Origin of the sequence: Cnuella takakiae (genome assembly GCF_001953305.1) — a bacterium.
GTDB classification, from domain to species: domain Bacteria; phylum Bacteroidota; class Bacteroidia; order Chitinophagales; family Chitinophagaceae; genus Flavisolibacter; species Flavisolibacter takakiae.
The window spans coordinates 4,903,909-4,961,579 of record NZ_MTFE01000010.1; the positions used below are offsets into that span (position 1 = coordinate 4,903,909).

General features: G+C 51.4%; 45 protein-coding genes. 27 read left to right on the plus strand and 18 right to left on the minus strand.

Features of this window, described 5'->3' with window-relative positions:
- A partial coding sequence (locus BUE76_RS21035) for an SDR family NAD(P)-dependent oxidoreductase (protein ID WP_143313443.1) occupies positions 1-800 on the minus strand: 800 nt, incomplete at its 3' end.
- Positions 801-1,003: 203 nt separating this feature from the next.
- Between BUE76_RS21035 and BUE76_RS21040 the strand changes: the two genes are divergently transcribed.
- The 3 genes from BUE76_RS21040 to BUE76_RS21050 are packed head-to-tail and all read left to right on the plus strand — an operon-like array spanning position 1,004 to position 2,750.
- Positions 1,004-1,501 carry a hypothetical protein gene (locus BUE76_RS21040; protein WP_178371839.1) on the plus strand — a complete coding sequence of 166 codons (498 nt, stop codon included), beginning with the start codon at positions 1,004-1,006 and terminating at the stop codon, positions 1,499-1,501.
- Positions 1,498-2,337: a hypothetical protein gene (locus BUE76_RS21045; RefSeq protein WP_073044204.1), complete on the plus strand. Its 840-nt coding sequence runs from the start codon at positions 1,498-1,500 to the stop codon at positions 2,335-2,337. The genes BUE76_RS21040 and BUE76_RS21045 overlap by 4 nt, the downstream gene beginning before the upstream one ends.
- Positions 2,338-2,378: 41 nt before the next feature.
- A complete protein-coding gene (locus BUE76_RS21050; RefSeq protein ID WP_073044202.1) occupies positions 2,379-2,750 on the plus strand; it encodes a hypothetical protein in 372 nt (123 codons plus the stop codon).
- Between the two features lie 230 nt (positions 2,751-2,980).
- Here BUE76_RS21050 and BUE76_RS21055 read toward each other — a convergent pair whose 3' ends face one another.
- Positions 2,981-3,955, minus strand: a complete 975-nt coding sequence (locus tag BUE76_RS21055; RefSeq protein WP_073044449.1) for a deoxyhypusine synthase family protein — start codon at positions 3,953-3,955, stop codon at positions 2,981-2,983.
- Positions 3,956-4,249: 294 nt separating this feature from the next.
- Positions 4,250-4,690: a hypothetical protein gene (locus BUE76_RS21060; protein ID WP_073044200.1), complete on the minus strand. Its 441-nt coding sequence runs from the start codon at positions 4,688-4,690 to the stop codon at positions 4,250-4,252.
- A 372-nt stretch (positions 4,691-5,062) separates the two neighbouring features.
- Here BUE76_RS21060 and BUE76_RS21065 point away from each other — a divergent pair, with 372 nt between their 5' ends.
- From BUE76_RS21065 to BUE76_RS21105, 9 genes are all read left to right on the plus strand, one after another.
- Complete coding sequence (locus BUE76_RS21065) at positions 5,063-5,677, plus strand: acyl carrier protein phosphodiesterase (protein WP_073044447.1); 615 nt, start codon at positions 5,063-5,065, stop codon at positions 5,675-5,677.
- A gap of 31 nt (positions 5,678-5,708) precedes the next feature.
- On the plus strand, positions 5,709-6,323 hold the full coding sequence (locus BUE76_RS21070; RefSeq protein WP_073044198.1) for a DUF2911 domain-containing protein: 615 nt from the start codon (positions 5,709-5,711) through the stop codon (positions 6,321-6,323).
- A 95-nt stretch (positions 6,324-6,418) separates the two neighbouring features.
- Positions 6,419-7,090 (plus strand): DUF2911 domain-containing protein, encoded by a 672-nt coding sequence (locus tag BUE76_RS21075; RefSeq protein WP_083596556.1) that lies wholly within the window; start codon positions 6,419-6,421, stop codon positions 7,088-7,090.
- Positions 7,091-7,235: 145 nt separating this feature from the next.
- Positions 7,236-8,375, plus strand: a complete 1,140-nt coding sequence (locus BUE76_RS21080; protein WP_073044196.1) for a cystathionine gamma-synthase — start codon at positions 7,236-7,238, stop codon at positions 8,373-8,375.
- Between the two features lie 129 nt (positions 8,376-8,504).
- Positions 8,505-9,407 (plus strand): alpha/beta fold hydrolase, encoded by a 903-nt coding sequence (locus tag BUE76_RS21085; protein ID WP_158070015.1) that lies wholly within the window; start codon positions 8,505-8,507, stop codon positions 9,405-9,407.
- Between the two features lie 44 nt (positions 9,408-9,451).
- Positions 9,452-10,225: a TIGR02757 family protein gene (locus tag BUE76_RS21090; RefSeq protein ID WP_073044192.1), complete on the plus strand. Its 774-nt coding sequence runs from the start codon at positions 9,452-9,454 to the stop codon at positions 10,223-10,225.
- 144 nt (positions 10,226-10,369) lie between these two features.
- Entirely contained in the window at positions 10,370-10,669 is a 300-nt protein-coding gene (locus tag BUE76_RS21095) for a hypothetical protein (RefSeq protein ID WP_073044190.1), read from the plus strand.
- A 109-nt stretch (positions 10,670-10,778) separates the two neighbouring features.
- Positions 10,779-11,900, plus strand: a complete 1,122-nt coding sequence (locus BUE76_RS21100; protein ID WP_073044188.1) for an N-acetyltransferase — start codon at positions 10,779-10,781, stop codon at positions 11,898-11,900.
- Between the two features lie 76 nt (positions 11,901-11,976).
- The gene (locus BUE76_RS21105; protein ID WP_073044186.1) at positions 11,977-13,518 is read left to right on the plus strand and encodes an FAD-dependent oxidoreductase; all 1,542 of its coding nucleotides are present in this window, start codon (positions 11,977-11,979) and stop codon (positions 13,516-13,518) included.
- A gap of 112 nt (positions 13,519-13,630) precedes the next feature.
- Here BUE76_RS21105 and gldD read toward each other — a convergent pair whose 3' ends face one another.
- From gldD to mutY, 4 genes are all read right to left on the minus strand, one after another.
- Complete coding sequence (gldD, locus tag BUE76_RS21110; RefSeq protein ID WP_245798375.1) at positions 13,631-14,203, minus strand: gliding motility lipoprotein GldD; 573 nt, start codon at positions 14,201-14,203, stop codon at positions 13,631-13,633.
- A gap of 65 nt (positions 14,204-14,268) precedes the next feature.
- Complete coding sequence (gene gldE, locus BUE76_RS21115; protein WP_158070016.1) at positions 14,269-15,603, minus strand: gliding motility-associated protein GldE; 1,335 nt, start codon at positions 15,601-15,603, stop codon at positions 14,269-14,271.
- Between the two features lie 86 nt (positions 15,604-15,689).
- The gene (locus BUE76_RS21120) at positions 15,690-16,127 is read right to left on the minus strand and encodes a single-stranded DNA-binding protein (protein WP_073044182.1); all 438 of its coding nucleotides are present in this window, start codon (positions 16,125-16,127) and stop codon (positions 15,690-15,692) included.
- Positions 16,128-16,488: 361 nt separating this feature from the next.
- Positions 16,489-17,580 (minus strand): A/G-specific adenine glycosylase, encoded by a 1,092-nt coding sequence (gene mutY, locus BUE76_RS21125; protein WP_245798374.1) that lies wholly within the window; start codon positions 17,578-17,580, stop codon positions 16,489-16,491.
- 106 nt (positions 17,581-17,686) lie between these two features.
- Between mutY and BUE76_RS21130 the strand changes: the two genes are divergently transcribed.
- From BUE76_RS21130 to BUE76_RS21140, 3 genes are all read left to right on the plus strand, one after another.
- Complete coding sequence (locus BUE76_RS21130) at positions 17,687-17,980, plus strand: HU family DNA-binding protein (protein WP_073044180.1); 294 nt, start codon at positions 17,687-17,689, stop codon at positions 17,978-17,980.
- Between the two features lie 205 nt (positions 17,981-18,185).
- On the plus strand, positions 18,186-19,067 hold the full coding sequence (locus BUE76_RS21135) for a tetratricopeptide repeat protein (protein WP_245798373.1): 882 nt from the start codon (positions 18,186-18,188) through the stop codon (positions 19,065-19,067).
- A gap of 326 nt (positions 19,068-19,393) precedes the next feature.
- A complete protein-coding gene (locus tag BUE76_RS21140; RefSeq protein WP_073044178.1) occupies positions 19,394-20,947 on the plus strand; it encodes an Rne/Rng family ribonuclease in 1,554 nt (517 codons plus the stop codon).
- 209 nt (positions 20,948-21,156) lie between these two features.
- Here the strand turns inward: BUE76_RS21140 and BUE76_RS21145 are convergent, their stop codons facing one another.
- From BUE76_RS21145 to BUE76_RS21170, 5 genes are all read right to left on the minus strand, one after another.
- Positions 21,157-22,662: a RagB/SusD family nutrient uptake outer membrane protein gene (locus BUE76_RS21145; RefSeq protein ID WP_073044176.1), complete on the minus strand. Its 1,506-nt coding sequence runs from the start codon at positions 22,660-22,662 to the stop codon at positions 21,157-21,159.
- Positions 22,663-22,680: 18 nt separating this feature from the next.
- The gene (locus tag BUE76_RS21150; protein WP_073044174.1) at positions 22,681-25,686 is read right to left on the minus strand and encodes a SusC/RagA family TonB-linked outer membrane protein; all 3,006 of its coding nucleotides are present in this window, start codon (positions 25,684-25,686) and stop codon (positions 22,681-22,683) included.
- A 266-nt stretch (positions 25,687-25,952) separates the two neighbouring features.
- Entirely contained in the window at positions 25,953-27,380 is a 1,428-nt protein-coding gene (locus tag BUE76_RS21155) for a RagB/SusD family nutrient uptake outer membrane protein (RefSeq protein ID WP_073044172.1), read from the minus strand.
- Positions 27,381-27,398: 18 nt separating this feature from the next.
- Positions 27,399-30,365, minus strand: coding sequence for a SusC/RagA family TonB-linked outer membrane protein (locus BUE76_RS21160; RefSeq protein ID WP_073044170.1), 2,967 nt, complete (start codon positions 30,363-30,365; stop codon positions 27,399-27,401).
- A gap of 355 nt (positions 30,366-30,720) precedes the next feature.
- Positions 30,721-31,413: a zinc metallopeptidase gene (locus tag BUE76_RS21170; protein WP_073044165.1), complete on the minus strand. Its 693-nt coding sequence runs from the start codon at positions 31,411-31,413 to the stop codon at positions 30,721-30,723.
- Between the two features lie 479 nt (positions 31,414-31,892).
- Between BUE76_RS21170 and radA the strand changes: the two genes are divergently transcribed.
- The 6 genes from radA (at position 31,893) to BUE76_RS21205 (ending at position 40,090) form a co-directional block, all read left to right on the plus strand.
- A complete protein-coding gene (gene radA, locus BUE76_RS21175) occupies positions 31,893-33,275 on the plus strand; it encodes a DNA repair protein RadA (protein ID WP_073044164.1) in 1,383 nt (460 codons plus the stop codon).
- 258 nt (positions 33,276-33,533) lie between these two features.
- Positions 33,534-34,262: a ComF family protein gene (locus BUE76_RS21180; protein ID WP_245798372.1), complete on the plus strand. Its 729-nt coding sequence runs from the start codon at positions 33,534-33,536 to the stop codon at positions 34,260-34,262.
- Positions 34,263-34,553: 291 nt separating this feature from the next.
- A complete protein-coding gene (locus BUE76_RS21185) occupies positions 34,554-35,069 on the plus strand; it encodes a glutathione peroxidase (RefSeq protein WP_173702669.1) in 516 nt (171 codons plus the stop codon).
- A gap of 160 nt (positions 35,070-35,229) precedes the next feature.
- Positions 35,230-36,456 carry a DNA polymerase III subunit gene (locus BUE76_RS21190; RefSeq protein ID WP_073044160.1) on the plus strand — a complete coding sequence of 409 codons (1,227 nt, stop codon included), beginning with the start codon at positions 35,230-35,232 and terminating at the stop codon, positions 36,454-36,456.
- Positions 36,457-36,999: 543 nt separating this feature from the next.
- Positions 37,000-38,523 carry a PSP1 domain-containing protein gene (ricT, locus tag BUE76_RS21200; protein WP_073044157.1) on the plus strand — a complete coding sequence of 508 codons (1,524 nt, stop codon included), beginning with the start codon at positions 37,000-37,002 and terminating at the stop codon, positions 38,521-38,523.
- 82 nt (positions 38,524-38,605) lie between these two features.
- Entirely contained in the window at positions 38,606-40,090 is a 1,485-nt protein-coding gene (locus tag BUE76_RS21205) for a TlpA family protein disulfide reductase (protein ID WP_073044155.1), read from the plus strand.
- 36 nt (positions 40,091-40,126) lie between these two features.
- On the opposite strand, the gene BUE76_RS21210 is transcribed toward BUE76_RS21205, so the two are convergent.
- Positions 40,127-40,516 (minus strand): ester cyclase, encoded by a 390-nt coding sequence (locus tag BUE76_RS21210; RefSeq protein WP_073044154.1) that lies wholly within the window; start codon positions 40,514-40,516, stop codon positions 40,127-40,129.
- A 215-nt stretch (positions 40,517-40,731) separates the two neighbouring features.
- On the opposite strand from BUE76_RS21210, the gene BUE76_RS21215 reads away from it, so the two are divergent.
- Positions 40,732-40,917, plus strand: a complete 186-nt coding sequence (locus BUE76_RS21215) for a Thivi_2564 family membrane protein (RefSeq protein ID WP_073044153.1) — start codon at positions 40,732-40,734, stop codon at positions 40,915-40,917.
- Between the two features lie 118 nt (positions 40,918-41,035).
- Here BUE76_RS21215 and BUE76_RS21220 read toward each other — a convergent pair whose 3' ends face one another.
- A complete protein-coding gene (locus BUE76_RS21220) occupies positions 41,036-43,999 on the minus strand; it encodes a glycoside hydrolase family 3 N-terminal domain-containing protein (protein ID WP_073044151.1) in 2,964 nt (987 codons plus the stop codon).
- A gap of 241 nt (positions 44,000-44,240) precedes the next feature.
- Here BUE76_RS21220 and mutL point away from each other — a divergent pair, with 241 nt between their 5' ends.
- Both mutL and BUE76_RS21230 read left to right on the plus strand, forming a co-directional pair.
- The gene (mutL, locus tag BUE76_RS21225; RefSeq protein ID WP_073044150.1) at positions 44,241-46,190 is read left to right on the plus strand and encodes a DNA mismatch repair endonuclease MutL; all 1,950 of its coding nucleotides are present in this window, start codon (positions 44,241-44,243) and stop codon (positions 46,188-46,190) included.
- Between the two features lie 299 nt (positions 46,191-46,489).
- Entirely contained in the window at positions 46,490-48,520 is a 2,031-nt protein-coding gene (locus BUE76_RS21230) for a M13 family metallopeptidase (RefSeq protein WP_083596555.1), read from the plus strand.
- A gap of 290 nt (positions 48,521-48,810) precedes the next feature.
- Here the strand turns inward: BUE76_RS21230 and BUE76_RS21235 are convergent, their stop codons facing one another.
- From BUE76_RS21235 to BUE76_RS21250, 4 genes are all read right to left on the minus strand, one after another.
- Positions 48,811-49,941, minus strand: a complete 1,131-nt coding sequence (locus tag BUE76_RS21235) for a formimidoylglutamase (protein WP_073044148.1) — start codon at positions 49,939-49,941, stop codon at positions 48,811-48,813.
- A gap of 153 nt (positions 49,942-50,094) precedes the next feature.
- A complete protein-coding gene (locus tag BUE76_RS21240; protein ID WP_143157327.1) occupies positions 50,095-51,306 on the minus strand; it encodes a hypothetical protein in 1,212 nt (403 codons plus the stop codon).
- Between the two features lie 362 nt (positions 51,307-51,668).
- Positions 51,669-52,709, minus strand: a complete 1,041-nt coding sequence (locus BUE76_RS21245) for a 2-oxoacid:ferredoxin oxidoreductase subunit beta (RefSeq protein ID WP_073044145.1) — start codon at positions 52,707-52,709, stop codon at positions 51,669-51,671.
- A 234-nt stretch (positions 52,710-52,943) separates the two neighbouring features.
- Positions 52,944-53,288 carry a carboxymuconolactone decarboxylase family protein gene (locus tag BUE76_RS21250; protein WP_073044143.1) on the minus strand — a complete coding sequence of 115 codons (345 nt, stop codon included), beginning with the start codon at positions 53,286-53,288 and terminating at the stop codon, positions 52,944-52,946.
- A 386-nt stretch (positions 53,289-53,674) separates the two neighbouring features.
- Here BUE76_RS21250 and BUE76_RS21255 point away from each other — a divergent pair, with 386 nt between their 5' ends.
- The 3 genes from BUE76_RS21255 to zwf all read left to right on the plus strand — a co-directional run bounded on the left by BUE76_RS21255 (position 53,675) and on the right by zwf (position 57,464).
- A complete protein-coding gene (locus tag BUE76_RS21255; RefSeq protein ID WP_073044141.1) occupies positions 53,675-54,160 on the plus strand; it encodes a c-type cytochrome in 486 nt (161 codons plus the stop codon).
- Between the two features lie 160 nt (positions 54,161-54,320).
- On the plus strand, positions 54,321-55,742 hold the full coding sequence (gndA, locus tag BUE76_RS21260; RefSeq protein WP_073044140.1) for an NADP-dependent phosphogluconate dehydrogenase: 1,422 nt from the start codon (positions 54,321-54,323) through the stop codon (positions 55,740-55,742).
- A gap of 234 nt (positions 55,743-55,976) precedes the next feature.
- Entirely contained in the window at positions 55,977-57,464 is a 1,488-nt protein-coding gene (gene zwf / locus BUE76_RS21265; protein ID WP_073044138.1) for a glucose-6-phosphate dehydrogenase, read from the plus strand.
- The last annotated feature ends 207 nt before the right edge of the window (positions 57,465-57,671 follow it).

Below are 57,671 nucleotides of genomic sequence, written 5' to 3' on the forward strand. Positions count from 1 at the left end.
TTATCGCTGCGCTGCTCATGCATCTTGCGCATCTGTTCGGCAACCAGGGTATCGGGCATTACATAGTTCATCGTTGTCATCACTTTATTCTTCAGTCCCGATACGATTTTATCATCCCCTTTCATCAGGGCTGCATAACCATCCTTCGCCACTTTTGCCGGATCGGACATGCTGTCTTTTTCCCTGATTTTAAGATCATCGGGGAAATCGGCTTTTTCAAAGAAATCGGTATCGGTAACACCGGGTTGCAGTGCAGTGATGGTTACCGCCGAATCCTTCAGTTCATTTACCAGCGATTCGGTAAAGGAAAGCACAAATGCCTTGGTGGCATGATACACGGCATGCAGGGGGCCGGGCACTTCGGAAGCAATAGATGCCACCTGCAGAATCTTGCCTTCATTACGCGATACCATGTCCTTTAAAAAATAATGGGTAAGTGCCACCAGCGAGGAAACATTCAGCTGAATGATCTCGAGCAGCCGGGGTAAATCCAATTCAACAAACAACCCGTAATTGCCCTGGCCTGCATCGTTTACCAGCACATCTACGGTCAATCCTTTCGATTGCACCTCGTCATAGATTTCCTGGGCCGCCATCGGGTAAAACAAATCTTTTTCGATGGTGATTACCTCTACGCCGTGGGTGCCGGAAAGCTCGCCGGCTTTTTCCTGCAAGGTTTGTTTATCGCGGCCGATTAGGATCAGCGGGTAGCCGTCCGAAGCAAATAGCCTGGCCAGTTCGTATCCAATGCCACTGCTGGCACCGGTAATGAGCGCATAGCGCTTTTGTGCATTTTCCATATTGGGTTTATGGATAAATGCCAAAAGACTATGCCATACCCGGCAGTATTTGTTTCCAGGCCTTGTTCGCATGCTGCAAATTTCCGAAAGCTCAAGTACGTACATGATGGCTGTCATTGTGAGGCCTGTATTGCACCAGCAATATTTGTAGCGATGCCCGGAGCAACAGGCTCAGGAGCATGAACATTTTTAACCATTGCACCATGAACGGCTTGAACGAAAATCTTACTCCTTACCTTATTGCGCAGGCAGTGGCCCTTTGTTTTTTACTGGCAGCCTGGAAAAATACCCGGCTGGCACGCCTGCTCTTCTTTTTGCTATTCTCTGGGGCTGCAGGCATCAATGGTTACCTTGGACTTACCCACCCGGATAGCTACCTGGGCATTGCACAGTTTGCGCTTCCCTTTTATCGCAGGTTTATATTGGGCTGGTTCAGCAGGCACAACCACATCATGGTACCGGCAATTGCTTTTGGACAATTGCTTATTGCTTTCGGTATGCTGCTGCAGGGCTGGTGGGTGCGGTGGGCATGTATAGGAACCATGATCTTTCTTGCTGCCATCATCCCGCTGATGGTAGGTTCCGCTTTTCCTTTTTCGCTTATTGTGGGCTGGGCAGCATATATCGTTTATCGCCACGATGGCAAGGTGCTGTTATGGCACAAACAGCTTGCAGCTATACACCAAAAACAATGGGTATGAAAACACAATCATTCCCAGCCAGGCTGTTGGTATTTACCGGTAGCGCAGCCTTGCTGTCTGCACTTGCTTCAGGCCTGGGCATCGGTGTTCCGGGTGTATACCGCGACAATGCATTTGTACGCACAGCCTGGCTTGCCAATGACTGGGTAACCTTAGCGGTTGTACTGCCTGCATTGATACTTTCTGTTTACCTAAGTTTCAAAAAAAGTAAACTGGCACAAATGGTATGGACGGGCCTGATGGCTTACCTGGTATATAATTATGCCTTTTACCTTTTTGGCGCAGCCTTCAACAAGTTGTTTCTGCTTTATGTACTAGTTGTTATTTGCGGGCTGTACAGTCTCCTGCTGCTGGTACAGCATACCTGTGCGTTAAACATCCCATTATCTACATACAGCAGGCGGTATGCAATGGCCTACCTGCTGGTAATAGGCCTGATGCTGATCGGGGTGGAAACGCCCCCCATCTTTGCCTTTATCAATACAGGGAGGTTGCCGGCCATCATCCCGCAAACCGGGCACCCAACCGCCATTGTATATGCCCTGGACCTCACGCTGGTGGTCCCTTCCTGTCTTATTGCAGTACATGGTTTATGGCACCGCCGCTATTGGGCTGCTACTGTAGCAACCATCATGCTTGTGAAAGGTGCTGCTTATGGATTGGTACTGGTGGCAGGCACCCTGCTCCTGGCTTCAGGAGGTGTGGCCCGCGACCCACTGCTTGCTTTTTATATTTTGATCACCCTGGGCGGTTTGGCTGGTCTTGCAGCAATAGGCAAGGCGATAAAAGGAGCAGTTCATCTGGCTACAAAAAAGAAGGCCATACCGATGTCCTAAAGACTGGCTTCTTTGTTGCAACGCCTCCAGAAAACAAGATTATGATTGGGATAAAAAGAAAACAACACGGCATTGCTGATTATGCCTACGCTCCCCTTGTATGGCTTGCGCCCAGGCTGGCAGGCTTCAGTATGGTACCCCAGGCTAATGTGGCCTGCAAGGCGGCGGCTGTTGGCGCCCTTTCCTATGCACTGCTCACCGATGCAGAATGGGGTGCCGCCAAAGTGCTGCCCTATAAGGCCCACCTGGGTATTGACCTGGCCCTCGGTATCGCATCGGTTGCTGCGCCCTGGTTATTAAAAGTGCAAAACAATAAGCGGGCAAGAAATACCCTGTTGCTGATGGGTGCCGTATCGCTTACCGTTGGGGTACTTTCCTTGTTGGGCACCCGCAGAGACGCTGTTGAAAGCTAAAAGGAATGGTTTCTATAAACCAAAAGCCCCGGAGTGCAATACTCCGGGGCTTTTCGTATCAGGAATGAATTACAGGTATCATTTACTTTATCTGGATCACTTTACCTCCGAGCAACCCGCAATTCCTTTCAATCCTTGCAAAAAATCCTGCACACCACAGGTGCAAGCTTTCAAAATGACTGCTGACCTAAGGCATACCACTCATTCCGGATCATACAAATCTGCGGTTCTTACCAACCGAGGATATAAGCAAACACCAGCGGCGCTACGATGGTAGCATCGCTTTCGATGATATACTTGGGTGTGTGGATGTCGAGCTTACCCCAGGTGATCTTTTCGTTGGGGTGTGCACCCGAGTAAGAACCATAGGAAGTAGTAGAATCGGATATCTGGCAGAAATAGCTCCAGAAAGGAATTTCATGCATTTCCAGATCCTGGTACATCATGGGCACAACGCAGATGGGGAAATCACCGGCAATACCACCGCCAATCTGGAAGAAACCAATGCCTTTACCGGCGCTGTTGTCTTTATAATAGTTGGCCAGCCACACCATGTACTCGATACCGCTCTTCATGGTAGAAGCTTTCAGCTCGCCTTTGTACACGTAAGAAGCGAAGATGTTGCCCATGGTGCTGTCTTCCCAGCCGCCTACCACGATGGGCAGGTTCTTCTCGGCAGCGGCAATCATCCAACTGTCTTTTACATCAATCTGGTAGCTGTCCTTCATCGCGCCGCTGTTCAGCAGCTGGTACATAAACTCATGGGGAAAATAACGCTCACCCTTGTCATCCGCGTCTTTCCAGATTTTGTGGATGTGCTGCTGGATGGTACGGAAAGCCTCTTCTTCAGGAATACAGGTATCGGTAACCCGGTTGAGGCCACGCTCCAGGAGGTCCCACTCTTGCTGCGGCGTCAGGTCGCGCCAGTTGGGGATGCGCTCGTAATGGTTGTGGGCTACCAGGTTCATGATGTCTTCTTCCAGGTTGGCACCGGTACAGCTGATGCTGTGGATCTTGTCCTGGCGGATCATCTCGGCCAGTGACACACCCAGCTCCGCAGTACTCATCGCACCTGCCAGGGTTACCATCATCTTGCCACCTTCCATCAGGTGGGTTTCGTAACCTTTAGCCGCATCTACCAGGGCCGCCGCGTTGAAGTGGCGGTAATGGTGTTGTATAAATTGGGAAACAGGTCCTTTGCTCATGTTGGAAAAATTGAGCGGCAAAAATAAAGCATTCACATAGTAGCGCCGAAAACAGGCGTTAAATTTCTGTGCAGGCAGGCAAACATTAAGTATACCTTTTATGCCGCTCCGGCCGGCTATCTATAAATTGGCCTACCTAACCAGTCTGATTTCCAATTGCCGCTATCCGGCTACGCTGACAGCAGGAATATCCAGCTTTTATTCTTTACCATCCTGCACATCATTGGTCAAAAAAATCCCGCAAGGCACCCAGGCCTCGCGGGATAACACACACAAGCAAAACAGCAGTTTTGGTTATTTTTCAATTCTTTGGTGACGCACCCAGCGGCTGGAGCCTTCCGATTTCAGAATAACCTTCTGGCTTCCGTCTTCCAGAGTGATATAGTAGTAGGTACCACTATCATCGGACACTTCAATAAGGTCAGAGATCCACTGTTTGGAATAATCATTTTTAACCGTTGCCAGCAACACTACGGGCAGTTGCAGCGGGCTGATGTTGCGGGTGATTACTACCAGGTGACCATTGCTATCGTAAAAAGCATTGGCATGCTGCCCGGATACCTGAAAGGACACTTTGTACAGGTCTGCTTCCTGGCTCCATTGCACTTCGCGGGCACCGGCAAAAGAACGGTTGAAAGAACGTACCGCGTGTGGCGATACTACTTCATTGTTGGCGTGGGATGCAGTAGCAAAAAAAGAACTTACTACGGTCATCAGGATGAATAAGGGTTTCATAACAAGTTGTTTATTGGTTTTGTATGTTTTGTTTATTTGTCTCTTTCGACGATTCAAAACTACCATCTGTTACACCCGGCATCAAGCAAATTGTGAAGGGCGGAAGCCGCTGTTAAAAGGTTTAACGATGGGACGAACGGAGACAAGCCACGCGCTGCAAACCCTTGCTGGCAGCAGGTTTGCGCACCAACTACAATTGAACCGACAATCATCCTGATTCATGCTACAGGGGCAACAATCCATCGGCAGCAGCTTGTTTGTATTTGTTAGTGAAAAGCGGAAGAAGGCATTCCTGTTTTCTTTGCACAAGCTTAACCTGCAGCATCCATACACCATGATGAACGGTAAATGAACATGCAGTACCTTGAACCAATGAATTTTCTCGGACATGCATATCTTTCTTTTGGCCATCCCGAAATACTGGTAGGCAATATGATCTCCGATTTTGTAAAAGGCAAAACGCAGTACCAGTATCCCGAAGACATACAAAAAGGCATCAAGCTGCACCGGCTGATTGATGATTATACCGACAGGCACCCCGCTACACTGGCAGCCAAAGAATTTTTCAGGCCTGCATACCGCCTGTATAGCGCACCTATTGTAGATGTGGTATACGACCACTTCCTTGCTTCCGATGAACAAACCCTAACGGATCAGGAACTAAGCGAACTGGCACAAAACACATATAACATACTGGACCAGTTTCATTACCTGCTGCCATCGCCATTGGTAGCGATGTTGCCCTATATGAAAAGAGACAACTGGTTGTATAATTATAAATCGGAGCAGGGTATTTACCGCAGCCTGCAGGGACTGATGCGGCGTGCTTCCATAACCGATGACGGCAGTAAGGCTTTAGCGGTGTTGCTGGCAAACAAAGCAGACCTGGGCATCCAGTACCGGCACATGATTGCGGATGTTAAACATTTTGCAAAAGGCGCCTTTGAAGAACTGATTGATCCTGCCAAATCGTTACCCAACAACTGATTCCTTAATTTTACGCCCCAATCCTTTACACATGAAGCGTGTTTTCTTTTCCCTTGCTATTGCCCTTTCTGGTGTGGGCGCCCAGGCACAAACAGAAGCTACTGCACCTGCCCCTACGCCAGTTGCCCTTAGTGTGGTAGCGCGTTTGCCCGAAGTGGACAAATCGCCGCTCGACATGTGTTATTATCCCGCCAATTACCCGGTACTCAAAATCCAGGACAAAGCCACGGAGCCTTTGGTTGCCCGTGTTATTTACAGCCGCCCCATGGCCAATAACCGCGCTGTTTTCGGCGAGTTGGTAGAGTGGAATAAAGTATGGCGCCTGGGTGCCAACGAAGCCACCGAACTGGAGTTGTACCGCGATGTAAAAATTGGCGGCAAGAAAATCATTAAAGGCAAGTATACTATTTACGCTATTCCCAGCACCGATGCCTGGACGCTGATCCTGAACAAGGACACCGACACCTGGGGCGCATTTAAATACGACGACAAAAAAGATGTGGTGCGGGTACAGGTGCCGGTGAAAAAAACAGGCGCACCGGTAAATGCATTTTCCATGATGTTTGAAAAGGGTTCAAACGATACGATCCTGTTGGACATAGCGTGGGAAAATGCCATGGTAGCACTTCCTATCGCATTGAAATAAGCATCGCATAAGCGGTGCACGTGCCTCTATTTGTATAGAAAGCCCGAAACAGCTTACTGTTCCGGGCTTTCTATTTACCACATACACACGCAATCATGTATCCTGCAAACCTTTATTACAAGAAGTCGTATTTTTTCGGCATGAAAAACATGATTGTTGCGGGTATAGCTTTTCTGCTGGCATCCTGCATGGGCAGCAGCAACGAAAACAATACCCGCACCGATACCCTTCGACGGGACTCCCTGCTCAGTACCGTACAACCCGGCAATGCCCTTTCGCCCATCGACCGTTCTCCAATGGACATGATTTACTTCCCCGTTGATTATCCCATTCTTAAAACCTCGGGCAAGGCAGTAAACCCGCCCTTAGCCAGGGTAATATACAGCCGCCCCCACCGGCAGGGCCGCACCATCTTTGGCAGCCTGGTTCCTTATGGCCAACCCTGGCGGCTGGGCGCCAACGAGGCCACCGAAATAGAACTGTTTGCCCCGGCAACCATTCAAAACAAGCCCGTAGCAAAAGGCCGCTATATCCTGTACTGTATTCCGCAACCAAAGGAATGGACCATTGTTTTCAACAATAACCTGTACACCTGGGGCTTGCAAACCGACAGCACGCAGGATGCTTACCGGTTTACGATTCCGGTAGCACCCACCTCCAAACCTTTGGAAGATTTCACCATGGTATTTATTGCGGCAGCAAATGGCGCAGAACTGCTGGTATCCTGGGAACAGGCGGAAGCCCGTTTGCCCATACAGTTTAAATAAGTGGAACGATACAAGCGCAAAGCACACCAAGGCGATATTTATTACCGGTTTGCAAGATGGATACCTGCCCAAGCTAACAGCCACCTTGGTATGCACAGCCCCTAACCTCCTTTTCGCTACATTCGTATCCCTTAAAACGATACGCATGAAATTAGGTACCAAGTTCATACATGCCGGCGCTGAGCCCGATCCATCGACAGGCGCCATCTGGCCCCCCATTTATCAAACCTCAACCTTTGTACAGGCCGCTCCCGGCGACCACAAAGGCTATGAATATGCACGCTCGCAAAACCCTACCCGCTTTGCGCTTGAAGCGGCATTTGCAGGTATTGAAAACGCCCGGTTTGGACTGGCCTTTGGCAGTGGCGTGGCCGCTACCGATGCTGTGATCAAATTGTTGCAACCCGGCGATGAAGTAATTGCAGGCGCCGATATGTACGGCGGCACCTACCGCCTGTTCTCAAAAGTATTTGCCCGTTTTGGCATCACTTTCCACTATGTGGATATGACCAATGTGCAAAACGTGGCCGCCGTGGTGAATGAAAAAACAAAAATGATCTGGGCCGAAACGCCTACAAATCCTTTGATGAACATTGCCGATATCGAAGCGCTGTCGGCCATTGCCAAACAACACAAACTGATCCTGGTTGTAGACAACACTTTTGCATCACCTTACCTGCAAAATCCACTCGACCTCGGTGCGGATATCGTGATGCACTCTGCTACCAAATACCTCGGTGGCCACAGTGATGTAATCCAGGGTGCGCTCATGCTGAACGATCAGCAGTTGCGTGATGAACTGTACTTTATTCAAAAAAGTTGTGGTGCCGTACCCGGCCCCATGGATTGCTTCCTGGTTTTGCGCGGCATCAAAACCTTGCATGTACGCATGCAGCGTCATTGCGAAAATGGCCGCCAGATTGCGCACTTCCTGCGCAATCATCCTGCGGTTGAAAAAGTATACTGGTGCGGCTTTGAAGACCATCCTGGTTATGCCATTGCGAAAAAGCAAATGCGTGATTTTGGTGGCATGATGAGTTTTACCTTAAAAGATGACAGCGTGGAAAATGCACGCCGTGTACTATCCAGCACCAAACTATTTGCACTTGCGGAAAGCCTTGGTGGTGTAGAGTCGCTGATCAACCATCCTGCCTCAATGACCCATGCTTCCATACCCCGTGAAGAAAGGATTAAAAATGGCTTGACCGATTCCCTTATCCGCCTTAGTGTGGGTATTGAAGATGCAGACGACCTGATTGAAGACCTGAACCAGGCGATTGGTTAAAGGATCGAAAATTCGTTGCAAATGCCGGTGTTGTTCACACCGGCATTTGTTTTTACAAGGAATTGTAACCAATGCTTTCCCGCCTGCGTCTGATGGGCTATCATGAGCAAAACAACCTTACTGAAACCCTTGACGCTGATTCTTGCCAGCCTGCTGTATTTAAGTTCCTTCGCTGTTGATTCCACTTTTTATTTTACCACATCCGACACGGTGCGCTTATATGTACGGGTGGCCGGCAAAGGCAAACCCTGCCTGTTTGTACATGGCGGGCCGGGCTCTACCAGCTACTACTTTGAAGCCTTTCCCGGTGCGGCAATGATCGAAGAAAAGATGCGGATGATTTACTTCGATCAAAGAGGCAGCGGCCGCTCTGACTCGGCACACAATAAGAACTACTCATTGCAACGCATCGAAAAAGACCTGGAAGAAATACGCACTGCACTTGGATACAAACAGTGGGCGGTGATGGGGCATTCTTTCGGTGGCATAATCATCACCTCCTATGCCGCCCATCATCCCCGCACAGTAACGGAGTTGTACATGATTCACGGCACGGTAAACATGCAGGCATCCATGAGCAGCCACCTCGAATTTGGTTTACAGGAAATGGCCATTACTGACCAAATTGCATTTCGCGATACCAACAAAGCACTCAACGAAAGAGTATGGGCAGTACATGATAAACTGAGCGAACGCAACCTCTGGTACAAATTAATGTTTCGCAATGCTGCCGAAAAGATCATCAACGATTCGGTTACCCTAAGTGTTCCGCGCTACAACCGCGACTTTGCTTCCAGTGTATGGCAGGTACCCGAATACTGGAATGATTTTGCACCGCTCACCGCCAATATAAAATGCCCCGTATTGGTGATTACCGGCAGGCAGGACTATGCCATCGGCATCCGGCATTATCAATCCTTCCACTTTCCCAAACAAACGACCGTACACTATATCGGCGGGCATGCTTCTTTCCAGGAAGAGCCGCAGTGGTTTGCCGAAAAAATCCTGGCCTTTGCTGCCCAACATTCCTAAACCTCCAAAGCCCTGCCTCATCCGGCGGGGCTTATCTTTGCAGGGTGGAACAAAGGGATTTCAAAACATTTCTGGACCGTAAAGTAGCAGAGTACAATACGCCTGCATTTATCCTTTCCGATCCTATTTCCATTCCGCACCGTTTCAGTACCCAGCAGGACATTGAAATCTCCGGTTTGTTTGCAGCACTTTTTGCATGGGGCAACCGCACCATCATCATCAACAAAGCCACCCAACTGATGCAACTGATGGACAACGCTCCCTATGAGTTCATACAACAACACAGTGATGATGACCTGCGCAAATTGCTACACTTCAAACACCGAACATTCAACACCACCGACCTGCTGTATTTTATTGAGTTCCTGCGGCACCATTACGAGCAACACGATAGCCTGGAAACTGCTTTTACCCGTGGCATGCAACCGGGCGATGAAAATATTGAAGGCGCACTGAATGGTTTTTACAGCTATTTCTTTTCGCTGCCCGATGCACCATCCCGAACCGCCAAGCATGTGGCCGCACCTTTTAAAGGCTCTACCTGCAAACGCCTTAATATGTACCTGCGGTGGATGGTACGCAAGGACAAGCAAGGTGTGGATTTTGGCATTTGGAAAAAGATCAAACCTGCGCAACTTATTTGTCCTATTGATGTACACGTAGCGCGGGTAGCCAAACGATTCCAGTTGCTTGACCGGAAACAGGTGGACTGGCTTTCAGGCATTGAACTAACGGCCAACCTTAAACGATATGATGCCAACGACCCGGCGAAGTATGACTTTGCCCTGTTTGGGCTGGGTGTAGTAGAAAAGTTTTAGAGAAGTTTCTCACAGATGGCACAGATAACACAGATATGTTTTCATACGAATGAACCTTCCGTTATTCACATCTGGGTCACCAGTGCTATCTGTGAGCAAAGAATATAACAAAGGCTATTCCTCATTTAAGCAAACCCCAAAGCCATGCAAGCAGATGCAGCACTTTCCATTTTACAGAACCAACAGCGCAGCGCAGGTGATATAGACAAGCTGGCGGCCTTGTTGAATGCCCTGGTCTTGCACGACTTTGAAGGCCTGGTTTATTTTTTATACCGGGTAGATGTCCCGGAAAAGGAAGTGCGCAGCATACTGCAGCAGGCGCCACAGGAAGACGCAGGCCGTTTGCTGGCGGCACTGTTGCTGCGGCGGCAGGCAGCTAAGGAACAAAGCCGGCAACAGCTGCGTAAGGACGATACAGACATTCCTGAAGCGGACCGCTGGTGAAACATGCACTTCATACCGCTCAGCGGCCATACATGCAAAACAATTTGCCTGCAATCAATTAAATCCTGCAATCACCACCAATCCAACCATCCGCGATTATTTTTGCGCTATGAAGCTGGTGGAAGTAAATAGCAGACGCACAGAAGACGATTTCATCCAACTACCCAGGTCGATTTACCGCAACGATCGCAACTGGATCTGCCCTTTGGAGCAGGAAGTGCGTAATATTTTCCTGCCTGCCACCAACTCCTTCTTCTCCCATGGCACCTGCACCCGCTGGGTGTTGTATAACCAGGCAGGTAAGGCCATTGGCCGTATCGCTGCCTTTATCAACCACAAAAAAGTAGCCGCAGGACACCGCATGGGTGGTGTTGGTTTCTTTGAATGCATGTATAACAACGGTGCTGCGCACCTCCTGCTGGATACCGCGCGCAGCTGGATACAACAGCAAGGCCTCGAAGGCATGGAAGGCCCGATCAACTTTGGCGAGAATGACAAATTCTGGGGACTGCTGGTAGAAGGCTTCAAACCACCCAGCATGGGCATGAACTACAACCCGCCCTACTACCAGGAGTTTTTTGAAGGATATGGCTTTACCAAGGCTTATGATCAGCTGACTAACTTCCTGGATGCGACCAAGCCCCTGCCCGAACGCTTTACCAAAATTGCCAACTGGATCCGCAAAAAGCCAGGCTATGATTTCCGGCATTTTGATATCCGTCAGTTCGACAAGTTTGCAGCCGATTTCAGGGAGATTTACAACGATGCCTGGCAGGATTTTGAAAACTTCGTCCCCATTGATATGGGCAGCATCAAGGATTCATTTCGCGAGATGAAGCCCATCATGGATGAAAAGATCATCTGGTTTGCCTATCACAACGAAGCGCCTATTGCCTTTGTACTGTGCCTGCCTGATGTAAACCAGATTTTGCGTCATGTAAACGGCAAGCTCGACCTGTTGGGTAAACTGAAATTCCTGTGGTATAAAAACACCACGACCATCGACCGCCTCCGCATTATCATCATGGGCTGCAAAAAGAAATACCAGAACCATGGCGTTGAGTCGGCGCTGATCCAGTGCCTCCAACAGGAAGTGGTGCCCCGCGGCACCATCAAAGGCGTAGAACTGGCCTGGGTAGGCGATTTCAACGACAAGATGATGTCCATACACGAAGCAACCGGTGCGGTACGGGATAAGGTGCACCGGACGTACCGGTATACATTCGACTAGGAACCGCAGATTTGCATGATCATCGGTTCCGGTTGCTGGTACCATTTTTTTATGACTTCCGCCAAACAGGAATCATATGAAACGCGATGGCGCAACTACCAGCCTTTGGCAGCACAACCTTCCCGACTACCAGCCACAGAACAGTACCCTGCCTACCGATGTGGTGGATGTATTGATTGTAGGTGGTGGCATTACCGGTATTACTACGGCCCTGCTGCTGCAACAGGGCGGGCTGCGTTGTGTGGTGGCCGAAGCCCAGACCCTTTGCTTTGGGACAACCGGCGGCACCACCTCGCATATCAATTCCTTTTTTGACACCGACTACCATACCATCCGCCAGGACTTTGGGGTGGAGGGCGCCCAAACCGTGGCACGGGCTACCCGGCAGGCCATTGAGCTTTTTGCCCACCATGTAAAAACTTACAATATCGACTGTGAATTCAGCGAGCGGGATGCCTATGTGTATGCCCAAACCGACGAGCAGGTGAGCCAGTTAAATAAAATGATGGAAGCGTCGCTGGAAGCGGGTGCCTATGTAGCTTATGCCGACAGCATTCCTATTCCCACCGATTTCCAGAAAGCCATCGTATATCCCCGCAATGCGCAGATCCATCCCACAAAGTATGTATTTGCATTAGCAAAGGAGTTTGAAGCCTTAGGCGGTGTTATTCTGCAAAACTGTACGGTTGGCCATGTTGGGGGCGACGAGCTGATGCTGGAAGCCGAAACCAGCATGGGTGTGATCAAAGCCAAGTACCTGGTGTATGCAACCCATATTCCGCCCGGCGGCATCAACCTGCTGCACTTCAGGGCACACCCCTACCGCAGCTATGCCATGGCGGTAACGCTGAACAACGAAAGCCAGTACCCCGAATCGCTGGCTTATAACATGTACGATCCTTACTATTACTACCGCACGCAGGAAACGGATGGCAGGCGTTACCTTATTGTAGGCGGCGAAGATCATAAAACGGCACACGAAGAAAATACCGAAGCCTGTTTCGACCGGCTGGAGGCACATGTGCGCCGCCATTACGATGTAAAGGAAATAGCATTCAAATGGTCCTCACAATACTTTGAGCCAAGTGATGGCCTTGCCTATATCGGCCTCAACCCAGGCACCCACGACAACATCCTTGTGGCAGCAGGATATAGCGGCAATGGCATCACTTACAGCCATATTGCGGCCATTACGCTATCGCAGATGATCCTGCAAAAACAAAGCGAATACGCCACCCTCTTCAATCCAAGGAGGGTAAAGCCTATTGCAGGTTTTACCGAGTTTGTAAAAGAGAACGTAGATGTGGTGAAAGAGTTTTTCAGCAAGCGTTTTTCGCAGGAAGAAATAGCTGTGCTGGCCGATCTGGCACCCGGCGAAGCCAAAGTGGTAAAGTTTGAAGGCGAGTCCATTGCCCTGTATAAAGACGAAGCCGGGAAGCTACATGCCGTAGATCCGATCTGCCCGCACGCCAAGTGCGCCGTAGGCTGGAACCGCGCCGAAAAAAGCTGGGATTGCCCCTGTCATGGCTCGCGCTTTTCCCCCGATGGACAGCTGCTTACCGGACCGGCAAGGAAAGGGTTGGAGCCGATAGATTTGGCGAAATTGATGGAAAGCTAATTTGCTAATGTGCTAATTAGCCAATGTGCCAAAAATTTTGCTCTGATGCTAATGGAGTGACAAGTCAATGCCAGCACCCCTTAGCACATTATCACATTAGCTAATTAGCACATTATTTTTTCCACTCCAATGTATTAATCAGCTGCTGCAAATCTCTACGCAGGAAATCATTTACCGGTTGCAAAGAATCGGCATTGGGCGTGGCGCTGAAGTAAAGGGCGCCGCGTAAAAAATGGCGGGTAGAGTCGGTGATAAAAAACTGGCTGGCTGTAGCGGTATTGCCTTTCAGATTGAAGAAAACTCCCGATAAGCCCTTAGGAGTCACAAATGGCTCGGGCTCGATGGCGGAGGCTTTATACGTGTGTTGTTTATACGAAAGGGTAAAGGCATCGTTTACCAGCGAATCAAAATTGTTTGGCTCCACTTCTTTGTAGCTGATATGGATGCGGCCGCCAAACTGCGGGAAATCGATATTGATCCAATAGGGATTCTCGGGCCGGCTTTCGAAGAAGGTACTGTCTTTTACCACCACACCGTAAGCTGGGTACTGGAAAGTATAAGGGTAACCCTGCTGATTGAAGGTTTGGTACCGCTTATCGGGCATGCCGATTTTAAAATAACCGCGTGGCTTGGGTGTGTAATCGGAGTTGCAGGCAAGCAAAAACAGCACACAGGAAAAAAACATCAAAAACCGGATACCCATACCGCTCATCAGACTTTGAACTTTAAACTATGAACTAAGAACTGCCCTCAGGCTTCCTCGCGTTGCGCAATGGTTACCTGTACGCTGCCGATGCGGTTGCGTTCCACATTCAGCACTTTAAACTGGAAATCGCCGGCGGTAAGCACTTCATTGGCTTGCGGAAACTCGCCTGCAATTTCCAGCACCAGCCCGCCAACGGAATCGCTTTCCCCTTTCACCTTATCAAAAGTATCCAGGCTAAGGCCAAGGTGCCGGCACATATCGTAAAGCATCATTTTGCCATCGATGATGTAGCTGTTGTCGGTGATCTTTTGGATTCCGCTTTCCTCTTCGTCAAACTCGTCATGGATATCGCCAATAATTTCTTCCAGGATGTCTTCCATGGTAACGATACCGCTGGTTCCGCCAAATTCATCTACCACAATAGCAAAGTGAATGCGTTTGTGCTGAAATTCCTGGAGGAGGTCTTTGATCAGTTTCGACTCGGGAACAAAGAAGGTCGGCCTGATCAGGCTGTGCCAATCGAAACTGGTGTTCTCCATATGGGGCACCAGGTCCTTGGTATTGATTACGCCAACAATATCGTCCATGCTGCCCCGGTAAATAGGCAGGCGCGAATAATGCAACTCTTCCACCTTCCCAAGCAGTTCGGGAAAAGAGGTGCTGTATTCAATACCATTCACATCAAGGCGGAAACGCATGATCTGCCGCACATTGATGTTGCCAAACTTCACAATGCCTTTAAGGATATTTTTTTCTTCATCGGTCGTTTCTACCGTATTTACATCAATGGCCTCATCCAACTCACGCACACTGCGGGTTTGCTGCTGGTTGGCGCCACTCACCTGGCTGATGTTTTCGGCTATATCCACCATGCGCAGGGAGATGCGGCGCAATAAAAGGTGAATACCTTCTACTACAGCCGAAGTGCTGTAGGCAAAACGGAGATTGTTCTGGGTAGCCCAAACCTTGGGCAGGATCTTGCCCAGCAGCACGATCACAAAGGCCATCACCAGAATTTTTACCAGCAGGTCGATGTTGATGGGAACGATGATGTGCACGGTACCCAACTGCAAAACCGGGGTGAGCAGGTAATTGCCCAGGATGATGATACTGATATCGAAGATGGTTCCTGCCATCAGCAGGGAAGTGTATACCGCTTTCCGCTCATCGAGCAGGGTGGTGATGCGGCGGGCGGCGGCATGCTGCTTTGTTTTGAGCATGTTTACGTCCTTGGGGAGCAACGAAAACAAGGCGACCTCGGCGCCCGAAGCGATAAAACTCAACAGCAAAAGGATCAGCAACAACACCGCAAGAAAGACGGTACTCTGGGGGTTGATGGCTAAAAGGTGGAATCCATGACTGGCCGTACTGTGATCCAAGCGTATTTATTTGGTGAAAAGTTATTCAAAAGGCAGGTCTTTTAAACCTGCCTATGAACTTAAAAGCAAAATTATGTTTTATCCCGTCAAAAAGGTATGTCGGGTGTAGGCTCCGGAATGGGCGCATCGGAGGAGGACATACCTTCCAGGCCACCTTCATGCGGCAGGGAGCCATGCTGGCCGCTGCCGTCGTGGCGCTTGTCCAGCATAATCAGGTTGTCACCTACTACTTCGGTGGCAAACTTCCGGTTGCCGTCCTTGTCTTCCCAGCTTCGGGTGCGCAGGCGGCCTTCAATGTACACCAAGCTGCCTTTATGCAGGTATTTGTGCGCCAGTTCGGCCAGGCCCCGCCACAATACCACGGTATGCCATTCGGTTTGCGATACCAGTTTGCCGCTGCGGTCCTTGAAAGTTTCGGTAGTCGCCAGCGGGAACTTCGCCACACCGATATTGCCCTCTAAAAATTGAATATCCGGATCCTTTCCCAAGTTGCCTATAAGCATCACACGGTTAACGCCTCGCATAAGATTCTGTTTATTCGGTAAGTGGAACGTTCGTCGAACAAATCGGCTTTCCTAAGTTAGAAAAGATTATCAAAAAAAGGGCCATTAACCCCTTTGTGTTTACGCCGGAATGCGGCGCCGGATAACCCCCGCCAGAATTAAGAAACCCGTTCTGATTTGTCGTTCATCCCATTCCGTGACAGCTGCAACTAATCATGGATCAACCTTTTACTAAAACTGCATTTCACCAACGCTTGGCTCGGTAAAACTGGTCTTGCGGGTAACCAAGCCTGCTGCATTGGCTGCACCGCGTCAATTGTGGCGCAGCCCGTAAAACTTTTTCGGGTGCACTACAGCGTGCCTGATATCGTCATGCAAAAGATCACAGTTCAGCGAGCACATATTCTTTAATGGCTTTTGGAAACGGGAAATTTTCCAGTGCAGCTTTATCTGCCCATTGCAATTGGGGCAGCTCAATTGTATGGTTTAGGGCCAACCGTTCAAAAGAAAGGTGTACCAGTTGGTGTGTCAGTCTTTGTTTGACCACATAACGGGTACCAACCCGCTGGTAGCTTTCGGGCGATAGCCCCCAGGCATGTTCCAGTTCGGCGGCTACCAATTGCCAGCTGGCGGGTTCCGGGGTTTCTATAAGCAAAAACTCAAAAAGGTCCAGCCAGATATCTTTTGCCTGACGCTGCCGCACCGCCACCTTTCCTTCGTGCTCCAGCACCAGGTAAAAAAAGAAGCGGTCCGACACCTGCAACTGCTTTTCCTTAATGGGCAGCGCCAGCTGTCTGCCGGTTTGAAAGGCCACACAATCGTCGGCAAAAAAACAGGTACTGCACTCGGGCAGGGGCTTACACACCGTAGCGCCAAAATCCATGATGCCCTGGTTGTAAGCGGCGGCCTTCCCATCAGGCAATTGCGCCTGCGCCAGGGTAGTAAATAAGTTTTTCCCTACGGCGCTATCGGTAGGTGTTCCGATGCCATGTATGCGGCTGAGCACCCGGTATACATTGCCATCCAGCACGGCATGGTGCAGGTTGTAGGCAAATGAGGCAATGGCCGCGGCAGTATAGGGTCCCACGCCTTTCAAGGCCAGGATATCTTCATATTTATTGGGAAAAATGCCATCCAGCTCATAGGCAATATAGCGGGCTGTTGCCAGCAGGTTGCGGCAGCGGCTGTAGTAGCCAAGCCCTTCCCACAGCTTAAACACTTCCTGGTCGGGTGCATCGGCAAGCTGGCGGATGGTGGGGTAGGCAGCAATGAATTTTTCAAAATAGGGCAGCCCCTGCTCCACGCGGGTTTGCTGGAGCATGATCTCGGAAAGCCAGATCTTATACGGGTCTTTTTCACCCTTCCAGGGCATCTGCCGCTTATTGTCGTGGCTGTTCCAGGCCAGGAGTTCCTGTCCAAACCGGTACCCTCTTTCCAGCAGCTGAGCATTATCCATTACCGTTTCTTTCTTCATAGCCAACGGCGGTTTAAACAGTTCAGCCGATAATATTGTTGTATTGTATTGACAATCACTTATTTTAGTTTTATATTGCTTTCATCAAAAAAACGTAAACCCGATTATGAGAAAAGCAGACCTGGTCAATCAGATATCCGAAAAGACAGGCATTCCCAAGGTGGACGTACTCGTTACCCTTGAGTCAATGTTCAAGGAGATCAAGGACTCTCTTTCCAAGGGCGAAAACATTTACATCCGGGGCTTTGGCTCTTTCGTTACCAAGAAGCGTGCTGCCAAAATCGGACGCAACATTAAGAAAAACGTAGCCGTGCACATCCCCGAGCACCACATCCCTGCTTTCAAACCCGCCAAGGAGTTTGTAGCTGAGATCAAGAAAGTTAGTGCCGTACAGGACTAAGCCCCCAGTTGCTGCCGTGCAAAAAATTATTGATTACTGATTATTGATTATTGCGTTTACACTTCACCTGTAGCCAATAATCAATAATCCAATAATTAATAATCCGCATTCCTATTCCCGCTACTTTCCCCGTCAATATTTAGCCAATTCTCCTGTTGCAGGCTTCCGAGCCCTGCTGGCTGCTATCTTTGCCAAAATTTTTTTCGTGAACAAAAGCCAGTGGATTACAGCCGGCGCCGCCCTCCTGCTTACCCTAGGATTGTACGCCGCTACACAGGATTCTATTTTTGGGGCCAATAAGCTCTCGCACGAAGGCCACGACCATGCAGCCGAAGCGGCGGCTCCTGCTGCTGCCGGCGGTGCTGCCGAAGCGCTTTCAACCGATACCGTGCTGGCCCGTGCCCGTCAAACCCTTAGCCCTGACCGTGCTGCCCGCATCGCCATGCTGGAGCAAAGCATTACCCGCGGCGATGTACAGGAGCAAAAAATTCACCTCTATCACCAGCTCTCCCGCTTCTGGTACGACACCGGTCGTGTGTTTGAACCTTATGCTTTTTATAAGGCAGAAGAAGCCCGGTTGGAAAATTCAGAAAATTCCCTCACCTTTGCTGCCCATTTGTTTTTAAACAACCTGCGCGCCGAAGAGGATCCTGCTCTCAAGCAATGGAAAGCCCTCCAGGCCCGCGACCTGTTTGAACGTTCTTTGAAACTGAACCCGGCAAACGACTCCTCCGAAGTAGGATTGGGTGCAACCCTCCTCTACGGTGGCATCGGCGCCACCCCCATGGAAGGCATTGGCCGCATCCGCAAGGTGGTAGAACGCAATGCCAACAATGTGTATGCCCAGCTAACCCTGGGTCATGCATCGCTGGTATCGGGTCAGATGGATAAAGCTATTGAACGCTTCCAGAACGTGTGGAAACAAGATCCCAAGAACCTGGAAGCCGTACTTTCGCTGGCCGATGTATATGAACGGAAAGGTGATAAAGCCAATGCCATTGTATGGTACAAGCAAAGCCTACCGCTGATACCGGCTCCTGAATTAAAGACAGAAGTGGCACAAAGAATTGCTGAACTGAGCAAATAATAAATTGGTAATCTTAAACTGTTAACAGAATATGCCTTGTGGTAAAAAAAGAAAGCGTCATAAGATCGCTACGCATAAGCGTAAAAAGAGATTGAGAAAGAACCGTCATAAGAAGAAGAAATAAGACAGGTTCTTCACAGCATACCGGAAGCCCGCAAAGCTTCCGGTATCCTTTTTTCTGCTAATAGGCGCGAGTGCGTGCCATTGCAAACCTGCCCCCATTATTTGCTCCCGCCAACCAACCTCATTCTGGTTCCTGCAGCAACGCGGCACCGTCGCATACCCATTAGCGCCCACAAGTTGTACGTTCGTAAAGGTGGAGTAATGTGAACAAAGAACTAATTATCAATGCGGCCACGCATGGCGTGGATATCGCATTACTGGAAGACAAGAAGCTCGTAGAACTGCACACAGAGAAAAACGATGCCCGCTTTGCCGTGGGTGATCTGTATTTGGGCAAGGTTAAGAAACTCATTCCCGGACTGAACGCAGCATTTGTAGATGTAGGCTTTGAGAAAGATGCCTTTCTGCACTATACCGACCTCAGCCCCTATGCCCGCTCCCTGCTCAAATTCACCCAGATGGCTATCAGCGATAAAACGCCGGGTGGAATGGATTTTTCGCAGTTCCAGGTAGAAGCCGAGATCATCAAGACCGGCAAGATCAACGAAGTACTCAACGGCAAGCCCAACATCCTGGTACAGATCCTCAAGGAACCCATTGCGGCCAAAGGCCCGCGACTGAGTTGCGAGATCTCCCTGCCGGGTCGTTTTGTAGTGCTCACGCCTTTTAACGACATCGTTGCCGTTTCGCGCAAGATCCACTCTTCGGAAGAGCGCAAGCGCCTGCAACGTATTGTTGAAAGCATCAAGGGTAAAAACTTTGGCGTCATTGTGCGCACCGCCGCCGAAGGCAAGAACACCGCCGAACTACACGAAGACCTTACCGAATTGCAGAACACCTGGAAGGTGATCCAGCAAAACCTGCATGGCGCCAACCCGCCCCACAAAATCCTCAGCGAGCAAACCAAGACCACCAGCATGCTGCGTGACCTGCTCAATGCCGATTTCAACAAAATTGTGGTGAACGATAAGACCATCTATGCCGATGCCAAGGCTTATATCCAGCGCATCGCACCCGAAAAGGCAGAAATTGTGCAACTGCACAACAACCCGCTGCCCATTTTCGACCAGTATGGTATTACCAAGCAGGTAAAAGGATCTTTCGGCAAAACGGTCAACCTCAACTCCGGCGCCTACCTCATTATTGAGCACACCGAAGCCCTCCACGTGATCGACGTGAACAGCGGTTACAAAAGTGTAAGCAATAACCAGGAGCAAAACGCACTGGAAACCAACCTGGAGGCAGCCGAAGAAATCGCCCGCCAGCTCCGTTTGCGCGATATCGGCGGTATCATCGTGGTGGACTTCATCGATATGAAGCTGCCCGACAATAAAAAGAAATTAATGGAGGCCATGGAAGGCTTTATGCGTGGCGACCGTGCCAAGCATGCCGTGCTGCCCATCTCCAAGTTCGGACTCATGCAGATCACCCGTCAGCGCATGAAGCCCGAAATGAACATCAACACCCAGGAAGTATGTCCTTCCTGTAACGGTACCGGAAAAATTTCTTCTACCCTTATCCTGGAAGACGAGATTGAAAAGAACCTGGGCTACCTCTTTACCCACAAGCACAGCAACCTCACCATCGTGGTGCACCCCATTGTGTACGCCTATCTTACCAAGGGCTGGCTGTGGAACTCGAAAGTGGCCAAATGGAAACGTAAGTACAAACAGGCCATCACCGTTAAATCGGACAATAACTACATGCTTACCGAATTCCGTTTTTACGATGCGAATGGGGAAGAGATTAAAATGTAGCTGTTAGCCTTTAGCTGTTGGCTGCTAGCATCTGGCTTCTGCTTCTGGCCAAGTTTATAAAGTAAAATGCCTCCTGAACGGGAGGCATTTTACTTATACGAACATCTAAGCGGGTTTCATTTCCTAAAAAAAGTACCAGAATCAATTGACTAATAACCAAAAGCTGTATTCACTAACCGCCAACAGCTAAGAGCCAATAGCTTCTCCCGTCAATACCCCGGATTCTGCTGCTGGCTGGCATTTGCCCGTACAACAGTTTCAGGAATGGGGAGCGCCCATTCCCTTGCGGTAGGCTCCAGCGTACAATCACCAGAGGGCGAAAGATCGGTGCCACAAACCTGGCCCCGCTGAATAGTACGGGTAGTACGTTTCAGGTCAAAAAAGCGATGCCCCTCGGCTATAAGTTCCCTTCTTCTTTCGTTGGCAATAGCATCCAGCAATGCCTGCCCACTCAGGTTTTCAGCAACATAACCAGCAATGCGGTTGGCACGCAGTGTATTCAAATCCTGCATGGCCGGACCTGCCTGCCCACTTCTTGCCAGGGCCTCTGACCTGATCAGGTACATTTCTCCGGTACGGAGTACGGGAAAATTGGCGTTGCCATCCGAAACATTTGCGCCCTTACCGCGGTACTTGGTGATGGCCAAGCCCCGCGAGTTGTTGTCGCTGATGGGTGAGAAGTAGGCAGTATAGCGCACATCATTGTTGCGGATCAGTCCTGTAGTTCCAAGCGTATCGGCTACTTCGGGTGCCGGGCGGAAATAACTGCGCCTGTTGGTAGCAAAGTAAGTGAGAAAGGTAGGTCCGCTTTGCCCCGACTCAAACTGCACGTTCCAGATGATCTCACCGGCATTGGTTTCATTGTACATACCAGCAAATGCGGCAGGGTTGGTTACCCCATTTACCAGCGGCCGCAGGTTAATGGCATTAGTAGCGGCAGTAGCTGCTTCCGCCCATTGCCCTGCGTACAGATTGGTACGAGCCTGTATGGCATACACCCCAGCCAGGTCTATATAAGGCCGGGTTAAAGCCCCGGCAGGATTGATCGGCTGGTCCACATCGGCCAGCAGGGTCGCTGCCTGGCCCAGGTCGGCAAACAGGTTATCATAAAAATCCTTGTTTGTCATCCGGGGCGGCTGCACCGCATTGGGGGAAGGCAGTACAAACTCCTCTACATAAGCCACTGCAGGCGTGGTGCCGTTCCGGTCGTAGTTGATGGCAAAATACCGGAACAGGTCGAAATGCGCCTGCGCCCTGATGGCCAGTGCCTGTCCTTTGAGGCGGTTGGCCCGGCCCTGGTTGGCAGTGGTGGTATACTTGTCTATATCACGAAGCACCAGGTTGGCATTGGCTATAACCGCATACGGCACCGAGTAAAAAGAACTTACCTGGCCGGTATTCTGGTTATAGGTCCAGTCGGCCATGGTGCGCGAGTTGGCCAGCGTGGAGCGGGTTTCATACAGGTTGTCGCTCATCACATCGGGCATCATCGACCAGCCGCCGCCGGTACCGCTACCCGAACCATAATAGTTGGCATCGCGAAAACGGGCATAAGCACCCAACAGCACCTGCTCTACCTGGTCGATATTGGCTGGGCTTTGCAGGCCTTCCAGTGTAAACTCGGGTTCCAGTTCCAGCACATCGTCCTTGGTACAGGCCTGCATGGTGGCCAGTGCGGCAAGGCCCAACACAGCAATTTTTATTGTACGTAGCATAACAATTCTTCTTTTTAATTAAAAGCCTAACGAGAGACCAAGAGTGGTTTGCACCAGTGCAGGGTACTGCGCTCCTACCAGCGAGGTGCCGGCAATTTCGGGATCAAAGCTCCGGTACTTGGTAGCCGTCCACCAGTTCTGGCCCTGCACAAACACCCTTGCCGTGCGCAGTTTGGCCTTACTAATAATGTTTCCGGGCAGGGTATAGCTCAGCGTCACGTTGCGCAGGCGCCAGAAGCTGGCATCTTCCAGGAAGCGGGTAGTGTTGGATTGATAAGGATTCACCGGCGCACCGGTAGCCGCAACGGCGCCCGACCCAGGCCTTGGGATATTGGTGATATCACCCGGCTGGCGCCATTCGCGCAACATCTCGGCGGCCATATTGTCGAAATAATAAGTAGGGTTGGCCACGTTGTTCAGCTCGTTGTTGTACACCTGGCGGTCCAAAAAGAAGTTGAGTTGCGCACTCAGCTCCAGGCCCTTGTACCCTACCGAAGTAGAGATGCCACCAAACCAGGGCGCATCGGGCGTACCAACATAAATGCGGTCGTTGACACTAAACACTGGCGTAGCCACCTTGTCGCGGGAATAATACAATGCATTACCGGTAGCGGGATCCACACCAGCATAATCAACCAGGAACAGGGCATTGATGGGATGACCTTCGGCAAGGAAAGTAGTGCCACTGGTAGCAATGGAGTCCTGCGGCAGGTCAACAATCCGGTTGCGGTTGTAGGTGATATTACCCTGGAGGTTCCAGTTGAAGTTGCGGGTTTTAACCACATCGCCACGCAGCATCAGTTCCACACCCCGGTTGCGCACCTGTCCAAAATTGCTGGGAAACTGGGTATAGCCATTGCCTGAAGGGTCGCGGGGAACATCGTAGAACAAACCACCCCGGTCTTTACCGCCGGTAAGCCGGTCGTAAAATTCAACGGTACCGTTCAACCTGCGGTTGAGGATGGTAAAGTCAAGACCCAGGTTGATGGTGCGCTGTTGCTCCCAGGTATAATCAAGGTTGCCCGGCTGGCCCACACCCTGTCCCGCACCCCAGCCCGTTACACCGGCATAAGAAACGCGGCCAAAAGTTGGAATGGGAAAATCACCGGCAGGCGGCGAGGTTTGGTTACCCGTGGTACCAATGCTGGCACGGATGCGCAGGTCGTCGAAAAACTCCTGCTTTTCCATAAATGCCTCCTCGGTGGGCACCCAGGTAAAACCAACCGAACCAAAATTGGCAAAACGGCGGTTTACACCAAAACGGGAAGAACCATCGCGGCGGCCGACGAGGGTAACATAATACCGGTCGCCATAGCCATAGTTGATAATGGAAAAGTAAGACAACAGGCCATTGGCAGTACCATTACCACCCACTACGGGTATATAGTTGGGATTGGTGGCACTGCCCGGTGTAATACCGGATTCATTGGTAAAGCCATTGGTAAGGCCATAACCGGTAAAGCCCAGGTTGCGGAACTGGCTTTTTACCACTTCGTAAAAAATACCGGCATCCAGGTCGTGCTCGCCAAAGGTGCGTTTGAAGTTGAGCGAGGTAGTACCGGTATAACGGAACGTACGGTCATAGGTCCGGTTGAGGATACCCTGGCGGGCAATACCTACCGATGTACGGGGGCTGGTAAAGTTGGAACCTTCGTTCTGGGTATAATCTACGCCCCAGTTAGAGCGGGCCGATAAACCGGAAAGAAAAGGAAACTGGAACTCCACGTAGGAAGTGGCAATCCCCTTCAACTGGTTTGTCCAGTTATTATTCAGAAATAATTCCATGGCCGGGTTGGGTTGCCCCGAAGCCAGCGAACCCGTACCGGCGCCACCGGTTTCCTGGTAATCGCCGGTAGTGGGATTGATATCCCGCTCGTAAGGATTGGCCCAGCGAATGGCGTTGAGCGGTGAATTCAGGAAGGTATTGCCTTCGGCGGTGCGGCTGATACGGGAAAAGCCACCCTGCAGGTTGATACCCAACCGGAAATTACCCAAGGTATTATCTGAGTTGATCCGGGCGGTATAGCGCTTGAGGCCTGTAGTTTTTACAATACCCTGCTGGTCCATAAAAGACAGCGAGGCAAACACCCGGCTGTTTTGCGAACCACCCGATGCACTCAGCATATGCTGGTGGGTCATGGCCGTACGGAAGAGGGCATCTTTCCAGTTGAAATTTACATTCCGCAGGCTGTCGGCTTCGGCGGTGCCCCATCCGTACGGATTGCCCCGCTGCAGTTCATAATCAATTTTCTGGCGGCTGTTCATCACCTCCAAACGGTCTTTGGGCAGCTCACTAAATCCTACCTGAGCGTCGTAGTTCAATTGCAGTGCGCCGGCACGGCCCCTGCGTGTAGTGATCACAATCACACCGTTGGAGCCCCTGGAACCGTACTGGGCGGTGGCTGCAGCGTCTTTCAGCACTTCCACCCTTTCAAAATCGCCCTGGTTAAGACTTGAAAAATCGGCGGCCTTGATCTCTATACCATCCAGGATGTAGAGCGGCTCATTACCACCATTGATGGAACCAACACCCCGGATGCGCACCTGGGCCGCTGCACCGGGCTGGCCGCTATTGGCCACTACCGAAATACCAGCTGCCTGTCCCTGCAGTGCCTGGTCGAAAGACCCAAATGGCTGACGCCGCACTTCGCTGGGCGGCACCGAAGCAATGGCACCGGCATATTTTTTCCGCTGTACGGTGGTATAACCCGTTACCACTACCTCACTCAAACTGTTTTCCTGGGGCTGCAACCGCACCGTCAGCGGGCTTGCGGTGGCAGTCACTTCTACGTTGCGAAAGCCTACATAACTGATAACAAGGGTAGCATTGACCGGCGCATTGATGGAAAAACTGCCATCGGCACCCGACACGGTAGATACATTTTCATTCCGCACTTTGATGGTAGCTCCTGCAACCGGCTGGTCGCTGGGGTCTACAACTTTGCCGGTAACGGCATTCTGTGCCCAGAGGGCATGGGCAATCAACAGCATGCCCATTAGCAAGAACAGCTTCACATTTCGCATGGTAATTGGGTTTTCTCAGTTCCTAAAACGCAGATCAGAAAATTGTTCAGAGGGTAGCAGCTTTCTTTCGGTTTATCGGTAGGTATTGGAGGTGGCCGAAAATCAATAGCCGGATAAACCCAAGCTGTATCAGAAGGCAAAGCAACTACTACAAATCAAAGGCCGCAGATGCCAGCACTCTGCACTTTTTTATTTATTCTGTTTATTAACACAAATAAGAAAGCCTCCCGGTTGGGAGGCTTTCTTATTTTTTACAATCAGCAGTACTAATATCCGGGGTTCTGGGTGATGACACCACTGGTGGCATCTACCTCACGTGCAGGAATGGGCATCACCAGGATGTCGGCATTCCAGGCATAAGTACCTACCGATCCACCCAACCTTCGGATGTCGTGGATGCGATGGCCTTCAAAAGCAAGTTCCAACTGCCGTTCGTTCAACACATCGGCCAGTGTTGGATTTACAATGGAAGGCAGGTTGGTACGAATGGGGTTTCTTACCTGTGCCAGGTCCTGTTCGGGGGTGGCTCCTACCGCTGTACCCAGGCGCAGGTTGCATTCGGCGCGGTTGAGGTACATTTCTGCCAGGCGAATCACCGGCAGGTTCTGGCTGAAGGATTTCCATTTGCCCGAATAACGGTTCAGCACACCATTGGCAGGATCGGCAGGACGAGCGCCGGTGCCCAGGTAGTACCACTCCCGCTTGCGCAGGTCGTTATCGTTATACAGGTTGTAAAAGCCATTGCTGATCCGCACATCGGCGCGGCCGATGCCGGGCAGGCTGGCGTAAAAAGTAGCCATACCATCGTTGGACTGGCCGGCATTGTTCTGATCATTTTGCTGGATCTCAAAAATAGATTCAGCGGTGTTCCGGTTGCTGAACACTGCCGCTACCGAAGCGTTGAGGCTGTATTTACCACTGGCAATTACTGCATTGGCAGCATCGCGGGCAGCAGCAAAATTGCCTTGCTGCAGGTACACACGACTCAGGTAGGCCTGGGCGGTGCTGGCATTAAAGCGGGTGCCGTTGCTGGCAGGCAGCTTGCCTACGGCAGCGGTCATATCGGCAAGTACAGCGGCATAAACGGCGGCAACGGTTGCACGGGGCTTGGCGGCCGCGGCGGCTTCATCTTTATTATTGGAAGCAGTGGTTTGAATTACCACACCTGCCTGGCTGTTGTTAGGGGTAGCGCCCCAGGGCAGGGCAAACAAACGAACCAGTTCAAAATGCATCACCCCGCGAATCAGCAGGGCTTCGCCCTCTAGTCGGTTGCGCTCGGCAACGTCGGTAACCTTATCCAGGTTTTGCAATACCAAGTTGGCATTGTTGATGGTGCGGTAAGCCGCAATCCAGGTGCGGGAAGCTTCCGAGTTGTCGCGGGTCATTTGTTTCCGGAAAGCCTGGCGCTGCCCCTGAAAGGTGCCTACCCAGGTGGCATAGCGGGCCGCAGCAGCTGCGCCGGCGTTGAAATCGGAACCCAGCAGGTCGGGCAACAGGAACAGGTTGGTGCCATAAAGCTGGCCCGTACCCATGAGGGAATAACTACCGATCACCAGCTGGTTAACATCATCGGCCGTTTGGATGGCGGTAAGCGCATCGATGCTTTGCTGGGGCGCCACATCCAGCACCTTGGTACAGGCGGTGGAAAGGCTGCCGGCAGTAAGCAGTACTATAGCAAATTGTTTCAATTTCATCTTAAATGCATTTATAGGTTAGAGACCAATGTTTACACCTACAGAAATAGTACGGGCCTGGGGTGGTGTATAAAAGTCGTGGCCCAGGTTGAGGTTGCCTACATAAGTAGTATTTACTTCCGGATCGTAACCTTTGTACTTGGTAAAGGTGAACAGGTTTTGAGCAGCTACATATACCCTTGCCGATTCGATCTTGGCATTGCGCAAAACGTTGCGGGGGATATTGTAACCCAAATTCACGCTTTTAATACGGAGGTAAGAACCATCCTGTACCCAGCGGCTGCTTTTGCCAGCGCCATTACCTGCATACAAACGAGGCTGGGGAATGCTGGTGATATCACCGGGGTTTTTCCAGTAGTTAAGCTGGTCAACAGTCTGGTTATCAAAGTAGTCGCCGTTTACGCTCTGGAAGAAACCGGCTACGTTGTATACATCGTTGCCGCTTACAAACTGGGCCTGTACATCCAGGTCAAATCCTTTGTAAGAGAACCGGTTGTTCCAGCCACCATAAAAGTCTGGGTTGGGATCACCCAATATGGTATCGACGCCCAGGTTGTAATCGTTGGTTGTTTTACCATCGGCAGCCAGGTAGAGCGCATCACCATTTTCGGGGTTAACACCCATATACTTGCGGCCATAAAACTGGCCGTAAGGCTGGCCTACCGCCAGGCGGCCAAGGGTGCGCTGCCCGGGCGTGATGGGGCTCACCAGTCGGGTTACCTCGTTGCGGTAGGTAGAAATATTGAACGAAGAGGTCCAGCGGAAAGCACCACCCTGCAGGATATTGGCATTGAGCACAAACTCAAAGCCCTTGTTGGTCATATCGCCAATGTTTTGGGTAATGGCGGTAAAACCACTGGTAGCAGGCAGCGGGCGGCTCAGCAGCAGGTCCTTGGTGTTCTTGTTGAAATAATCGAGCTCACCGGTGATGCGGTTGTTGAGAAAACCAAAGTCCAAACCAATATCAAACTGGTCTGTGCTTTCCCAACTTAATGCGGGGTCGGCAATCTGGCTGGTGATCAAACCGGCAATATCGGCATAAGGCAGGCTGGTGTACAGGGGCAACGCAGAGAAGTTACCAATCTCAGCGTTACCGGTACGGCCATAGCTGCTGCGCAGTTTCAGGAAAGAAACGGTATTGCTGTTTTTCAGGAAGTTTTCTTCACTCAGCACCCAGCCGGCACTAACGGCAGGGAAGAAACCATAGCGGTTATCCTTACCAAAGCGGCTCGATCCATCGGTACGGGCACTAACACCCACCAGGTAGCGGTCGTTGATCTTGTAGTTGGCACGGGCGAAATAAGAAACAAAGCGAAACTCTGTTTCCGAAGAAGAGCCATTGGAAATAATGGCGGCGTTCTGAATCCGGGTAAAACGGTCGGAAGGAAAGGCGCGGCCTTCAACACTGGCACCACGGCTCAAACCTTTCTGGTATTCGATACCAGCCAGGGCATCGATATTACCACTGCCGCCAACACTTTTATTGTAGTTCAGGGTATTGGTGGTGGTAAAAATGGTGCTGGTCACCTGGTTGTCGAAACTATAACCGGTAGGTGCGCCATCGAGGGTGCGACGGCCCAAAAACTGGCTCTCCTGGAAGTTGGTAAAATCGATACCATTCTGGCTGCGGAAACGCAGGCCCGGTGCAATAGCATACTCCAGGAAGGCGCTGCTGATGGTACGGTAGGTTTTGTTCAGGTTGCGGTTATTGCCTTCCAGCTCAATCAGGTTATTGTAATACAGAGTATTACGGTTGTTGAGGCCATCTGCTGCCTTTAGTGCCTGGATGGGCGGCAGTGCATTCAGCTGGATGGGGTTGGAAAAAGCGTTATCGCTGGGCACACGGTAGTTGTTGCTTTGGCTCAGCGAGATATTGGTACCTACCCTGAACCGCTGCGACAGGTTGTGATCGATATTGATACGGGCAGTACCGCGGGTGAGGCGGTTGCCGATCAGGATACCTTTCTGGTCGTTATAGCTACCGCTGATCAGGAAACGGGTGCGGGCGTCGCCACCCGTTGCAGATGCGGTGTACTGCTGGATCGATCCTTTTTGAAAAGCCTGGTCAGCCCAATTGGTATTGTTGGTGCTGTTCCAGTCGTCGGTACCGGTTTCGAAGGCAAACTCTTCTGCGGCATCATACCCTTCGTTTTCCGCGGCAGCGGTAAACAGCTCGCGGTACTGGGTGGCATTAAGGAACTTGGCTTTGCGGGTAGGTTCGCTCCAGCCATAGTAAGCACCGGCAGATACCTTGGTACGGCCCTGCTTACCACTTTTTGTAGTTACCAGCAGTACACCATTGGAGGCACGGGCACCATAAATGGCAGCGGCGGCAGCGTCTTTCAGCACTTCGATGGATTCAATATCATCGGGGTTGATGGTTGCCAGCGGGTTGTCGGGCTCGGTAGCCGAACCCAGCGACTGGCTTACCACGGGCACACCGTCAATAACCACAAAGGGCTGCTGGCTGGCAGAGATGGAGGAAATACCCCGAACCCTGATGTTCAGGGCCTGGCCCAGTTTACCACTACCGCTGTTGATAAACACACCGGCAGCACGGCCCTGCAGGGCCTGCTCAAAGGAAGGGAGGGGCAGGTTCTCAAAATCGCGGGCAGAAACCTTGGCAACTGAGCTGGTTACATCGCGCTTGAGCTTGGTACCATAACCCACAACCACAACTTCATTCAGCGAGTTGTCGCCGGGTACCAGGCGCACGCTGATGGGGCTGGAAGATGCGGGCACTTCCTGTGGGCGAAAACCAACATAGGAAACCACGAGGGTGACATTCTGCGGAACATTGATGGTGAAATTGCCGTCTGCATTGGTTACGGCGTTGGCGGTTCCGTTTTTAACGGAGATGGTAGCACCGGCAATACCGGTACCCGTTCTTTCTTCAGTAACACGACCGGTCACCGAGATTTGTGCCCAAAGCACCTGTACGGATAATAACAGGGCCATGAGCAACATGGGCTTCAATTTTCTCATGTCGGATGGTTTTAATCTAAATTTAGATTCTTTTAACAGAAGACAACCCAATAAGGATGAGATGCTGCATTGTGTTCCTCTAAGTCAAACAATCATATTTTTAAATATATATTGCCTTACAAGGAATACAGCCCCATTTTATCGCGAAATCCTGCGCAAAAAAACAAAAGCTCCTGACTTTCAGGAGCTTTTATTCAATTTAAATCAACCAACTGAGTTAATCAGGTTTAATCTACCATTTTATCCACCTGCGCCTGTCAAGCTTTTATAATACATTAAAGCTTAGCAGGCAGCGAATTTTGCATAGAGCAATTAACCCAACCATTACTTTTCCACACCATGCTGAACTTTTAGGTTAGTCGCGGTTGCGGGCACCCATAAAGATCATTACGTACTGCAACAGGGTTACCACCGCAGCCAGGGCAGCTACTACATAAGTCATTGCAGCCCAGGTCAGTGCATTTTTGGCCTTAGGGTACTCCGAAGCTGTGGTTACATTGGTCCGCTGCAGCCAGGAAAGTGCCCTGCGGCTGGCATCAAACTCCACGGGCAGGGTAATCAACGAGAAAAGTACCGAAAGGGCAAACAGGCAAATACCTACCAGGAGCAGGGTTGAATTGCCGGATGCCGCCATCAATACACCAATCAACAGTACGATGTTTACCAGACCGGAGCTGAACTGCACGGCAGGCACCAGGCGGCTGCGAAGCATCAGCCAGGTATAAGCAGTAGCGTGCTGAACGGCATGCCCCGTTTCGTGGGCGGCCACGGCTGCCGCCGAAATGCTGTACCCGCTGTACACATCAGGGCTCAGGTTAATGGTCTTATTCATGGGATTGTAGTGATCGGACAGAAAACCCTGCACCGACACCACCTGTACATCATAGATTCCATTTTCCCGCAGCATGCGCTCTGCCACTTCCTTGCCGGTGAGGCGGGCAGCCAGGGGAATTTTGCTGAAGGTGTTGAACTTGCTTTTCAACACCGCGGAAACCAGCATACTGATTCCAATAAAAATCAGCGAGACTAGCATAATGGAAGGTGTCATATTTCTTTACGGTTTAGATCTTTAAGACATCAAATCTATGACCAAAGCATACAAAATACGCTTGGTCAGCCCATCTTTAACTTTCCTGTCCCGGTTTTGTCAGTAAGCCGGTCCAGATGCACCGGGCTCCTGACAGTTTAACAGGAACAAATTTTTTATTGAAGATAATCACACTTTGTAACCATTTATAGTTCAGCATTTTGCATCGAAATTCCACTTACATGTTTTTTGCTAAAGCCCTGCAAAACTTATCAACAGGAGCAAAAATTTATTTTGTAATGTGGGGCACTTTTGTAATTTAGTGTCAGAATTTAATGGGTTAGTAAGTAAAAGGGTCGGTCTTCGGGTCGGCCCTTTTTACTTTGTATCTTTCGCCCGATTTGCAGGATGTGCACCGCTGGTCATACTACAAGGCATACTACAATTCATCTGCCCCTTGCTCCCGCAAGTACTGCTTTACCTGATCTTATCCATCCATAATGTCCAAAGTAAAAACAAGCTATTTCTGTCAGAACTGTGGCTATGAAAGCCCGAAGTGGCTGGGCAAATGTCCCAGCTGCCAGCAATGGAATACGTTCGTAGAAGAACTGATTCAAAAGGAAACAAAAAAGACCAACGCATCGGCCGACTGGAAAGAATACAACGGCGAAACAGGATTGAAAAAAACTGTGTCGCTGCAGGAAGTTGTTACCAAAGACACCCCCCGAATCATCACTGCCGATCCCGAACTAAATAGGGTGCTGGGTGGTGGCATTGTTCCCGGAAGTATTGTGTTGGTAGCGGGCGAACCAGGCATCGGTAAATCCACCTTGTTTTTACAAATGGGATTGAACCTGCTGGGCCTAACCACGCTATATATAAGTGGAGAAGAAAGCGCACAACAAATCAAGATGCGTGCAGACCGTTTGCAAATTCAGAACGGTGATTTTTTCCTGCTTACAGAAACCAGCACACAAACAATTTTCGCTGAAATCAAGAAGCTCAAACCCGAACTGATCATCGTCGATTCCATTCAAACATTGGAGTCACCATTTATTGAATCCTCCTCCGGCAGTGTATCGCAGATACGCGAGTGTGCGGCGGAGTTCCAGCAGTTTGCCAAAGAAACCAATACCCCTGTTTTCATGATCGGGCATATTACCAAGGAAGGCAGCATTGCAGGCCCCAAGGTATTGGAACATATGGTAGATACGGTATTGCAATTTGAAGGCGACCGCCATTATGCTTACCGCATTTTGCGCACCTTGAAAAACCGCTTTGGTTCTACTGCCGAAATAGGCATTTACCAAATGAATGAAGGGGGCATGACCGCAGTACTTAACCCAAGCGAAATCCTGATCACCCAAAAGGAAGATTCGCTGAGTGGCATTGCCATTGCTGCCACCCTGGAAGGACAAAGACCCTTGCTGATTGAAGTGCAGGCACTGGTCACACAATCGGTATATGGTACACCGCAACGAACTGTTAGTGGTTTCGACCTGCGCCGCATGCAACTGCTGCTGGCAGTACTGGAAAAACGGGGTGGTTTTCACTTTGGTGTAAAAGATGTATTTCTCAACATCGCAGGTGGACTGAAAGTTGAAGACCCTTCTATTGACCTGGCGGTGTTGGTTGCGCTGCTATCCTCTTACGAAGACCAGGCCGTGCCGCATAATATCTGCTTTGCCGGCGAGGTAGGATTAAGTGGTGAAATCCGCGCTGTGAACCGCATCGAACAACGCATTGCCGAAGCGGAGAAACTGGGTTTTGAAAAGATCATCGTATCGCGTTATAATAAAGGTATCAGCAAGAACAAGTACGCCATAGAAGTGGTGCAAATGGGCCAGGTGGCCGAAGTGTACCAGTATTTGTTTCAAAGCTAAACCTCCCCCCTGTACCCCTGAAGGGGGAACTTAGGCCGGAGTGCCTTTTTGATCCGCCATCTCTCCGGGAGATGGCGGATTTGTTTTTGGAAAAGCTACCAGTTAAGAGCAGCAAGCAACAAGCATTAGCGCCAGGTATTTATGGGTCGCTGCATAACACTAACCCACAATTAATTGCACCGGTAACACAAAGCATAAACTATTTGTTGCCCTTGCCAAACCCCTACCCTCTTTTGTACCTTACACAAAAGACCTCTTGTGGCAACCAAAAACATCTTCGGCCTAAGTGCCTCCTTCAGGGGGGCAGGGGGTGCCCTCCTCCACCTCGCCTTTCCGCACCTTTGTGCGGGTTGCGGCAGCGATGTATTGTCAAAAGACCAGCAGCTTTGCACGGTTTGTTTTGAACAACTGCCGGCCACATCATTTGAGCACCATGCTGCCAATCCTGTTGAAAAGATTTTCTGGGGCAGGCTGGCCTTGCGCTATGGCACTGCACAATACTTTTTCACCAAGGGCTCGGTAATACAGGAGTTGATGCACCAACTCAAATACAAAGGCAATAAAGACCTGGGGCTGGTATTGGGAAAAATCATGGGCAGCCAGCTGGCAGCAACCAACCGTTTCCGCGAGGTGGATGCACTGGTGCCCCTACCGCTTTACCCCGAAAAGGAACACAAACGCGGGTACAACCAGGCACAGGTGCTGTGCCAAGGCATCGCTGAAACCTTAGGTAAACCGGTACTAAGTAAAGCAGTGATCCGCACCCACCATACCGAAAGCCAAACTAAAAAATCAAGGGTAGAACGCTGGCAAAATATGGAAGGCCGGTTCCTGCTGCAGGATGAAAAAACAGTGCAAGGCAAACACCTTTTATTAGTAGATGATGTAGTAACTACCGGCGCCACGCTGGAAGCTTGTGGCCGGGAGCTATTGGAAGTACCCGGTACCACTTTGAGCATCGCTACCCTTTGCTGTGCCTTCAACTGAGGAAGCAGGTTGCCGCTTACCGGATACATGCCACTTGAAACAGTTGATTGGAGGTAAAAAGAAGCCAGGAATGACCAATTGCTTATCGGGTAAAGCCCAAAACATAAGTACCCATCGTCCTTCAATACCCGCAGTTCATAATCGGTCAATAAACCTGCTTCATCCCATTAACTCCTTTAATCTGCGATCCAAACAGCCATTCATCTGTGAAAACCTTACAAATCTCTTTATCTGTGGTCCAACTTCTTTAGCTTTACTTTGTTACCTACACATCAAACCATAACATAAATCATGAAAACCTTATTGCTGGCTATGACCCTTGCCGCTTTTGCTATGGCCGCTTCCATTTACGAATTCAAGGTACCCGGCCTCGAAGGCAACGAAATTGATTTTGCCCAGTACAAAGGCAAAAAGATCCTGATTGTGAACACCGCTTCCAAGTGTGGCTACACCCCCCAGTACGAAGAGCTGGAAGCCCTCCACAAGAAGTACAAGGACAAACTGGTGATTGTAGGTTTCCCCGCCAATAATTTCGGTGGACAGGAGCCCGGTTCCAACACCGAGATCAAGGAGTTCTGCAAACGCAACTACGGTGTAACCTTCACCATGGCCGAGAAGGTATCGGTAAAAGGTGAAGACATCCACCCCCTGTTTAAATACCTGACAGCTGAAGCTGCCAAGCTGGGTGTTCAGGATCCCGTGAAGTGGAATTTCACCAAGTTCCTGCTGGATGAAAAAGGCAAACTGATTGCCGTATTCCCCAGCAAGGTGAAACCCCTGAGCGAAGAGCTGACCGCCAAGCTGTAATACTACGGTAACTGCTATACCGGAAAGCCGCCCACTTTGGGCGGCTTTTGTTTTGGGTACCGTGCCGCCGCTACCGATATTTGCAGCCCGTTGCGCTGGAGCAGGCAACCCGCCCACTGTCCTGCGCACTGGTTTCAAATCCACCGTTCAATTTCCTGCCATGCTGTTTTCGGATGTTATTGGTCAACAAGCAACAAAGCAACACCTTGTTGAAATGGTGCAGCACAACCGCCTGAGCCATGCCCTGCTTTTCTTGGGCAGGGAAGGCAGCGGTGCCCTGCCCCTGGCCCTTGCTTTTGCCCAGTATATTTCGAGCCTGCCGCAGGACGGCAACCGGATGCCGGTAGCAGATTCGCTCTTTGGTGGCGACACCCCGCCTCCTACCCTGCCGGCCACCCCCGAGGCGGCCGATGCCTGGATGCAGCAACAGCCTTCTTTTTCCAAGGCACAGCAGATGGTGCACCCCGACATTCACTATTCTTATCCGGTTATTACCAAAAAAGCGGGCAGCCCGCCCCTGAGCGTTGACTATATCGCCGAATGGCGGGAGTTTATACAGCAGTATCCTTACGGCAATGCCTACGACTGGCTCCAGTTTATCAATGCCGAAAACAAACAGGGCAATATTTCGGCACACGAATGCAACGACATCATCCGCAAGCTCAACCTCAAAAGCTTTGAGAGCGGCTACAAAGTGCTGGTGATGTGGATGCCCGAATACCTGGGCAAGGAAGGCAATAAGCTGCTCAAACTGATCGAGGAGCCGCCGGCAAACACCCTCTTCATACTGGTAGCCGAAAGTGAAGCGGCCATCCTCAGTACCATCCTGAGCCGCTGCCAGCTGGTGAAAGTGCCGGCCATTGAAGTTGTGGATGTAGAAAACGCCCTTGTGCGCCGCAACAATACGCCCGCCGACCAGGCCCGTCGCATCGCCAATATTTCAGAAGGAAACTACCGGGAAGCCTTATCGCTGGTGCAGCATGCCGACGAGGACTATACGGCCCTGCTGCGCGAATGGCTGAATGCCACTGTTAAGTACCAGCCCGTGGCGCAGGTAAAATGTATTGACGAACTGGCTCGCCTGGGCCGGGAAAACCAAAAGCAGTTCTTGCGCTTTTTCCAACACCTGCTGGAACTGGCCCTGCGCATGCGGGTGCTGGATGCCGCCGGGCAGGAGCGCCTCGAACAGACTATGTCGGACAGCGAACGCGATTTTGCGGGCAAGCTCAACAAGATCTGCACCATCGAACAGCAGGAAGCCATTTCCATCGAACTGGACAATGCCGCCTATTATATCGAGCGCAATGCCAACGCCAAAATGCTGTTTCATGCCGTGACCATCAAGATGTTCTATATTTTAAGGAATAACGTGGTGGTGGAGCTGTGAATGGGCAATGGTGAATAGTGAATCGGCAATAACAACCTCCACATGTTTTGAAATCTGTAACGTAAAGTTCTAATAACAGAGGTTGTCATGCCGAAACAAGTCCGGCATAGCAACTTCCGAGGCCAAGATGTTATTCAGGCTTATGAAGATGTTTATTTTCAAGCTTCAATTACCCCTGATTTGCCTGGTTCGATTGTCATTTCACGTTTGACGATTCCCGATTCCATATTCCCCATTCACGATTCACGTTTCGGCCCCTAAAAAAATTTATATTTGCCCCACACCGCCCCGGCGGTGCCCGAAATATAAACCCGTGTGGTAGGACCGTGAAGAGTGTTTGCTAAAGCTTTTGCTTTCTCTATATACCCGGCCGCTAACAGATAGTGGCCGCTCCCAAATAGTGATTTTACCTGGTTTTCGCTTGCCGGAAAGCTGCCTTTAGCGCTGCCCGCCGCACTGCGAGTACCGGCCAAAAGTGTGCATCCCGCTTCGCCATCCCCACGCATTTTGATGAACCTTTAAATGTGGTAGTACCATTATAATATGGGATGTGGAAACTGTGGTACCGGTAAACCCAACGGCTGCAAAAGCAATGGCGGATGCAGCACCGGCGGTTGCAACCGGATGAACACGCACGACTGGCTTGCCAACCTCCCCATCAGCGACGCCGAACTGGCGTGCCGCGTGGTGGAAGTAAGTTTTAACCAGGGCAGCCGAAAAGATTTTTACCGGAACAATACGGTACAGCAATTTGAAAAAGGCGAGCTCATCGCCGTAGAAGGCGTTGCCGGTTTCGACGTGGGAGAGGTATCGCTCACCGGCGAGATCGTACGCCTGCAACTGAAAAAGAAAGGGGTGGACGAGTTTCACCCCGAAATGAAACGCATTTTGCGCCGTGCCTCGGACCGCGATGTGGACCTGCTGCGGCAGAACAAAGCCCGCGAAGCCGAAGCCATCATCCGCAGCCGCGCCATCGCCCGCCAGCTAAAGCTGAACATGAAGATCAGCGAAGTGGAAATCCAGGCCGACGGCAAGAAGGCGACCTTCTATTATATTGCCGACGACCGTGTGGATTTTCGCGAGCTGATCAAGATTTATGCAGGCGAGTTCAAGGTAAAGGTGGAAATGCGCCAGATCGGCGCCCGCCAGGAAAGCTCCAAGGTAGGCGGTATCGGGTCCTGCGGCCGCGAGCTGTGTTGCGCCACCTGGCTTACCGAGTTCAAATCGGTAAACACCGCCGCTGCCCGCTACCAGAACCTGAGCATCAACCAAACCAAGCTCAGCGGCCAGTGCGGACGCCTGAAATGCTGTCTCAATTACGAGTTGGATACTTACCTGGATGCTTTGCAGGGTTTCCCTGAAAACTGCGATATGCTGCAGGTAGCCGCCGGTACGGCCACCCTCATCAAGAAGGATATCTTCAAAAACCTGATGTGGTACGTGCTGCCCAACAGCACCAAGCACTACCCCGTGGCCATTGAAAGGGTACGCAAAATCAAGGCGCTGAACATGAAAAACGAGATTCCCGACGAACTGGAAGCCGTTGATGTTACCAGCACCAAGGTAAAGGAAGCGGAACCCGAGTTTGTGGATGTGGTAGGGCATATTACCCTGCGCAGCCTGGAGAAGGCCGACAAAAAACGCAAGCAACAGCGCCAGGGCGATCGGCCAGCCAACAATCGCGGCGGCCAGCAGCAACCCGGCCGTCAGCGCCAGCCCGAAGGCAATGCTACCCCGGCACCTGCCAAACCGCAGCAAGGCCGTGGCCCGCAGCGCGAGAAAGGAACACCCAAACCCCAACAGCAGGGTGGTGCGCCCCGACCCCAGCAGCCGCAGGGACCCAAACCGGCACAGCCCCAAAGGCCGCAACAACCCCGTCCTGAAGGGCAAAACGGCAGCCAGCCGCAAGGCCAGCGCAGGGGTGGCGATAACAAGCCAAGGCAACAAGGCCAACCCGGGCAGCAGGGTGGCGGCCAACAGCAACCCCGCGAACCCCGCCCGCCACGTGAGCCCCGGCCACCGCGTCAGCAACGTCCGCCAGAGGAAGGTGGAAAGAGTGAAAATTAAACCAGATTAGTATTTTATTTAATAGCTTAGAAAGCTGACAGCGCCAACTGTCAGCTTTCTTTTTTTACCAAGAACCAAAGCCATGAAACGCCTAACCTTGTTGCTAAACCTGCTGTTTGCTGCAACAGCTTTTTCCCAACCGGTACGTATTGGCGGCCAATTGCAACCCGGGCTGGTGAATGAAAATTTTATTCTCTTTCGTTTGGGCGATACGCCACTGCAAACCAAACTCCTTCCGGGAAGGCCTTTTTCCTTGCAGACAGATAGCCTTGAAGCAGGTTTTTACCAAACCAATATTGCCGGATTACTTTACCTCAAGCCCGGTTTCCGATTGCAACTCAAGCCCTTTGGCGCTAACGAGTACGCTTTTAGCGGCACCGGCGCTTTGGAAAACAATTGCCTGCGCCAGGCCCGCCAGCAACTTGCCCGTTACATTCCGGCAGAACCCAGTGGAAAATTGAAACAGCAAGCCTACCTGATGGAAGCGCAAAGTTTTGTGGCCGGCATCGACTCCTTCCTTGCTGCTGGTAAAAAGATTGTAGCAAAAAGCAACGACAGCCTTTATGTTCGATATGCCACCATGGATCTGGAACTGTTGAGCCGGAAGCTGTTCTCCAATTACCTGGCCAATGCAGGCATGAATGTAAAAAAGCAGGAAGCAGCCTTTGCTGCACTCGAACATAATAGCGATGATGCTTCCCGATTTCTGAAGCTTGCCGATTCGGTGATGCAAATCGCCCGCATCAGGCAGTTAAGCCCTGAAGAACGGGCCTTGGTAGCAAAGCGGGTTAACACTTCTTTTAATTTTAATGACGGCGTTGCTTACCAGCTGTTGCCTGCCTACCGAAACGAGGTGGAGCAACTGATAAGCCGGAATATGAGTTGGAACCTTGCTTCGCTAAAACCACCTTTCACCCAAGAGATTTTGCTAATCGCCAAACGCAAAACCATCGACAAAAACATCAAAGACAGCAGCATCCGGGCTTACCTCCATTTTGAAAATACCAAGGACCTGATTGGCGCCACCCGTGATTCGGCCAAGTTGGAACAGTACCTTACCGAATACCAGGCCTCCAACCCCGAACCGCGGCACCTGGCTAAGGTGGCATCCGTTTACCAGCGCTCGCTGGCAACAGCCAACAACCGGCTGGCGCCGGATTTTGACTATACCGATATCAGCGGCAAAAAACACCGCCTTTCCGACCTTAAGGGGCAATATGTGTACATCGATGTATGGGCCACCTGGTGCGCACCCTGCATTCGCGAAATACCCGAACTGAAAAAGCTTGCAGCCGATTATGCGGGAAAGAACATCCAGTTTGTCAGTATATCGGTTGACCTGCCGGAAAATAAAGCTACCTGGAAAGGATTTGTAAAAGCCAAACAACTGGGCGGCCTGCAACTAATAGCCGACAAAGCCTTCCAATCTGAGTTTAAAGATGCCTTCCAGGTCAGTGCTATTCCGCGCTTCCTGCCCATCGGCCCGGAAGGCCGGATTGTATCGGGTGATGCTGCACGGCCATCAGATGCGACTTTACGCGAGCAACTCGCAAGTCTCAATTTATAAAAGAAGAAGGCTAACCTGGAGGTTAGCCTTCTTCTTTTATACCGCAGCTTGTGCTTCCGGCCGTTTCATCATACCCATCTGGGTGAGTAAGTCCATAGTATCGGCAAAAAGCCAGTGTTGCACAATCTTTCCGTCTTCAATGTGGTACATCATCATAAAAGGCACTTCCACCGTGCGGCCGCTGGCAGGTATGCCATTGAAGTTGCCGGTGTGGGTACCATGAAAACGGGCCCGCAGTACAATCCTGTTGCCTTCCTCCACAATATCTTCAATCGCTACCCGGTACAATGGAAATCCAGCTTCAAATGAATCTACATGCTCCAGGAGTGTCTCGTCGGCAACAAAAGGTTCCAGCAGTGCTCTTGTTTTGGCCTTGCCGTTGATGGCATTTTCGTAAAAGTCGTGGATGAATGCTCTGAGTGACATGTTACTTGGTTTTATGGTGAAAAAATAAAAGCAGGGTTCACCATTCTCAGAAAGTACGCAGGGCTTTCAAAAGGGAAACATTAAAGTAAGCATTGGGGCGTGCAAATCCAATTGCACCAACTGAAGCAAGCCCCTAATTGTTGTGCCAAGCCCTAGCATTGGTTTTGCATTTAGAAGTAATGAAACCTTAGGTATTCACTTTTAAAACAAAAAACATGACCCTGATAAATGTCGTTATCATCCTGATTGTTGTAGGCGTGCTCCTGTGGCTGATCAACCGTTTTATCCCGATGGATGGTAAAATCAAGCAGATCCTGAACATCGTTGTCGTGATCGCTGTAATCCTTTGGCTGCTCCGCGCCTTTGGTATCTGGGGCGGTGGCGGCATCGACCTTGACTAAGCTTGGTGCTCACATGGTCATGCCTCATTGATAAACACAATCTTACACCATGCGTGTCGTACCTTTTGCTTATTAACACAAAAGCCGCTCTGGGAGCGGCTTTTGTGTTAATAAGCGATCAGGGAAAATTTGTGTTTACCTGTGCCCCGGGTGCCGGAATGGGCGTTTCCTGCAAGGCCTTCTTCGTTTCCCCATATTCTATTGCCTTGTAAATGGCTTCCTGTATCCTTCCCCGGATCCGCAACTCCGACAGCAGGTTATTGTCGCGGGTATTGTACACCCGGTTACTCAGGAAAATGTACACCAGTTCCTTTTCGGGGTCCACCCACACACAGGTGCCGGTAAAGCCCGTATGCCCATAGGTTTTGGGCGACACATAACGAGCGGGGTAAGGGTCGGGGCGGGTGGCATTGTCCTTTTCGGGTTTGTCGAAGCCCAGCCCGCGGCGGCTGATGGCGCTGTGGTAATCGGTGAAATACGCAATCGTTTCTGGCTTTAAGTAACGTTTGCCATTCCACTCGCCGCCCTGCAGCAACATCTGGTACAGCACCGATAGGTCGTAGGCATTAGAAAACAGGCCGGCATGACCCGAAATACCGCCGAAAAGCGAAGCGCCTTCATCGTGCACCGTACCCCGCAGCATCTGCCGGCGAAACCATTTTTCGTTTTCTGTAGGCACCACCCTTTCCACGCCATAGCGCTCGCCGGCACGGAAGGAAGTAGTGGTCATTCCCATGGGTTTGTAAAAAGTGTTGTAGGTATACTGGTCCAGGCGCTGGCCGCTTACGGCTTCCACGATCTTTCCCAACAGGATGAAATCATTGTCGCTGTACACATATTTGTCCTGCGGGCCCAGTTTGCTTTGCATGATGCGGAGCATCATGGTATCGTTCCAGTCGTTGCGGAGGTAGAGGTTGCGGGCAACAGGAATGGTGAAGTTGGGCTCAATGGCCGTGCGGTACAGGGAGTCGGAAGGTTTGCCGGTGGCCGGGTCAATGGTTTCTTTATAAAAAGAAATAAAGGGATTTAACCCCGCCTGGTGGAGCAGGATATTGCGGAGCGTCAAACCTTGCTTGTCGGTTCCGCGGGTGATGGGCAGGTAGTCGCCCAAAGTCTTGTCGATATCAATTTTTCCTTCTTCATACAGCTTCATCACCGCCACCGTAGTAGCTGAGGTCTTGGTAACCGAAGCCAGGTCGTAAATGTGGTCGAAAGTCACGGTCTGGCTGGACTCGTCAAATTCCAGCCGGCCAAAGGTTTTGTGGTACACGATCCGGCCCTTGTGCAGGGCAATAACCTGCGCACCGGGATAGGCGCGGCGCTCCAGCCCCCAGCGGGCAATGCTGTCGATGGCCAGCCACTGCGGCGCAAAGCCTACGGCAAAGAGGTTGCTCACCGATAGACCGGACCCCGGCTTGAAGCCGCAAACCGTTACCGGCAGCCTGCCCTTGGTGGCGTATTTACCGATCATAAAATCGGCAATGGCTTCATGGGTAATGCTGTCGTCCTGGTAGGCAGCCGCCAGGTTGCGGGCAGTACAGAAGTTTTTGGCCGCATATACATTGCCAAACAGCACGGTAGCCGTAGTGGTGTCTTTGCTCAGGCGGTTCCAGAGTTGCAGGGAGGCAGCGCTCAATCCAAAGTTGCCGGAAGGCCGCAGGCTGTAGTTGTGCACGCCAACAATGATGGCGGCATACTTCGTGGTATCCAGTTGCGCCATCAGGCTGTCGGCGCCGGCAGTACTGCCTTTTGCAGGAAAATAATAAGCATCTACACCAAGGTCGGTTTTTAGCCTGTCGCCAAAAACCGTGGGAGCAACGGCGCCAATACCCACATAGGCCAGCTTTTTATTCCCCATGCGAGCGATGGGAAATGCATTGTCTTCGTTGCGCAGCACGGTAAAGGCATTGCGGGCCACCAGGTCGTTGATGCGGGCCGTTTCTTTATTGAGGTCGGCCAGCAGGTTGGTGGTCTCCACCACCTGCGGCTGGGCCAGTCCAAGCTGGTACTTGGCTTCCAGCACCCGGCGCACCCGTTCGTCAATGTCTTTCCACTTCAGCTTTTTCTTTTTTACCGCTGTTTCCACGGCACTGATGGCGGCAGGCACATCTTCGGGCAGGCAAAGCATATCGTTGCCCGCCAGCAAGGATTCCACCGCAGCAGCACCGGCAGGGAAGAACTTGGTAAGGCCCTTCATTTCCATACCATCGGTAAAGATGAGGCCTTTGAAACCCAGCTCATCCCGGAGGATTTTTGTTACGGCGTTATGCGACAGTGAAGTAGGGCGGTTAGGACGGTTATCGATGGAAGGGATAAAAAGGTGACCCACCATCACGCTGCCCACGCCGGCTTTCAGCAGTTCGCGGAAAGGATAGAGCTCCAGCGAATCGAGCTGTGCGCGGCTTTTGTTGATCACCGGCAGATCGTAGTGCGAGTCCACTTCGGTGTCGCCATGGCCCGGGAAGTGTTTGGCAGTAGCCATGATGCCCGCTCCCTGCATGCCCCGCATATAGGCGATGCCCATACGGGCCACCTGCTCCTTATTTTCGCCAAAAGAGCGGAAACCAATTACAGGATTATTGGGATTATTGTTGACATCCACGGTAGGTGCATAGTTCACATGCACCCCGATGCGTTTCATCTGTCGGCCAACGGCACCGCCCATTTCATACACCAAAGCGGTATCGGTAAGGGCACCCAGGGTAGCCTGGTATGGAAAACGGGTCACGCTGTCGAGGCGCATACCCAGCCCCCATTCGCCATCGATGGTTACCAGCAGCGGCGTTTGGGCAAGGGCCTGGTACCGGTTGGTAAGGTTAGCCTGCCGAACGGGTCCGCCCTGGAAAAAACAAAGGGCGCCCACATTGTACTTGCGTATCAGGCCTTCAACACCAGCTATATGGTCGGAACCCAGGTTACTATGGGCCCGGATCACCATCAACTGGGCAATCTTTTGCTGCGGGGTGAGCGACTTGAATACACTGTCTACCCAGGCTTTCTGTGGCAGGTTGCTGCCGCGCTGGGCCAGTACTGCCGTAAAGCTTGCAAGCGACAACAGGGCCGTGGTTAATACCTTCCTCATACTAAGCACAAGTTAGGGATATATGCGTTTTTGCTGCCTTGCTTATCGATGTGTATAAGTTAAAGCAGCAGGGCAAAGGCAACAGGCACCTTGGCTGTCAAGGCACCCGCATTAGGGCAAACGATTGTCCAGGCGTGGTATGGAATGGTTAAATACGGCCGTGGATAAGTTGGCAGGAGGCTTTGCGGCCGCCAAATCCCTGCCTTATGCCTATTTTTGAAGCTTAAGGAATTGTGTAATTGTGGCAGACAAAATCTTATTACTTCCCGATAATATCGCCAACCAGATCGCCGCAGGCGAAGTGATCCAGCGTCCGGCAAGCGCCGTTAAGGAATTGCTGGAAAATGCCGTGGATGCTGGCGCTACCGAAATAAAGCTCATCATCAACGATGCGGGCAAGGCCCTCGTGCAGGTAATCGACAATGGTTCGGGCATGAGCGAAACCGATGCTCGCATGGCTTTCGAAAGGCATGCCACTTCCAAGATCCGCAACATCGACGACCTCTTTCATATCCGCACCATGGGTTTCCGGGGCGAGGCGCTGGCCTCCATTGCTGCCGTTGCTCAGGTGGAACTGCGCACCCGACGCGCCGAAGATGAGGTGGGCACTTGCCTCGATATCGAGAACAGCATGGTGGTAAACCAGCAGCCTGTGGCGGCACCTGTGGGTACCAGCATCAGCATGAAGAACCTCTTCTTCAACGTGCCGGCACGCCGCAATTTCCTTAAAAGCAATCCCGCAGAGATGCGCCACATCGTGGACGAGTTCATGCGGGTGGCACTTGCTTTTCCGGCTATCTTCTTTTCGCTCCACAGCAACGGGCAGCAGCTCTTCCACCTGGAAGCAGGCTCGCTCAAGCAGCGCATCGTGCAACTGCTCGGCAACCATTACAACCATAAACTGGTATCGGTTAAAGAAGAGACCGACTACCTGAACATACAGGGTTTTGTGGGTAAACCCGAAACGGCCAAAAAGACCCGGGGCGACCAGTTCTTTTTTGTCAACAACCGGTTTATCCGCAGCGCCTACCTCAACCACGCGGTACAGAATGCCTACCAGGAACTGATTCCTGCCGATGCCTTCCCGATGTACGTGCTCTTTATCGACCTCGACCCCACGCAGGTGGACGTGAACGTACACCCCACCAAGCAGGAGATCAAGTTTGAAGACGAAAAGATTGTGTATGCTTTTGTGCAGGCGGCGGTAAAACACGCACTGGCGCAGTTCAGCATCACGCCTACTTTGGACTTTGACCTCGATGCGTCCATCCAAAGTCTTGACTCGGTCCAAAAGCCCTATACCGAAGAGCAGAAGTCGGCGGCAAGCGGCACTTCGCTGTTCCAGGCATTTACTTCGGCCGGACAAGCCCACAAGATTGAACCCAGCCGCAGCAGCGGTGGCGGTTTTCCCAGCCTGCGCGATTTCAGCAGCGGCACACCGGCACCTTCTGTTAGCAGCGGTCTTGTTTCACCCGAAGAAGACCTGAAACCCGAACCCGGGTTCAGCAGCCTGCTGGCAGCCGCCATGGAAACCGTTCCGGAAACGCAGCCGACAGTTGAAACAGCACCGGTGCAAAGCAGCTTTACCAGCCACAGCCAGTTCACCAGTGCCCCTTCCGGCATCACCGAAGTCAAGCTGACCCAACTTTTTGGTACCTATATCCTGATGCCTGCCGCGCAAAAGTTCCTGCTCATTCACCAGCAGGCGGCGCATGAGCGCATACTCTACGACCGCCTGGTGCAAAGCATTCAGGGCAAGCCCATCGCCACGCAACGCAGCCTCTTCCCGGCTACCATCGAGCTGAGCACAGCCGATGCCATGCTATTGGGCGAGCTGGTCCCAGACCTCAACCAGATGGGTTATACCATCGAGCCCTTTGGCAAGAACAGCTTCGTGGTGCAGGGCACGCCTGCCGATATCACCAGCGGCAACGAACGCATTATCCTGGAACGCATCCTGGAACAGTACAAGCATTTCAACAGCGAACTCAAACTCACCAGGCGGGAGATGCTGCTCCGCTCCGTAGCCTGGCAACAGGCCATCAAGGCGGGCACTTCATTGAGTGAACGCGAAATGCAGCAGTTGGTAGCCGACCTATTTGCCTGTGCCACACCCAATGCCACGCCTACCGGAAGGCCCACTTATATGGAGTTCAAGAAGGAGAATCTGGATAAGCAGTTCGGCCGGTAACCGCAGATTTGTAAGATTAAAAATGGTTTCTATGAACTATAAAGCAAGTGCCCTACAACTTTGTGGGGCACTTGCTTTTGGAAGCATTCATAACATCCGGTTGGATTTTTTAAACGCCACCTGAAGTTTCAAGTATCACTTTCTTATCGGAAGCAATTCCTCTGCGCTCTCTGCTCCTCTGCGGCCTCGGCGTGAAACAAAAGGGTTTGCACAACTTTAAGATCATACAAGTCATTTCCAATCATATAAATCAGCTGTTCCATTTAACTTAGAGCCTCTTTAAAAACGGATCGTTCAACATGAGAAAACTAGCTACGACCCTTGCGGCAGGTGTTGCCGTGGCCGGCATGCTGGCTTTTGCGCCTCCCGGCGATAAGAAGCCCACAAAGTATATCGACAAGGCCAATATGGACCTATCTGTAAAGCCCGGCGATAACTTTTACCTCTATGCCAACGGTGCCTGGCTGAAAGCCAACCCCGTTCCCGGCAGCAAAACCCGCTGGGGCTCTTTTGATGTGCTGCGCGAGGAAAGCTCCAAGCGCCTGCAGACCCTGCTCACCGAAGCATCGAAGAAGACTTCCGATGCCAAAATGCAGCAGATCGGCGACCTTTACCTGAGTGGTATGGATACCGTGGCCATTGACAAAATGGGCTACCAGCCCATTGCCGCCGACCTGAAGCGCATCGATGCCATCCAGAACGTGGACGGCCTGCTCAACGAGATCGCCTATGCCCGCACCCAGGGTATCAGCAGTGCCTTGTTTGGCTTCTTTGTTTCGCAGGACCGCAAGGATGTGACCAAATACATTCCCCAACTCTCGCAGGGCGGTACCACCCTGCCCGACCGTGATTATTACCTGAAGGCTGACAACCGCAGCACCACCATCCGCAATGCCTATGCACAACACCTGAACAAGATGTTTGCCCTGGTGGGTGAAAATGCCGCCACCGCAGCCGCCCACGCCGATGCCGTACTCCGCATCGAAACGGCGCTTGCAAAAGCACAAATGAGCCGCGTGGAAATGCGCGACCCTTATAAGACCTATAACAAGTTTGCGGTAAAAGATTTCAGCGCTACCACGCCTTCCATCAACTGGAACGGCATGCTGGGCAACCTGCAACTGAAAGGCGCCGACAGCCTGGTGGTCAACAACCCTTCTTTCTTTAAAACCGTTGATGCCCTGCTCACAGCAGTGCCGCTCAGCGACTGGAAGACTTACCTAAAATGGCGTGTGATCGACAACAACGCCGCCTACCTGGCCAAGCCTTTTGCGCAGCAGAACTTTGCCATGACCCAGGTGCTTACCGGCCAGAAGGAAATGTCGCCACGCTGGCAGTTTGTGTCGGGCATCATCGACAACCAGTTGGGCGACCTGCTGGGACAGCTTTATGTAAGCAAGTACTTCAAGCCCGAAGCCAAGGTGCGGATGCAGGAACTGGTAAAAAACCTGGAAACCACCTTTGCCGGCCGTATCCAGCGCCTCGACTGGATGAGCGATGAAACCAAGGTGAAAGCGCTGGAAAAACTCAATGCCTTTACCAAGAAGATCGGCTATCCCGATGTTTGGAAAGACTACGCATCCATCAAGATCGACCGAAATGATTTTGTGGGCAACCTGCGCCGCGCCAGCCAGTGGGCTTACAACGACATGGTGACCCGCTACGGTCAGCCTGTTGACAAAACCCGCTGGGGCATGACACCGCCCACCATCAATGCCTATTACAGCCCCTCCAATAACGAGATCGCTTTCCCTGCCGGTATCCTGCAGTTCCCGTTTTTCGATTTTGGTGCCGATGACGCCATCAACTATGGTGGCATTGGTGCGGTGATCGGTCACGAAATCACCCACGGCTTTGACGACAACGGCGCCCAGTACGCCGCCGACGGCAACCTGAAGAACTGGTGGACCAAGGAAGACGAGGCCAAGTTCAAGAGCCGCGCCAACCAGGTGGTGGAGCAGTACAATGCTTTTACCGTACTGGACACCATCCATGTAAACGGCAAGCTCACCCTGGGTGAAAACATCGCCGACCTGGGTGGCCTGAACATGGCCTATGAGGCCTTTACCAAGACCAAGCAATTTAAAGAAGGCAAGAAGATCGACGGCTTTACGCCCGCCCAGCGCTTCTTTCTCAACTGGGCACAGGTATGGCGTTCCAATGCCCTGCCCGAAACACAGGCCCAACTGATCCTCACCGATCCCCACTCGCCCGGTATGGCCCGCGCCAACGGCCCGGTAACCAATATCGATGCGTGGTATGAAGCCTTCAACATCCAGCCTGGAGATAAGATGTATGTAGCGCCGGAGAAGAGGATTAAGATCTGGTAATACCTCGTTCACACCCCCTGTCCCCCTAGAGGGGGAACTTAGGTCACACATAACTTTAAACAACAACGCCCCTCTGCAGCAGAGGGGCGTTGTTGTTTTCTATAAAACCCAATTTGTTTTTTCTTTTTGATTTCGGAATGGGAACGCGGATTGAACGGTTGAAACGGATATCTGTTCCCATCTGTTCCATCCGTTTCATCTGTGTTCCCATCAAAACTTAATCTGCAAGACACTATCTAATACCCTCAGCCACTCCGGCCTAAGTTCCCCCTCTAGGGGGACAGGGGGTATTATGGTCTTTCCAAATACCGCAGATACCTTTCCGGATACTCATTCTGCGCTGCCACCTGGTAATCGCGGTAGGAGCAGGAAATAAACTTCTTGTTGGGCATCTGCATCCACCAGCGGCCGGTGCGTTTGCTTTGCAAAAAGGTGGTGGCTACATCCGAAAAGGTGGTATGGAATTCATTAAACGATTCGCGCTCCGTAATATGCGCCTCGCGCAGGCCACGGCTGCGGCCATCCACGAGGTACCACAGCATCTGGCTGATCTGGCGGGCAGTGAGGTTGTCGCGGTCCTGCTCGGGACGGAAGCCATAGATACCGATGTTGCGCATATGGGTGCTCATACCGGCATACTGCATGATTACGCAGGCATCTTCACCGGTAAGGCCGTTGGGCGAAAAGGTGTTGGCTGGCGCATATGCATTGGCAATGGCGGTGATATCAAATGAAAGGATATGACTGCCCCGGATGGATGGTTCTATTTCATCGATCTTTTCGCGTACATGCCCTACCCGGTAACAGTCGAAGCGGAGCTTGTCCATGGTTTCCAGCATGCGCGGGTGTACAAAAAAGCTCTGGAATGCCAAGTGGCTATAGTGGCCCATAAAGTTGGGCTCGGCGGTAAGAATGTCGAGCAGGAACTTCTCCGACTTCAGCGGCGACTCTATGTGAATGTCTACAACAGCATCAACTCCTACAGCATCAATCTGCTGTTTATCGTCGGCAAAACAATGATATTGGGCCAGGGTCAGGTCGTGCGAACCACCCAGTACCACCACCAGCTTTCCGCTTTCGTTCAGTTCGTGCAGCACCATTTTCAGGGCGGCATAGGTATCGGCTACGGTTTTGCCGGTGCGGATATTGCCCAGGTCGGCAATCTGAATATCGTGGTGCCAATAGTAAAGGTTATAAAACTCCTGGCGGATGGCATCAGCGGCGGTATTATCGTGGAGCAGGCCGGCACCCCGTTGCTCGGTGCAGCCTACCAGCACAATATCGGCATGCTCAAAATCAGGCAAGCCTTCATCTTCATGCGCCAGGATGGTGTAGCCAATCTGCCCTTCGCGGTAACCCATGTCCTCGGAGATCATCATCTTGTCGATGGGGAGCAGCAGCTCGGAAAGTGTATCGTACATAAGGCCGCAAAATTAGCAGCAGCCATCCGCATTGAACCGCAAAACAGGCCCAGGCTAAAAGCTTAATTTATCCCCATTACCAAAATGGCATTGCAAGGCATCTTGGGTGAGTTATAAACAATACGGTGCCTGGTACACCATGTATGGAAAAGGTCATGCATTCATATCTCGTTCATGGACATCAAAAAACACAAAGCCTGTATTCTGCACCAGGTCCTGTTTTTCCTGCAACCTTTTCTTCACCTGCCTGGCCCCGCTCAGCCTGCAATAAATGGTCAGGGCCTGTAGCCGGTAAAACTTATGAAAAAGAAAATCCAGGTGATCCCACTGGTTAAACTGCTCAAACCAACGCCGGTACTTTTCAGGGTCGCGCTCATGCAGGGCGATATGCCGTACTACTTCCCACGCTTCTAGGTATCCCTGTTCTATAACATACTTGTTGCCATAGGTAGGCACAAAGGAGGCTACTACCTGATGGCTGTCGGCAAACAGCCCTGCCAGGTTCAGGTAGTCGGCAATCATAAAATGAAAATAGGGGAACCGCCAGAAGCCAACCTTTTCGGGCACCCCGGTATGTTTGGCAAGCCGGTGCACCTGCTCCAGTTCCGCTGAGTAGTCTTCACCCGAATACAGCTTTTTGTACAGGATCAGCGATCCCAGCCTTCTTGCGGTAATAAAATGGTGCATCCCGGGTGGGCAAACGATCCCTGCTATCCTGTTGATTGCTGCGGCAGCATTTGCCTGGTTATTGCACAAAAGGGCCGAAAGAAAAAGCAGGCTATTGCCAAACAGTTGCGCCTCGCGGGTACGCTTGTATTGCAGGTACAGCCTTATCCCCCTTTGGTAATAAGGAGCGGCCAGCCCGTCGGGCCATGGAAAACGTTCGTAAAAAAATACCTGTGCCGTTTTGTGCATGGCAAGCGGCTCCGCCAGTTTATTGAACAGGGGCTCACTAGCCAGTATGCGCTTTGCAATTTTGCGGCAGGCATTGTGGTAGTTGATATCACCTTCATGTTTTACTTCTATTCCAAAAAAATCGAGGTAAAACAAGGCATCCTGAAAAATGGGTTCAACAGGAAACTTTTCGTTCCTTCCGGTGTCTACCAGCAGTTCCCAGCTATCGTACCCACAATACCGGGCTAAAATACCTTTGGAATGCAAGCTTGGCCCGCCCTTCGTTTCCAGGAAACCAAAGATCCGCCGCAAGGTGTTGGGAGAAATAGATTGCCCGGTTACCTGGACAATATGGCTATGCAGTCGTTCGCAATCGGCCGAGATATTGATACGCCGGCCCCAGGTATGCTCTATACGCTGTTTCAGAAGGGCTAATTGGTGCTCAGGGATAGCAGGCAGGTTCCGACTCACCCAGGCAATTTAAGAAGATGGAAGAACTTGGTAGTTTTTATACTACAATACTTACGGAATATTGCAGGACAACCAAAACTAACTTTTATCCCGCCTTTATGCTGCAACCTGTCCGGAGCAAGCTATTTATAAATACCAAAATTTAAAAACAACTATTACTACTGCTCATTAACCTGTTCCTTTTGTAATCAAGCAACATTAATTACGAAACAACTGTATAATTATTTATTTGCTTTGGACGTGCACAGCAAAGCTGCTTTCCCCCGGAATAGCCGCTTTGTTATTTAAGCCCATGCTGCTTAAAAAAAAGGGCTGCACATAAAGGCAGCCCTTTTCAGGTAAATTGAACAGCAGCTTGCTGTTTATACGATGTTCCAGGTTTCGTTACCCCGCAGCAGTTTATCCAGGTCGGCCACTTTCTTTTCCTTGGCCACGGCAATCTGCTCAATCAGCACATCTTCGTAGCAGGGGCGCTCTGCGGCATAAAACACACCAAACGGACGGGGCAGGTGGCCCTCAATACGCGGATCATCAAAAATGCGGGTAAGGATCTGGGCCTTGATCAGGTCGGTCTCGTCATGGATCCACAGGTCGTCGGCAGAGAAGCCGTCAGCAAGGCGCACCACTTCAGGCTTGAAACCATTGATGCGGATACCCTTGTCGCGGTTGGCACCAAAAACCAGGGGCTGACCATGCTCCAGGAATAGGGTCTCTTCGCTTTTGGAACCTTTTTCGGTAAACACCTCGAAAGCACCATCGTTGAAGATGTTACAGTTCTGGTAGATTTCCAGGAAAGAGGCGCCCTTGTGCCCGTGCGAACGCAGCAACATGGCCTGCAGGTGCTTCGGATCGCGGTCCATGCTGCGGGCAATAAACGTAGCATCGGCACCCAAGGCCAGCGCCAGCGGGTTGAAGGGGTGGTCGATCGAACCCATAGGGGTTGACTTGGTCACCTTCTGCTCTTCGGAGGTAGGCGAATACTGTCCCTTGGTCAAACCATAGATCTGGTTGTTGAACAGCATGATGTTCACATCGAAGTTGCGGCGCAGCAGGTGTATGGTATGGTTACCACCAATACTCAGGCCGTCACCGTCGCCGGTAACGATCCAAACGCTCAGTTCGGGGCGGGCAGCCTTCAGGCCACTGGCCACCGCTGTGGCGCGGCCATGGATCGAGTGCATGCCATAGGTATTCATATAATACGGGAACCGGCTGCTACAGCCAATACCCGAAATGATAGCGATGTTTTCGCGGGCAATACCCAACGTAGGCATGATCTTCTGAACCTGCGCCAAAATAGAATAGTCGCCACAACCGGGGCACCAGCGTACTTCCTGGTCGGTAGCGAAATCCTTGGGGGTTAAAGAAGGTATGGTTGGAGCCGATATAGTTGCAGTTGACATATTGATTTTCTTTCGGACCGCAAAGATACCCCCATATGGGGGGCCGGACAAGTGATTTCCATCACAGGAATGTTATAAATCGCTGTGAGGGTCAATCAGCTGCGCATCTTTATGATCTTGTATAGAAAGGCCGCTCATCCCTGCTGCAACATTCTGGCGTTGCAACAGGGATCGGCAGCAATTGCCCAGTTGGAACCAACGAACCGGCAAAAAGTTGCATCATGTCACTGCTTCTTACTGGGCCGACAGCTCTTCCCAGTATTCGGCGGCGCGGCGGGTATGCGGAATTACGATGGTGCCTCCGACGATATTGGCAACGGCAAACACCTCGTACAGTTCGGCGGTGGTTACCCCTTCTTCGTGTGCTTTGCCCAGGTGGTACTTGATGCAATCGTCACAACGCAGTACCATGGAAGCCACCAGGCCCAGCATTTCCTTGGTCTTGGTGTCCAGGGCGCCCGCCTCGTAGGTATTGGTATCCAGGTTCCAGAGTCTTTTCATCACCAGGTTGTTCTTGCTCAGAATAACCTCGTTCATCCGTGCACGGTAATCGTTGAATTCCTGTATCAGGTTAGCCATAATGTTTTTGTTTGGGAGGCAAAGGTAAGGTGGGGTGTGTTTCTCACAGATAACACGGATAGCACGGATGAGTGTAATGGTGGAGAAATTATTTGATAGGCGTTAACATAGGCTTCGGGGCATTGGTAAATTGTAGCAACCAGGAATGGTGATGGCTTTTGGTTGGAACCACAGCTTCAGCCGGAATGAGATTTAAAACGGAATCCAGCCAACACAATCCTATGAAGCTATCATCCTTTCCTCCTGAAACTTCTGGAACTCCTAAAACCTTTTAAACCCATTGAACTCAGTTTCCAAACATCCGTGTCATCCGTATTATCTGTGAGAACCTTCCTACCTATTGGGTGCTGTTTATTTTTAATACATTCAATACAAAATCACCCGCCATGAAAAAATCATCTCTTGTAGTGGGTTTGTTTACTGCCCTGATTGCGGCCGCTTTCGCTTTTAGTCCCGCCGAAGACGCCCAATACAAAAACCTCAAGGTATTGCCCAAAAACACCACGAAGGCACAGATGGATGTCATTATGAAACATTTCGCCGCCTCGCTGGGTGTAAAGTGCAACTATTGCCATGTGTTCAACCAGGAGCAAAAGGCCATGGACTTTGCCTCCGATGCCAACGAGCACAAAGGCATTGCCCGCAACATGATGAAGATGACCCAGCGCATCAACAAAAAATACTTCGACTGGCACAAGGACTGGACCGGACTGCAAAACAAACTGGAAGTAACCTGCTACACCTGTCATGGCGGCAAAAAAGAACCCTCCTCCTGGCCGCAAATCCAACAGCAACCCGCACCCCCCCCCTCCGCCAGCAACAAAATGAGCGGCGCCGATGGGTCGAATCAGTTCGATAGGTGCCATGCCTAGGCAACCTTCAATGGACGGGTGCGGAATTTGCAAATAGCCTCATGCGGACTCAAACCGTGGTGGCTTTGAACCGCATTGACCAGTAGAACCCATTATACACATGGCACCTATTGAACTAGTTGAACGAATTGAACCCCTTAAACAAACCTCCTCCCCCACCATGCCCCAACAATACGACTTTGGCATGATTGGCCTGGGTGTGATGGGCAGCAACCTGCTGCTCAACCTCGCCGATCACGGATATGCAACGATAGGCTATGACCTCAACCCCGAACGCATGCAGGCGCTGGAAGAAGCCGCCCATCCCGGCACGACCGTAAAAGGTGCCGCGGCACTGGCCGATATGGTGCTGGCACTGAAAAAACCCCGTAAACTGATGATGCTGGTGCCTGCCGGCAAAGCGGTGGATGCGGCGATCACCTCGGTACTACCTTACCTGGAAGCCGGCGACATCCTGATAGACGGCGGCAACTCGTTTTTTAAAGACACCCTCCACCGTATTGCCTACCTGCAGGACCAGGGCATCCACTTCTTTGGTATGGGCATATCGGGTGGTGAGCTGGGTGCCCGCCTCGGTCCCAGCATGATGCCGGGTGGCGACAAGGAAGCCTACCAATACCTCAAACCCTTATTGGAAGCCGTTGCTGCCAAAACCGACGGCAAGCCCTGTGTTGCCTATATGGGTAGTGGCGCGGCAGGGCACTATGTGAAAATGGTGCACAATGGTATCGAGTATGCCATGATGCAGCTTATAGCGGAAGCCTACGACCTGCTGCACCGCGGTGCCGGTTATACCAACGAACAGTTGCAACCCCTTTTCCAGCAATGGAATGAAGGGCCCCTTCAATCTTTCCTGATTGATATCACCGCAGATATTTTCCGCACCATCGATGCCGAAACCGGCAAGCATGTGGTGGACATCATCCTGGATGAAGCAGGCTCCAAGGGTACCGGCCGCTGGACCACACAAGAGGCGCTCAACCTGCCCGTTGCCATTCCCTCCATTGATGCAGCCGTGGCTGCCCGCACCATTTCGGGGGTACGCAGCCAAAGGCTGAAAGCTACCGGGCTGTACCAGCAAGGCAATAACAGCATCGCCAATACCGAAAGCCTGACCCGCGACCTGGAAAGTGCCCTCGTGGTAGCTTTCCTCTGCGCCTACGCACAAGGCTTGAGCATGATAGCCATGGCCTCCGAAGAAGAAGCCATGCAGATTCCCCTGCCCTCTGTAGTACAGGTTTGGAAAGGTGGCTGCATCATCCGCTCGGCGCTGCTGGGCAGTTTTGAACAGGCCTTTGCTCAGGATGCCCAACTGCCGAATATTTTGTTGGATGCAAACATTGCGGCCCTGGTGCAGCAATACGAGCAGGGCTTGCGCAATACGGTTACGCAGGCCATTGCGGCACGCATACCGGTACCCGCTTTTGCCAGCGCGCTTGCTTATATCGACAGCTTCCGTAGTGCACAACTGCCTACCAACCTGGTGCAGGCACAAAGGGATTATTTTGGAGCCCACACTTACCGAAGAATAGATAAGGACGGCGTGTTTCACACCGAGTGGAACGCAGAAGCCGCAGATTAGAAGGATTAGAAATGATTTGTATGACCTAAAGACCACAAGCTTGCTTTTGCACCAGGAGTGATCAATAAAGCCGAGGTCTTTTTTTGAACCAAAGTTGAAGTACGAGCAAGCAGCAAATTTTTTGTCATACATATAAACTATAGAACATTGAAATCATACTAATCATTTCTAATCCTACTAATCTGCGGTTCCAGTTCATACAAATCTGCGGTTCACTTTAAATCATACAAATCTGTGGTTATCATCTTCATCTTCGGCGGCACCGGCGACCTCGCACAACGCAAGCTCCTGCCCGCACTGTTCAACCTCTACCTCGACGGGCACCTGCCCGAGCAGTTTTATATTGCCGGTTTGAGCCGCAACAAAATGACGCCTGCCGCCTACCGCGACCTCATTAAAAAAGGCATCGACGAACATGCCCGACGCAACGAAGCTTTAAAGGAACATTGGGAGGATTTTTCAAAACACGTCGACTACCTGCAGGTAGACGCTACCAAAGAACAGGGCTATAAAGCCATGGTGAAAAAAGTGGCAGCACTGGAAGGCGAGTGGAAAGCACCCGCCACCATTATGTACTACCTGTCGGTGGCACCGCAGCTGGCACCCACCATTGCGGAACTGTTGTGCAAAAACGGCCTGGCAAATGATGCCCAACGCCACCGCCTGGTATTTGAAAAACCTTTTGGCCACGACCTGCAAAGTGCCAAAGAACTCAACGTCCTGCTGCGTAAATATTTTGCCGAAGAACAGATCTTCCGCATCGATCACTTCCTGGGTAAGGAAACGGTGCAGAACATCCTGGCGCTTCGTTTTGCCAATGCCCTGTTTGAACCCATCTGGAACCACCGCTATGTGGACCACATACAGATAAGCGCAACCGAAACCGTAGGGGTGCTGGACCGTGGGGCTTACTACGAAGGCGCCGGCGCCCTCCGCGACATGGTGCAAAACCACATGCTCCAGCTGCTGTGTATGGTGGCCATGGAAGCACCGGTTTCTTTTGACGCCAATGAAGTGCGCAACAAGAAACACGATGTGCTGAAAGCCATCCGCCGCTACCGCCGCGAAGAAGTACATAGCCATGCCGTGCGGGGCCAATACGCTTCGGGATGGGTGGAAGGAAAGAAGATGCAAACCTACCGTGAAGAGAAAAGCGTAGATCCACATTCGGGTGTGGAAACCTATGCCGCGGTAAAGCTTTTTGTAGACAACTGGCGCTGGAACGGCGTGCCTTTTTATATCCGTACCGGCAAAAGCCTGGCAGAAAAGACCACGCACATCGCCATCCAGTTCAAGAACGCACCCAGCTATGCTTTCCCGCCGGAGGCCACCGACACCTGGCGCCCCAACCGGCTGCTCATCAACATATCGCCACAGCTGGATATACGCCTTCGTTTCCAGGCCAAACAACCCGGCCCGCATATGGCGCTGCAACCTGTGGATATGGTGTTCAACTATTTCAACAACACATCCGAAACACAGCCCGAAGCATATGAAACCTTATTGCAGGATGTGATTGAAGGCAATGCTACTTTGTTTATGCGTGCCGACCAGGTGGAAGCCGCATGGGCCATCATCGATCCCATTATGGAAGTGTGGGGCAATAAGCCACCTGTTGATTTTCCCAACTATGCTGCCGGTTCCTGGGGCCCCGAAGATGCCGAAGCACTGATTGCAAGGGATGGCAACCATTGGGCTACGCTGCCCCTCAATGGGGGTTGATGCAGCAGGTAGCTGACAAGCGTAAACAGGAGAAGCGAAGCGTGTAAGTGCCGTTCGCTTCCCCTGTTTTTACAATACTTTTTCCTGGCATCCTGAGCGCAGCGAAGGGTCTGGGTTGTATCGTTAAATGCAAATGCGTAACCGAACACTGGTTGCGCATTTGCATTTGATTTATAGTCCAGGTCCCTTGCCGCGCTCAGGATGCCA

Bases quoted from the DNA above. Each gene is read 5' to 3' on its own strand.
- BUE76_RS21040 (WP_178371839.1), top strand. From the start codon at position 1,004: ATGAACGGCTTGAACGAAAATCTTACTCCTTACCTTATTGCGCAGGCA.
- BUE76_RS21150 (WP_073044174.1), bottom strand. From the start codon at position 25,686: ATGCGAAATGTGAAGCTGTTCTTGCTAATGGGCATGCTGTTGATTGCC.
- BUE76_RS21210 (WP_073044154.1), bottom strand. From the start codon at position 40,516: ATGTCACTCAGAGCATTCATCCACGACTTTTACGAAAATGCCATCAAC.
- BUE76_RS21235 (WP_073044148.1), bottom strand. From the start codon at position 49,941: ATGTACGATACACTTTCCGAGCTGCTGCTCCCCATCGACAAGATGATG.
- BUE76_RS21230 (WP_083596555.1), top strand. From the start codon at position 46,490: ATGAGAAAACTAGCTACGACCCTTGCGGCAGGTGTTGCCGTGGCCGGC.
- BUE76_RS21170 (WP_073044165.1), bottom strand. From the start codon at position 31,413: ATGACACCTTCCATTATGCTAGTCTCGCTGATTTTTATTGGAATCAGT.
- ricT (WP_073044157.1), top strand. From the start codon at position 37,000: ATGGGATGTGGAAACTGTGGTACCGGTAAACCCAACGGCTGCAAAAGC.
- BUE76_RS21160 (WP_073044170.1), bottom strand. From the start codon at position 30,365: ATGAGAAAATTGAAGCCCATGTTGCTCATGGCCCTGTTATTATCCGTA.
- BUE76_RS21050 (WP_073044202.1), top strand. From the start codon at position 2,379: ATGATTGGGATAAAAAGAAAACAACACGGCATTGCTGATTATGCCTAC.
- BUE76_RS21065 (WP_073044447.1), top strand. From the start codon at position 5,063: ATGAATTTTCTCGGACATGCATATCTTTCTTTTGGCCATCCCGAAATA.
- BUE76_RS21055 (WP_073044449.1), bottom strand. From the start codon at position 3,955: ATGAGCAAAGGACCTGTTTCCCAATTTATACAACACCATTACCGCCAC.
- BUE76_RS21220 (WP_073044151.1), bottom strand. From the start codon at position 43,999: ATGAGGAAGGTATTAACCACGGCCCTGTTGTCGCTTGCAAGCTTTACG.
- BUE76_RS21250 (WP_073044143.1), bottom strand. From the start codon at position 53,288: ATGGCTAACCTGATACAGGAATTCAACGATTACCGTGCACGGATGAAC.
- BUE76_RS21105 (WP_073044186.1), top strand. From the start codon at position 11,977: ATGAAACGCGATGGCGCAACTACCAGCCTTTGGCAGCACAACCTTCCC.
- BUE76_RS21245 (WP_073044145.1), bottom strand. From the start codon at position 52,709: ATGTCAACTGCAACTATATCGGCTCCAACCATACCTTCTTTAACCCCC.
- radA (WP_073044164.1), top strand. From the start codon at position 31,893: ATGTCCAAAGTAAAAACAAGCTATTTCTGTCAGAACTGTGGCTATGAA.
- BUE76_RS21120 (WP_073044182.1), bottom strand. From the start codon at position 16,127: ATGCGAGGCGTTAACCGTGTGATGCTTATAGGCAACTTGGGAAAGGAT.
- BUE76_RS21100 (WP_073044188.1), top strand. From the start codon at position 10,779: ATGAAGCTGGTGGAAGTAAATAGCAGACGCACAGAAGACGATTTCATC.
- BUE76_RS21045 (WP_073044204.1), top strand. From the start codon at position 1,498: ATGAAAACACAATCATTCCCAGCCAGGCTGTTGGTATTTACCGGTAGC.
- BUE76_RS21255 (WP_073044141.1), top strand. From the start codon at position 53,675: ATGAAAAAATCATCTCTTGTAGTGGGTTTGTTTACTGCCCTGATTGCG.
- BUE76_RS21130 (WP_073044180.1), top strand. From the start codon at position 17,687: ATGAGAAAAGCAGACCTGGTCAATCAGATATCCGAAAAGACAGGCATT.
- BUE76_RS21060 (WP_073044200.1), bottom strand. From the start codon at position 4,690: ATGAAACCCTTATTCATCCTGATGACCGTAGTAAGTTCTTTTTTTGCT.
- BUE76_RS21155 (WP_073044172.1), bottom strand. From the start codon at position 27,380: ATGAAATTGAAACAATTTGCTATAGTACTGCTTACTGCCGGCAGCCTT.
- BUE76_RS21205 (WP_073044155.1), top strand. From the start codon at position 38,606: ATGAAACGCCTAACCTTGTTGCTAAACCTGCTGTTTGCTGCAACAGCT.
- BUE76_RS21095 (WP_073044190.1), top strand. From the start codon at position 10,370: ATGCAAGCAGATGCAGCACTTTCCATTTTACAGAACCAACAGCGCAGC.
- mutY (WP_245798374.1), bottom strand. From the start codon at position 17,580: ATGAAGAAAGAAACGGTAATGGATAATGCTCAGCTGCTGGAAAGAGGG.
- BUE76_RS21190 (WP_073044160.1), top strand. From the start codon at position 35,230: ATGCTGTTTTCGGATGTTATTGGTCAACAAGCAACAAAGCAACACCTT.
- gndA (WP_073044140.1), top strand. From the start codon at position 54,321: ATGCCCCAACAATACGACTTTGGCATGATTGGCCTGGGTGTGATGGGC.
- BUE76_RS21215 (WP_073044153.1), top strand. From the start codon at position 40,732: ATGACCCTGATAAATGTCGTTATCATCCTGATTGTTGTAGGCGTGCTC.
- BUE76_RS21075 (WP_083596556.1), top strand. From the start codon at position 6,419: ATGTATCCTGCAAACCTTTATTACAAGAAGTCGTATTTTTTCGGCATG.
- gldD (WP_245798375.1), bottom strand. From the start codon at position 14,203: ATGTTTTTTTCCTGTGTGCTGTTTTTGCTTGCCTGCAACTCCGATTAC.
- BUE76_RS21080 (WP_073044196.1), top strand. From the start codon at position 7,236: ATGAAATTAGGTACCAAGTTCATACATGCCGGCGCTGAGCCCGATCCA.
- BUE76_RS21185 (WP_173702669.1), top strand. From the start codon at position 34,554: ATGAAAACCTTATTGCTGGCTATGACCCTTGCCGCTTTTGCTATGGCC.
- BUE76_RS21070 (WP_073044198.1), top strand. From the start codon at position 5,709: ATGAAGCGTGTTTTCTTTTCCCTTGCTATTGCCCTTTCTGGTGTGGGC.
- BUE76_RS21145 (WP_073044176.1), bottom strand. From the start codon at position 22,662: ATGCTACGTACAATAAAAATTGCTGTGTTGGGCCTTGCCGCACTGGCC.